This window comes from Rhodococcus sp. IEGM 1241, assembly GCF_033142365.1.
In the GTDB taxonomy this organism is placed as follows: domain Bacteria; phylum Actinomycetota; class Actinomycetes; order Mycobacteriales; family Mycobacteriaceae; genus Rhodococcus_F; species Rhodococcus_F erythropolis.
The window spans coordinates 339,988-395,915 of record NZ_JAWLSE010000006.1; the positions used below are offsets into that span (position 1 = coordinate 339,988).

Below are 55,928 nucleotides of genomic sequence, written 5' to 3' on the forward strand. Positions count from 1 at the left end.
AGCGGTGAAGTCAGCCGTAACACTCTGAGCGCCAGCAGCATCGAACGCATGGCTCAATGTCGCAACACCAGCAGCCACCGTCACCGGAGTGCCGATCGCAGTGCCGTTCGACTTGAACTGCACCGAACCGACAGCATTCGAGGGAGCCACGGTAGCGGTCAGATCAACCGCCGTACCCGTGATTGCCGTCGCCGGAACCGAGAGCGCCGTCGTCGTCTGCACATCCACCGGAGCCGGATCAGAAACGGTCACCGTCTGAGCCGATGCCGACGAACTCACGAAGCCAGCACCAGCGGTGAAGTCAGCGGTAACACTCTGAGCACCAGCAGCATCGAACGCGTGCGACAGAGTCGCAACACCACCAGTCACCGTCACCGGTGAACCGATCGCCGTGCCGTTCGACTTGAACTGCACCGTGCCGACAGCATTGTTCGGAGCAACCGTCGCCGTCAGATCAACCGCCGTACCTGTGATGGCAGTAGCCGGAACCGAGAGTGACGTCGTGGTCTCGACATCGACCGGAGCCGAAGCAATGCTGATTGTGGCGAGCGGGCCCGCGCCCGCGTTCAGGTTCGCATTTCCCTTTGCATCGCGCGGGCTGCACCTGGTCGGCGCCCATTGCGTGCCACCAAGGAAACTGGCGCGAGCCAGCTGAGTATTGAAATTCTTGTCGTCGCCGTAGTTGGCGGCAGTACCAGCCGTTCGAATTGTCGGTTGAATTACGCCAGATGCGCCTGCGACCATAGTCACGTCTATCGCTGGCAACCTGAACCAACTGTCGCCGTTGCTGTTTGTGCTGCCGTCCAAGTTCTTCTTGGTTTTGGGAGCTCGGATGCCACCCTCGCTGTTGGTGCTGTTGGAAGCACCATTCCCAACCACCTGATTACTACCTGAAATTCGCAGGTAAGGACCGTTTGCGTCCTCGACACCCGCATCACTGATTCGAATAACAGAGGGCGCAACACCATCGAGGTTGAACGAAGTCCCCGCAACGATTGTCGCGCTGACGAAGGACGCGTTGCTCGGCAGCGTGAAGTCGTTCTTCAAGCGCGACAGGTTGGTCGTCGTCGCACCTGAATCAGAGTTTGGGTAAGAGGATGCATTTGTCTGCATCCGGAAGGTGAATGTTTCTCCGGGAGAGACTGTTTCGGGAGCATCAACTGTAACGGAACTGGTCGTCATCTTGTCGACGGTGAGCACGGACTTCGCCTGACACGCAGTCTGAAAGGTCGTCGTAACAGGCGCCGCGGACGCGGGCGTGCCGACCAGCAGCATTCCGGCGACCATGGCGGTTCCGGTTATGGGCACGGCGAATCGCCGCAACTGAGAGATTTGGGGCATGGGCACTTCCTTCGGAAGGGCAAACATGAGCAGTGGATTCGGACAAAACGTGTGCGCGCCGTCACAACATAACGAAAAAACTAGTACGTGTACTACTTTTGGCAAGACACTTGTCCAATTCACCCCGGACTCACCCTCGTATCACCAGACGCGGGATGGAAAAGCAGGGTATGGAAACTCGATTGAACGCAAAACTATCGCCAAAGCGGCCCATCGACAACGCTTTTGGTGGTCACCGCGCCAATCGGCGGGAAAAAGTTGATATTTCGTCAGTTCAGAAAAAGTTCCAAACCTACCAGTACGAAAGTACGAAAAGGGCCGCGACGGAGTCCGTCGCGGCCCTGATTGTGTTGGTTCAGCGTGTCAGCGAAGCACATCCGTGCCGACAAACGGCACCAATGCCTCGGGCACTCGCACCGAACCGTCGGCCTGCTGATGGTTCTCGAGAATCGACACGATCCAGCGCGTCGTAGCCAAGGTGCCGTTGAGAGTGGCGGCCGTCTGCGGCTTGCCGTTCTCGTCGCGGTACCGAACTCCGAGGCGGCGGGCCTGGAACGTCGTGCAGTTGGACGTCGATGTCAGCTCGCGGTAAGTGCCCTGCGTCGGGACCCATGCCTCGCAGTCGAACTTACGCGCAGCCGAAGAACCGAGGTCTCCGCCGGCGACGTCGATCACGCGGTACGGAACGTCGATGGCTGCCAACATGTCTCGCTCCCACCCTAGGAGACGCTGGTGTTCGGCGTCGGCGTCCTCGGGACGGCAGTACGTGAACATCTCGACCTTGTCGAACTGATGGACACGGATGATGCCGCGGGTGTCCTTGCCGTAGCTTCCGGCCTCGCGGCGGAAGCACGAGGACCAACCGGCGTAGCGCTTCGGGCCTTCGTTCAGTTCGAGGATCTCGCCCGAGTGGTAGCCGGCCATGGGTACCTCGGAAGTTCCGACGAGGTACAGGTCGTCATCCTGCAAGTGGTAGATCTCGTCCGAGTGAGCACCGAGGAAGCCGGTACCGGCCATGATTTCCGGGCGTACGAGCACCGGCGGAATCATCATCGTGAATCCGTTGGCGATCGCCTTCTGCGCAGCCAACTGCAGCAGTCCGAGCTGGAGCATGGCCCCGTAGCCGGTCATGAAGTAGAAGCGCGAACCCGAAACCTTGGCGCCGCGTTCCATGTCGATCAGGCCGAGCGACTCGCCCAGCTCGAGGTGATCCTTCGGCTCGAAGTCGAACTTCGGAATCTCACCGACGTGTTCGAGAACGATGTAATCGTCCTCGCCGCCCGCCGGCGCACCTTCTTGTACGACGTTGGAAATCGCGCGGTGTGCGGCGTCGAGCGCGGCCTGCGCCTCGTGCTGCGCGGCCTCGGCTTCCTTGACCTTTGCCGCCAGTTCCTTGGAACCTTCGAGCAGTGCGGGACGCTCCTCCGGAGATGCCTGTCCGACCTTCTTGCCGAAGGCCTTCTGCTCTGCACGGAGGTTGTCTCCGGTCAGAACGGCAGCGCGTCGGGACGCGTCGGCTTCGAGCAGAGCGTCGACCAGTCCTGGATCTTCTCCACGGGTGCGCTGCGACTCGCGGACGATTTCGGGGTTCTCACGGAGAAACTTGAGGTCAATCACGACTTCGAACTTTACCCACTCACCGCAGCTCGCCGACGGTCACGTCCACGTCGGAGAGGGGGAGATCACGATTCGAGCAGACTCAGGTAGTCCTCGCGTCCGAACATCCGAGCCGCGTCGACGGCAGTCGGGTGTCCACCTTTCGGGTTGGCTCCCCCGCTCACCAGCGCTTTCACCACCGCATCCTCACCCTTGAAGACCGCTCCGGCAAGGGGCGTCTGGTTCTTGTCGTTGGGCCGGTTGACGTCGGCGCCGCGCTCGATCAGGGCAACGACGGCGTCAGCGTGACCGTGGTACGCCGCCAACATGACGAGCGTGTCGCCACTCTCGTTGGTCAGATTGACGGGAACTCCGGCATCGACGTACGACGCCAGCCCGGCTGCGTCACCGGTTCGTGCCATGTCGAAGAGCCGGCCCGCCAGCTCGACAGCCTCGGGATCGAGTGGGGTGTTTTCGCTCATGACTACAAAATACTCACAGACGCGATTGTGAGTTTTGTAGTGAAGGTTCGATATCGCCACGGCAACAGGCATGATGGAATCGATGTCCGAAGACAAGATCGAGAAGTCGCCAGATCCGGCCGATCCCCAGGGGACGCCGGCGAAGAAAACTGTCTCCGCGAGTCGCACCCGTCGGGTCCTGGCTGCTGTGGCGGTAGGTGCGGTGGTCGCCGCGATCGCAACGATCGCGATTTCCGGTGGATTGAACAAGGACGACTCGTCCTCGGTCAGTGTCAGTGGCGGCGGTCCCGCAGCGACGGGATCTACTCGCGACGACGCCTTCACCGCGGCTGCAGCCGGCGACTGTCTCAACTGGACGCCTGCGACCGAGTCGGGCGGAGACCGCACGGACATGTCGAAGGTTCAGTGCGGAACTGAACACCGCTTCGAGGTAGCCGGACCACTCGACCTCTCGGTGTTCCCCGGCGCCGAGTTCGGCCCCGGTTCCCGGTACCCGGGCGCCCTTCGGTTCGCCGAACTCCGCGACGAGCACTGCACACCCATCGTCATGTCCTACCTCGATTCGAAGTTCGATCCCAAGGGCAAGTTCAGCGTCGGCCTGATGTTCCCGAGCGAATCGGGTTGGGCTTCGGGTGAGCGCGCACTGCGTTGCGGCTTGCAGTTCTCGACCACGACCGGCGAACTACAACCGTTCGTAGGCCGCGTGGCGGACCAGGACCAGTCGAACGTGTGGGACGTCGGCACCTGCATCGGCATCAACCAGAACCTCCCGACCGATCCGGTCGATTGCGCGAAACCGCATGCATACGAGGTTATTTCGGTGATAGACCTCGGCACTCAATTCCCGGGCGCAATGCCGTCGGTCGAAGATCAGGACCGCTATCTCGAGGGCGTCTGCACTCAGGCGTCCAACGAGTACCTTGGTTCCGCAGACGCGCTTCGCGACAAGACGCTGACACTGTTCTGGGACAACATTTCACTGGAAAGCTGGTTGGCCGGCAGCCGCCGAGTCAATTGTTCGATCGGCAAAGAGGTCGAAACCGGCGGGTTTGCCGCGATCACCGGAAGCGCCAAGGGCGATATCCTGATCAACGGCGCCGCTCCGGTCCCGCCACCCGCTGCACCGGAAGGTCGGTCGTTGCCGACGCCGTTGCCCGGCGCAGCTCCGCCGTCGTAAGCCATGACGGTAACTATGACGCCCGACCGGTTCGAGGAACTGGTCGGCGAGGCGCTCGATCTGATTCCGCCCGAACTTGCCAAGGCAATCGACAATGTCGTGGTGCTTGTCGAAGCACGTGACGAAGAAGAACCGGGGCTGCTCGGTTTGTATCAGGGCGTCGCTCTGACCGAGCGGGATTCTCATTACGGTGGGTACCTGCCGGACACGGTCACTATTTTCCGCGATTCGATACTCGACATCTGCGCATCCGAGGACGAGGTTGTTCACGAGGTTGCCGTGACCGTCATCCACGAGATCGCGCACTACTTCGGCATCGAAGAAGACAGATTGCACGAACTCGGCTGGGGCTGAGGGCAAAGTCGTCCGATTTCGGGGGGAACCAAAAGCGGGCGGTATGCATCAAAGTATGTGCGGGGGGATATCGACGGCTGTGCGCACGGCCTCCCGACCACTTATCCGCCCTGGTCAGGAAGGAGTTCGGCACTATGCACGTCGACCCTCAAGCCCTAGTTGCCGCCGCAATGGAACTCGAGTCCGCGGCGACGCGATTGCGCGGAATCGTCTCTACTGCGCAGCCGACGCTACGCGTTCTCCCAGCGGGATCCGAAGAAGTGTCCGGTAGCGCGGCAAATTACTTCAACACCATCTCGGGCAGCCTTGCCTCGTCCACCGATCGGGCAATCGAGGAGCTCACCGCGGCTGCGGCAGCTCTGCGCAAGAATGCAGCTGCCTACGAGCTCGAAGACCAGCTCACCAAGTCCAGCCTGGCAGCCGCACCGATCTGATCGACAGAAATCGAACTCGGTAACTCGGCAACACAGTCACACTTCCTGGGGGGAAGAACAATGGTCGGCATCACCGGCGTCATCTGGTATCCACGGGGCGCAGCACCCAACTCCGCAGCACTGGTCGCCGGAGCCGGGCCGGTCCCTCTCGGCGTGGCGGCCGGGGCCTGGTCCACCGTGTCGTCCGGACTGACCGACACCGCTGCATCAATCTCTCGCGTGATGGCGGACCTTCGCACCGGGTGGTCCGGAGAAGCAGCGGATGCCGCATTGAGCAAGTTCGCGCCGTTTCAGGAATGGGCTGCTGCTGCCGCGTTGCTCGCGGGAGAAACTGCATGTAAGGCCCAGGTGCAGTCCGGTTCGTACACGGTTGCCACCCTCGCCATGCCGTCCCTGGCCGAGATTGCAGCAGTTCAAGCGGCCAAGGTCGCCGCGTATTCCATCGGCGGGGCGCTGGTAGGCGGAGCCGCTGCAGCCGAGGCTGCCGAAGAAGCTCTCAAAATTCGAGCGGCGGTGACAATGGAAACGTACGACGCCGCAACGGCCCATCTGGCCGTGCAGCAGAACTTCGACTCACCACCGTCCATCGCGGAACCCACAGCTGGGGCATCCGCTTCGGCCGAAAGCCCAGGCAGCGCCGCACGACAGTCCGTCGTGCAAGCGGCATCCACGCTCGCTGACGCAATCGCGGATCCCGTGCGCGCCGCCACCGCTGCTGTCGCATCCGTAGTTTCCAACCCGGTATTTGCCGCCGCTGCCTCACAGGCCGGTGCCATCTCCGGTGGAGTTGCCACCGCAACCAGCGCCACCACCACCGCAGTCACAGGCGCCACCACTGCCGCATCAGCTCTCGCGACGGCAGGAGCAGGACTCACCGGACTGGGCGGCGCGGGACTCGGCGGCGCAAGACTCGGCACTTCCACACCATCACTGTTCGGCACCCCGTGGGCAAGCCGGGCACCGGCACAGGTCAGCGCAGCTTCCGCGACCACCGGAGCCGGAGCATTCGCGGGCTCGTCGTCGAGCAGCAGCACCGGTCGGCACGCTCTTCCTGATCCCTCCACCGGCCAGAGCGCCACGCGCCAGAACCCCGTGACCTCGCCGGTTCAGGGCACCACAGATACCGTCAGGGTGGATCCGGCCCGAACCGCAGGCGGATCTGCGCCGATCGCCGGCGGCCGTCATGCGGCCCAATCTGAAGACGAGACCGAGCACGACACACCCGATTACCTGAAGCACTTCGAGCACTTCGCCGACGGCCGAACAGTCATCCCGTCCGTGATCGGTGGCGCACTCGAAACTGCAGAGCATTGATGGTGGACCTCGGCACCTCACCTGATGGGTGGAATTTACCTGTCGTCGCCCTGTCACAGGACGAAATCGACTATGTACGTGAGCGACTCGGGCTCGATGCGCTTCCCGTGGTTCTCGGTGGCGCGACGGTTCACGCCAGTGCGAGCGCTCACCGTATGGCGATGCAGTCCGCGGCAGATTCGCTCTCCGAGCGCGATCTCCTCCCCGGCGGGGAGATCCATCACGACCTCAGTGCCCGCCTGCGCGTCCTGACCCACCCCAAGTGGGAGTTGGCGCTGCGTCGGCATGTCGGCGGAAGCATTTCACGCCTCTGCGTCGCACAGGGCAAGTTCCTTTGTGTCGAAGCAACTTCAACCGATTCTTCGTTCGCATTGTGCAGCGTCACCGCCGAACCAGCTGCACCCGTTGTCACCGCGCTCGGCAGCGCCGAAGCAATGCCGATTGCCGTGATCAACGCACCGACCGAGATGCTCAGCCTGGCATTCGGCGCCGGCCCGGATGCAGACAGCGTGAGCTCGGCCTTGATCAACGCCGGGATACTCGAAGATGACGCACGCCAACTGGGTAGCGCAATCGTCACATGCACCGCCTTCGCCGAATTGGTTGGAATACCACACAGTTTGGGAGCGACGACGCTCATGACCGGCGCAGTGACTGTGTACGACACCTTGGCCGGCCGGCTCGTGGGTTCGACTACTCGGGCTGCCGACGGCACCGAGTGGACGTCCATCAGTTCCGGAACACTCCATCGCCTGCGACAAGCCGTGAACGCGCTGGTAACCGAACTCGAGGAATCGACGCCGGAGACTTCCGGGTAACCTCGGGGCGTCCCTTCAACGCCCGGAGCCTTACTTCAGCATGCAGTTCTCGCGTCAACCGTCGTCACCGGGCGAACAAGGCTCGGTCGCCACGATCGACCGGCCGAACGAAGAACGGGCAACAACACCGCACCGACAAGACCTGAACGGACTGCGTGGCCTCGCCATCGGTTTGGTGGTCGTGTTCCACGTGTGGTTCGGACGGGTATCGGGCGGGGTGGACGTCTTCCTGGTTCTGTCCGGATACTTCTTCGTCGGCTCACTGGTTCGACGCGCCGAAGCCGGGGGTTCACTCAACCTGGTCCCGGCACTGCGGCGGGTGTTTCTGCGGCTGTTCCCCCTGATCGCGGTGGTCAGCATTTTGACCGCACTGGGGACCGCGTTGCTGCTGCCACGCACACGCTGGGCCGATCTGGGCGATCAACTGATCGCGGTGCTCGGGTTCTTCCAGAACTGGCAGCTCGCCAGCACCGCAAGCGACTACCTGGCCGCCGACAGCTCGGTCACTCCCCTGCAGCACCTGTGGTCGATGGCCGTACAAGGTCAGTTCTATCTCCTGGCCATCGCACTGGTCTCCGTGATCGCTTATGTGGCTTCACGCGTGAATCCCAACTATTTCCGCCCGTCACTCGCGGTCACCCTTCTGGTTCTGACCGCAGGATCTTTTCTCTACGCACTCGCCAAATCTTCACGTCACCAAGCCTGGGCGTACTACGACTCCGGTGCCAGGTTGTGGGAATTGGCACTCGGTGGTCTGCTGGCCGTTCTGATGACCAGCACACGCAGTCGGCAGATCGCATCCCTGCCGTTCTCGGTCAGAGCGACGATCGGCTGGGCGGGTCTTTCGTCGATCCTGTTGTGCGGCATAGTGCTCGACGGCGCCCAGCAGTTCCCCGGCCCGTGGGCGCTGGTGCCGGTGCTGGCCACTCTTGCGCTGATCCTGTCCGGAGTCGGCGACGACACGCCTTGGACGTCGAAGACGCTTGCCCATCCGGCACTGACGTGGCTCGGCTCGTTCGCATTCGCGCTGTACCTGATTCACTGGCCGATTCTGGTGTTTGCACTCGTGATCACCGGACGCCCCGAAGCCGGCCTGCTCGGCGGGGCACTGATCATCGCCCTCTCCGTCGCGGGGGCGCTTGCACTCCGGCGCCTGGTCGAGGTTCCGGTGGAGCGCGGAGGCCGCTCGCGCCGGTACACCGTCCTGGCTTGCGTCGTCACCGCTGCCGTGGTCCTCGCCGCTTCGGTCGCCTGGCAGTCGTACGCGAGCAGCCAGACGACGGGCCAGCGGGCGGTCGACACCCTCGACCTCCCGACCCATCCCGGCGCACTCGCGCTCACCGACGGTGCCGAAGTACCCAAGGCGTCGATGGTTCCCTCGATCTTCGATGCGCCACTGGACCTTCCGGCCAGTACGCTCGACGGCTGTATCGCCGATTTTCTCGAGCGGGACGTCGTCCACTGCACCTACGGCGACGCCGACGCCGACAGAACCATCGCCCTCGCGGGTGGTTCGCACTCCGAGCACTGGCTCACTGCACTCGACGAACTCGGCAAGAGTCACGGGTTCCGCGTCGACACGTATCTGAAGATGGGCTGCCCGCTCACCATCGACTCCATGCAGACGTTGTCGGACAACGACTATCCGGATTGTGTCGACTGGTCGCGTGGGGTGCTGACCGAGTTGGCCGACGCCTCACCCGATTTCGTGTTCACGACGGCAACCAGGCCGAGTTCCGACGGCCCTGGCGACGTGACGCCCGAGTCTTACGTACACGTGTGGGAGGAACTGGGGCGCGACGGTATCGACGTGCTTGCCATCCGCGATACCCCGTGGTTGCACCACGACGGCGTCGCCTACCGCGCGATCGACTGTCTGGCGACAACCACGTCACCCGATCACTGCGCGATGCCACGGTCCGAAATGCTCAGCGACGTCAATCCGGCGCCGTCGGCGATCGGCGATCTGACCAACGTCCGTCTACTCGACCTCAGCGACGGCGTCTGCGGACCGGAGTTGTGCCGCGTCGTGGAGGGAAATGTGTTGGTGTATCACGATTCCCACCACCTGACAGCCAGCTACGTGAGCACGCTGTCCGCTGAACTCGGGCGCCAACTGAGCGTCCAGACCGGTTGGTGGTGAAGCCGGCCGTCAGCCCATCACGTCGTCGGCACCGGGGATGAGTCGATGCTCGAACGGCGGGTTGACGGTTCCCCAGCGCAGGCACTCCCAACCGCCGTCGACCGAAGGCAACAGTTCGACGGTCTCGGTGTTGGCCAAGTGGTTGTTGGCTGCGAACAGACCGGGGACACCGGCAAGCTGGGCTGCGACAAGACGGATCGCCGCACCATGACTGACCACGACGATGTCGCCGCCGTCTCGTGAGCCTTCGAGAAATTCTTCGCGCAGCGCATTGACGACGGGGACGTATCGCTCCAGGACGTCGTATCCCGTTTCACCACCGGGGATGCGAGCGCCGAGGTTGCCGGTGTGCCAGTGATGGAACGTCTCCATGAACAGTCGGTGCGCGGCCTCGTCGGTACGATCTTCGAGGTCACCGGCCTGCACCTCGTGCAATCCGTCCCGCACGTCCAGAGAGACACCGGCGGCCTGCTCCACAAAACCTGCTGTCTGCCGGGCACGCAAAGCCAAGGACGATACGAGCGCCAGAGGAGGAGCCGAAGCCAGGCCGATGCCCAACGTCTCGGCCTGCGCCAACCCTTCCGGCGTGAGCTTTGCTCCGGGCAGAGCGGTGTCGAGACGTTTGGCGACATTCGCCTCCGTCTGACCGTGCCGAACGAGGATGAGCCTTCCGGTCATCGTTCTCCCCCTCCATGCTTGAGTTCGTCGATCCACCGAATCGCTTCTTCGTCCGAAGGAGGTTGTGGCCCGGTCGAATTCGCTGTCGCCCACGACCCCAGGAAGCGGACTCCGGATTTCCGATGCAGTGCACGCATCGCCTCGGCCACCAGCGAGTCCTCGACGTGTCCGACGCAGTCCACGAAGAACCGGTACGTACCCAATTCCGTTCGCATCGGACGCGATTCGATCCGAGTCAGATCGATACCGCGAGCGGCGAATTCGGAGAGTGCGCGCACCAGGGAGCCTGGAGCGTTGTCGAGGTGAAGCACCAGCGCGGTGCGATCGGCACCGGTCCGTTCGGGAACCGGAGCCGGCTTGGTGACCAGCACGAAACGTGTACGGGCGCCGCCCACATCGGCGACGTTGTCCGCCAGGCTGTCGAGTCCGAGCATCTGACCGGCCAAAGCCGTGGACACACCGGCGTCGACCGTTCCAGCCTGCACGTCCAGCGCCGCACCGGCGTTGGACGAGGCCAACACCACCTCGGCCTGGGGCAGGTTCTCGGCGATCCATCCGCGGACCTGTGCGCCCGCATGCGGATAGGCCCCGATCGTGCGGACCTGGTCGGCGGTCGTCCCGGCCCGAACCAGGATGGAGAAACTCACGTCCAGATCGGTTTCGGCAACGATCTGCAGGGGCGAACCGAGAGCGAGTGAATCGAGCGTCGGCGCTACGCCGCCTTCCACCGAGTTCTCGAAGGGAACTACGGCCCCGTCCACGGAACCGTCGCGAACCATGTCGAGAGTCGCCGGCGGACTGCCGGCCGGTACTCGCTCGACAGTTTCGCCGAACGCGCCCTCAGCCTCCAACTGGGCGAGAGCTATCTCCGTGAAGGTTCCCGACGGACCGAAATACGCGATTCTTGGCACGCCTAAAAGATTACGCATCGACCCACGCCGGTCACTGCAAACCCGCGGCACGCAGAGCCGTTTCCACCGCAGGCAGATCTGCAACCTCGATCGTGAGCAGCACCTCGCGCATCGCGGATGCGGCTTCCGGGATCAGCGCGGCGAGTTTTTCGGGCTTCGGATCGACTATCGCGGCGCGCACGTCGTCGCCGCGCAGTGCAGCGACGGTGCCACACAGTAGGGCGATCACCTCGTCGCCGTCGGCTGCGCGGGCTACGAAACCGACGGACTCGTGCGCGAGTACCGCCAGGAAATCAGCCACTTCGGTGGGCGTACGACCGGCGGCGAGTCCGGGGATCCGTCCACCTTCACACAGGCGCAGCGCCGCTTCGGCGGGTGTCAGATCCTCTTCGCCGCCGTCGACGTACACCGCGAGCGGAGCGGGCAGACGTAGCGCGATCGCGTCGTCGATCTGGTCGGTGGTGACGTCGACGTCGAAACGGACGGCCTCGTACGACGCTTCCGTGTCCGCACGCAGTTCTTCCGGATCGATATCGAGGCGAACGACAACCCGGCCTGCTGCTTCGCCACCGATCAGCGCCGAAGCCGGAACGACCGGGAGAAAGAGTGCTTCGAGAAGTCCGCGCGAGTTTCTCGGGGCGGGCAGCCCGAGTGAAAGAGGAATGGCCACAGACAAACCGTAACCCCGGCGCAGGCGGCGGATTCCACGCGAGTTGCGCAAAAGTCTTGCGATTCACACCGAAGCGCCTTAGGTTAGGGTTACCTCATCATCCGATGGAGTTCGAGAGAACACCCGCCAAGGGGGCAGCATGGCAACGAAGACCAGCACCGGCCCGTCCACCGCCGAACGCGTCCGCAGCGCCTGTGTGCGCGCACAGGACGCAGTTCTCGCCATCGAAGGCAGCGATCCCACCGTCACGTCGGTGCATCACCTGCGTTCGAACGGTGACGTCGTCGTTGCAGTCCCACATGCCTCCGCAGCTGCGGCCCTGGCCTGGAACTCCGGCGGCGGCGGACTGCCTGCCGTCCTCGAGATCACCGATCACGCACCACTGCGTCTGCGTGAGCCCGTGCGCTCCCTCGTGTGGCTTCGCGGCTCGTTACACGCCGTGCCCGACTACGAGGCACGCGTTCTCGCCGACGACGTCGCATCCGAACACCCCCATCCGGGGCTCCTCGACATCGGCCACACCTCGGTCCTCCTTCGCCTGAGCCTGGCCTCGGCCGTTGTCGCCGACTCGACGGGGGCAGAGCCCGTCGCCGTGGACGAACTGCTGAACGCCAGCCCCGATCCCTTCTGGGAAATGGAGACGGCGTGGCTGCAGCATCTCGACGAAGACCACCGCGATCTCGTGGACCTGCTCGTGCGCAAGCTTCCCCCGTACATGCGCACCGGACGCGTTCGCCCACTCGGCATCGACCGCTACGGACTGCGCCTGCGGGTCGAGGATCACACCGGCGACCGCGACGTGTGGATGCCGTTCGCCAACCCCGTCGACGACGCTCCCGCGCTGAGCCGTGCCATCCGAATGCTTGTCGGGTGCCCTTTCCTCAACGGCCTCCGATCGGGTGGCGCTGCAAACGGCTAGCGTTGCGCGGGTGAATGCCCGCGAAACCGTCCGCACCTGGTTACGGCCGCCGTCTCCCGTTCGAACGGACCCGGAACTCGATCCCGCCGCCAGACGCGGAATCCGGATCGAGATCACTATCGTTCTGCTGGTCACCTTCGGGCTCAGCGGATTGTCCGGGATCCTTTCGCTCGCCGAATCCTTGGCGACGCCGGTTGCGCTCTCGGATCAGACGGTTGCACTCAACCCGTCGCGCGCTGCCATCGACTGGATCGACCTGGCGCGCCAATTACTGGGCGTTGCAAAGCTTCTCGCGTGGGCAGCGCTGGGACTCTATCTACTGTGGCGTTCGGGGATCGGTCCACGTGCTGCGGGCCTGACTCCCAAACCTCGATTCGGTCGCGACATAGCTCCGGGATTCGGCCTCGCCGCTGTGATCGGCCTCCCCGGACTCTTGTTCTACCTCGTCGCTCAGGCACTGAGCATCAACCTCACCGTCCAAGCCAGCGCGCTCGACGACCACTGGTGGCGGGTTCCGATCCTCGTACTGTCCGCAATCGCGAACTCGGGCGCCGAAGAGGTACTGGTCGTCGCCTACCTGATCACTCGCCTCCGAACACTCGGCTGGAGCGAGAACAAATCTCTGCTCGCGTCCTCGCTCCTGCGCGGTAGTTATCACCTCTACCAAGGGTTCGGCGGCGGTGTGGGAAACGTGATCATGGGGCTCGTGTTCGGTCGATACTGGCAGCGCACCGGCAAGCTGTGGCCGCTGATCATCGCCCACGCGCTCATCGACATGGTGGCGTTCATCGGTTACGCCCTCCTGCGCGATCACGTCTCCTGGCTGCCGTGACCGGTACCGTGAACTGGTGACCGGCGACTCCGAATATCCTCAGCGCCCTCCGCGGCGCCAGCCGCCAGGGCCACCTCCGCGGCGCCAGCCGCCCCCGCGTGGACCGATGCCACCCCGTCAGGGCCCACCCCCGCAGCGGCGCCCACCGATGCCGCCCGAAGGGCCGACGGTCATTCGCCGCGACGGACGTCCACCGCAGCAGAATCCGGCCAATCAGGCCTGGTCACAGGTCCCACCAGAAGCGCCGCAGCAACCCAGGCGTGAGGACTGGGCGCCGACCCAACGCCCGCAACCGTTCCAGGACGACCCCCGCAGGCAGGGGCCGCCGCGTCAGGATCCGCACCGCCAGGCGAAGTACGCACCCGCGCCGCCGCGCCGAACCCCGCCGAACGCCCCGCCTCGCCCTCCTGAACCCCCGAAGCAGCGACGCCCACGCAAGCGTCGTAGCTGGGGTAAACGTATCGGCATCACGTTGTTGGTCTTGCTGCTCGCGCTGGCCGGTGCGGTCTATTACGTCGACAGTTCGCTCAATCGAATCGACGCGCTGCCCGACTACGCGGGACGCGTCGCCGATACTCCGGGTACGAACTGGCTGATCGTCGGCTCCGACAGTCGTGAGGGACTCACACCCGAGCAGGAGCAAGCGCTTGCGACAGGTGGTGACACCGGCCCCAAGCGCACTGACACGGTCATCTTGGTCCACGTTCCCAAGAGCGGGAAGACGACCATGGTCAGCATCCCCCGCGATTCGTACGTTCCGATTCCCGGCTACGGCTCGGACAAGATCAACGCCGCCTTCGCTTTCGGTGGTGCCCCCTTGCTGGTGCAGACCGTCGAGGAGGCAACCGGACTTCGCATCGACCACTATGCCGAGATCGGATTCAGCGGGTTCGCCGGCATCGTCGACGCCGTCGGTGGCGTCAATGTATGCCTGACGCAGGCGATCGACGATCCGCTGGCCGGAATCAACCTCCCCGCTGGATGCCAGGACTTGAAGGGTTCGGATGCACTCGGGTTCGTGCGGACCCGAGCAACCGCGCTCGCAGACCTCGACCGCATGAACAACCAGCGCCAGTTCATGTCGGCGTTGCTGTCGAAGGCGACGAGTCCGAGTACGTTCCTCAATCCGTTCCGGTTGTGGCCGCTCGTCTCCGATACGGCCAAGTCTTTGCAGGTCGACGAGGGCGATCACATCTGGAATCTGGCCTCACTCGCCTGGGCGCTTCGCGGCGGGATGACCACCACGACGGTTCCGGTCGCCGGTTTCGAGGACGTGGACGGGTCGGGCAACGTGTTGTTGTGGGACAAGGCACGCGCTTCGCAGTTCTTCGACGCCCTGGCCAACGATCAGCAGATTCCGCAGGATCTGATCACCACGGGGTGATCGCCCTGAGTTTCGGTAGTACCCCGGGAGGACAGGCCGAGCGAACAAATCGCTTTCCGGCAGGACGCGGAACGGCCGGCGGAAAAATACCGTGAAGGTATGAACACAGCACACCGCCGATTCCGCACTGCCGCCGTCATCGCCGCCTCGGCCGGAGCGGCTTTACTGGCCACGTCCTGCTCGGGCACCTTCGACAAGTTCGACGAGTCGAAGGCATACAAGAAAACCGAAACCTTCTCTTTTGCACAAGCATCCAACGGAATCGACACACTGCCGAGTTGGGTTCCCGCCGGCGCGACGGGTATCGACGAGGTCATCCGCACCACCGGCAACGAACGCATCCTGCGAATGACTGCGAACATCACGGAGATAGATTACAACAGCTGCATCGCACGACCTACCGTCGAAACTCGTCCGGCATCGCTGTCCGCACAGTGGTGGCCGACGGGGGTCGAGAAGGGCAGTTCTTTTCAGTGCGGCGACTGGTACGTCGGCGAAAAGGACTCGTTCGTCTACGGATACCGGCCGGAAACTCTCGACTTCATCATCGATCAGCTCGACAACAAGTAGCTCCCTGTCCGTGCCGCCGACCCAGTAATCTGTTGGGATGACACAGGCGAAGAACTCGAGCGAATTCACCACTCTGCTGCGTCAGCAGATCCGTAACGAGTTCACTGCATCGCAGCAGTACATCGCGGTAGCGGTGTACTTCGATGCACACGATCTTCCGCAGATGGCCGCGCGCTTCTACAGCCAGGCCACCGAGGAACGCGGTCACGCGATGATGATGATCCAGTACCTGCTCGACAACGACCTCGACGTGGACGTACCGGGTGTCGACGACGTCGTGACGAAGTTCGACAGTGTCCGGGCTCCGGTCGAATTGGCACTCGAGCAGGAGAAGACGGTCACCGAGCAGATCACGCAGTTGGCGCGCACCGCGCGCGATACCGGCGACTACCTGGGCGAGCAGTTCATGCAGTGGTTCCTCAAGGAGCAGGTCGAGGAAGTTGCAAGCATGACAACACTTCTCACCATCGTCGACCGTGCCGGCGACAACCTCTTCCACCTCGAAACGTTTGTCGCACGCGAGATGAACACACCGGCAGCTGCCGACGCAATGGCGCCGACGCCCGCCGGCGGCGGCGTCTGAGGGCCACCGGCCTACCGAGTCTCCGGCCGCTCGGCGGCGCTCAGTGATCTGAGGAAGTTGTTGTATGCCTCCAGATCACTGTCGCCGTCGATCTCGGCGCGGCGGTCCTGGGCGGCATTCATCCGTTTGTCGTCCCGGTTCCAGCGCATCGCGAAGATCACGACCACCACCAGCGCGACGGGCTCACCGTACGACCACGCAAGGGCACCGGCCAACTGCTGGTCCTGCATCACGTCCACGCCCCACTCGGGAGGCGGATTCACGAACGTGGTCAGCAGCGGCTTTGTCGCCATCATGAGGACGACTCCGATGAACACGTGCAGCGGCATCTCCACGAAAAGGTCGAAACACCGGCCGAGATAGCTTTGCCGCACCGGCAGTGGTCCGGTGGCGAGCACGGGCATGATGAAGAGCAGACCGCTGGCGAGAAAGAAGATTTCGAGAAAGACGTGTCCGGCCGGCAATCCCGAGACGGCGTCGAAGATCGGCGACAGGTAGATCCCGTAGTAGCTGAACAGAAAGACCGGGATCGTGAACCCGGGGTGCAACATCCACCGTGCCGGACGGCTGCGCAATGCCGACAGTGCAAGCGCCAGAACATTTCTCCCGGGACCTCGATGCGACGTCGAACGCAGTAGCAGCAGTCCTGGCGAGCCCAGCACCCACAGCGGCGGGATCGCCATCGAGAGCGTCAAATGTTGGAACATCCAGACACTGAAGAGTTCGTTCCCGTAACTTTCGACCTTCGAACCGGTCACGGCGATCAACAGCAAGCATCCGGCCAGAAAACATGCAGTTCGATACCAGGGCCATAGCCGTCCCCGCGCACGCACACGGTGCATTGACCGCCAATACCAAAGCGCCAGAAAAGCTCCCAGTAGAACAAGAGGTGACAGGGACGAGGAGTCCCAGGTCAACATCTGTCCGATCGACGGCGGCGCCAGACCGTTCACCTCCGATTCACGGGCGAACCCTCCTTCGAATCCTTTCGGGTACCGTCGACTCTACACCTAAATACTATGTTGGATAGTATTTAAGTATTCGACGGAAGGTCAAGGTACACAGCAGTGTCCAGAAGCATGAAGATATCCGCCGCCCTGATCGCGTTGTTCGCGGTAGCACTGATCACGTTCATCACCGTCGATCCGATCAGGGCGGACAACGAGAGCACCGATCGGGCAGCACAATCCACCGCCGTCCTGACCGACGACGCGTACCGATTGACCTCGGCCGCTGACGACAAAGTGAATCTTGTCGAGTTCCTCGACTTCGAATGCGAGGCCTGCCTCGCGCTGTACCCGACGATGGAGCGAATCAGAGCCGAGTACGAGGATCGAATCACATTCGGCATCAGATACTTTCCGATTCCGAGTCACACCAACAGCACTCTCGCGGCGCAGGTCGTCGAATCCGCATCTCGCCAGGGCAAGTTCGTCGAGATGTATCAACGGATGTACGAGACTCAGTCGCAGTGGGGTGAATCCGCCGAATCGCAGGAGGCACTGTTTCGCTCCTACGCACAAGATCTCGGCCTGGACATGACCCGATTCGAATCCGACCTCAGCAGCCGCGGCGTCCGCGAGCGGGTCGAGCGCGACTTCAACGAGGGCAAACGCCTTGGCGTCCAGGGCACCCCGACGCTGTTCCTCAACGACGTGAAGCTGGCCCAGATGCCGAGCTACGAAGATCTGAAAGCCCAGATCGACTCAGCCTTGGAGCAATGATCAGGTCAGAACAGCGCAGATACCGGCGGAGACGGCCACCGTCACGGCTGCGGCAACGGCCGTCGTGACGGCCGCCGGCACGCACGCCGCGACCGCGCAGGTCAGTCGCCGAGGCGACGCCACGTCGCCGTCGACCAGGGAACGCAATCGCACTGCGGTCGCGCCGCCGCGATCGCCCAAACTCCAGTCCGGCTGAGGAAGCGGCGATTTCGACACCACGGCAAGGGCGGAACGCACTGCAGCCGGGCTGGTGACGCGAGCGGCGTGCCGGTCCGCCGACAGTTCCACGATCGCGCCGACGGCAGCAGGTGCCGCCGCGAACAACGGCACTCCCGGCAGAACAGCGGCCAAGACTTCACAGGCACCGACGATTCGGTGATGACCGCCGCTCAGGTGCGCACGCTCGTGCGCGAGGACCGCGTCACGCTCGCCCCCGGTAAGAGCGGATGACAAGCCTTGTGTCGCAACAACAAATCCAGGCTTTCCGGCGACACTGTAGGCCATCGGCAGCGGATGATCCAACCACAACACGTCGGACTCCGAGTTGTCGCGGCGCGCGACGATCGAGAGAACATCACGATGGAAATCTCGGACTCTCGCGTGCTCACGTGCCTGTTTGCGGCCGGCCAGCACGATCCGAACAGCGATCAAACCCACCACACCAACGGCTGTGCCGGTGATCAGCTCACCCACCCATGAACTCGTGCCGTGCGCGAAGGCGCTGAAACACCGAGCGATACCGTCGACCAGCCCCTCGACCGGCGCGTGGCTCGGCCACACCAGAACCAAGACCGCGGAGAGAGCGAGATACAGAGCCGACGCCATACTGCCGAGCCACGCCGCGAGCAGCACCGTCGGTGACAACACCGAGGAAACGGCCCGCAACGCTCTCGGAACCAAGAATCCGACGAATACCGCACCGAGAAGCATCGGCAAGGCCAGTGTCATTGCGCACCTTCCCCGGAAAGTCCTCGGCGCAGGGCCTCGTTCTCAGCGTCCGTCATGGTCTTCGCGAAGTGCAACAGCACGGCAGCGGAATCGGAACTGCTGTCCAACAATTCGCGCAGTGCCCTGGATGTGGCCTCTTCACGGCTGCGACTCGGCCGATAGAAGTAGGCGCGACTCTTCTTCTCACGACTCACCCAGCCCTTGTCGTAGAGATGAGTCACGACGGTCAGGATGGTGGTGTACGCGAGTTGTCGACGCTCACCCAGGATCTCGACCAGATCCTTGACCGAGAGCGCGTCGTCGGACTGCCAGATCACATCCATGACCTCGGCTTCGAGTCCGCCCAGCCCCTGCATTGCTCCTCCATCGCGTCGTGACAGAACTTCAGCCGCTCGCGGCCTTCTCCCCGAACGACACGCCCCGGGAATTCAGATACGCGAGCGGATCAGTCTTCTGCCCGTCAGATTGCCACACCTCGTAGTGCAGGTGCGGTCCCGTCGATTGTCCACGATTGCCGACGGTCGCGATCAGTTCACCCGCCCGCACCTTCTGACCGGCAACCACGAGCGCCTCGTTGATGTGCCCGTAGACGCCGACGGTCCCGTCGTCCTGCTGGATGCGGACCCAGAGCCCGAATCCCGCGGCGGGACCGGATTCGATCACAACACCGTCGGTCGCCGAGACGATGGGCGTACCGATCGAGTTTGCGATGTCGAGACCGTAATGGGTTGTTCCCCAGCGTGGACCGAAGTTGGACGTCATCGTCCCGCTGACGGGGGCCATCACCCGCGGCTTTTCTGCCTCGTTCGCCAACGCCGCCCGTTCGGCTTCGAGTTGCCTCGTTTTACCGAGTTGTTCGGCTATCCCGGCAAGATCCGTCGTCCGAACAAGGTCGAGTATCTCCGGCACCGACACCAGCGCTGGACCTTCCGCTGCAACTGGAAGCGGCGATGCGTGCCCGATGGAAGTGCCGGACGCCAGGATTGCGCCCGTCGCCACGGAAACCGCGGCCATGCGCCCGCCGGGTCTGGTCGGCTCGGATTTTCGATGTCTTCCCACTTCTCGGTCCTCGCGTCGATGACAAATGAAGGTCTACGCCGCCACCTTACAACTATGTTGCATAGTTTTTAAGACATGCACTATTGCGCATATATGCATATGTGTCTAGGCTGACGTCGACGAAAGGACCTTCGATGTCACACGGACACGGGCACGGAATCTCTCCCGCCGAGGCTGCGACCAGCAACAGCGGCAAGCATGTCAACAAACTGTGGATCGCCGCCGGCCTCGGGTTGGTGACGTTCGTGCTACAGGTGACGGTCGGCTTCTTCACCTCGTCACTGGCGCTGCTTTCGGACTCGGCGCACGTGTTCACCGACATCTTCGGCATCTTCATGGCGCTCGCCGCGATCCTCGTCGCACAGCGCGCAGCACGGCGCCCGGATCGCACTTTCGGCATGTACCGCACGGAAGTGTTTGCGGCACTGGCCAATGCGATCCTGCTCTTCGCAGTCGCCGGGTGGGTGCTCTACGAGGCTGCCAGCCGATTCTCGGATCCGCCCGAGGTTCCCGGCCTCCCCGTCGCGATAGTCGCCGTCGTCGGTTTGGCGATGAACGTCATCGCCTTCCTGATGCTCCGCAGCGGCGCGAAGGAAAGCATCAACATCCGCGGCGCCTACCTCGAAGTCATGGCGGACATGATCGGGTCCATCGGCGTCCTCGTCAGCGGCTTGGTCACGCTCGCTTTCGGTTGGCGCTACGCCGACCCCGTCATCGGCGTCGCCATCGGCCTCTTCGTCTTGCCGCGCGCCTTCAACCTGGGCCGCCATGCGGTCCGCATCCTGCTCCAGCAGGCTCCCGATCGCATCGACGTCACCTCGATACTCGAGAAGATCAACACACTCCCGGGAGTCGTCGACGCGCACGATCTGCACGTCTGGACACTCACCTCGGGGATGGAAGTTGCTTCCGTTCACGTCACCGCGGCCAGTGACGCCGATCCCACTACGGTGCTCGCCGCCACCCAAACCTTGCTGGCCGAGGTATTCGAACTGGAGCACGCCACCGTGCAGGTGGAACTACAGGGAAGTGACGGTAAATGCACGGAACTCGCCTGGTGAAAAGGACATTCCTAAATGAAACATTCGCTTTCGGGCCAATGGATAACCGCACCGAATTCGAAAAGAAATTAGGTCTTCTTTAGTTTGGGAACGCTTACCACAATAAGGTCAGACTGGGATGACAGGGCCTCTGACCTGCACTATCTTGGAATTCATGACTTCTGGGGAGACTCACATGACCAAATTCCACGCACTACTCCGAGACCAGATTCGCAACGAGTTCAACGCTTCGCATCAGTACATCGCGACAGCGGTTTACTTCGACAATGCGGACCTGCCACAGCTGGCAAAGCACTTCTACAAGCAGGCTGTGGAAGAGCGTAACCACGCCATGATGATCGTTCAGTATTTCCTCGATCGCGACATCAACGTCGAACTCACCGGCGTCGACGCCGCGAAGGCCGACTTCAAGGATGCCCGTGAGCCCATCGCTCTCGCGCTGACGCAGGAGAAGACGGTCACCGAGCAGATCGTCCAGCTCGCGAGCACTGCCCGCGAAGAAGGCGACTACCTTGGTGAGCAGTTCATGCAGTGGTTCCTCAAGGAGCAGGTCGAGGAAGTTGCCAGCATGACAACACTTCTCACCATCGCGGACCGCGCAGGCGCCAACCTGTTCGACCTCGAAGACTTCGTGTCCCGCGAGATGAGCACCGTCGGTGACACCACCGGTGCGCCGAACGCAGCAGGCGGAACCATCTAGCCTGCAGCACTCACGGATTTTGCCCTCGAGCCGAACGGTTCGCTTCCTGCCAGCAGGATCGAACTGATCAGCTCGGGGGCATCTGTCATCGGCACGTGCCCGAGTCCGGGCAAAACCATCAACTTCGCCTGCGGGAACGGCTTTTTCACGCGCTGCGCTTGGTACACGGGCAGAATGAGATCGCGTCGACCCCACGCAACCGTCACCGGCACAGTGGGATCCACGATGGGCGGCAACACGAAGTCCATCTCGAGACCGAGATCGACGAGTTCGTTGGACACGAGCGAACGGCAGTCGGCCAACGCCGCCGCATAACCGACATGACTCGGATGAGCGAAGAACGCGGCGAGCGCCGGATAGCGAATCAGCTTGTACCGCAATGCACGTGGCAGACCATCGCCCATGAGCTTGGCCGTGCCGCGCAGTGCACGGAACGTGTTGATCGCCCGCACCTGATCGAGGTGATTGACAAAGAACCCGGCCGGCGAAAGAGCTGTCGCCGACGCGACGTCTCCGCGCGCGGCCAGCGAGAGTGCAATCCATCCGCCGAGTGAGTTTCCGGCGACGTGGGCGCGCTCCCCCGCCGGAGTCACTTCCTTGACGAACTCACTGACGTCGTCGATCAGCTGTCCCATGACGTCCGGACCGAGTTCGGGCAGCACGGACTCTCCGTGACCTGGCAGGTCGACCGTGACCACACGGCGATACGGCGTCAGCTGGTCCAAAAGCGAATCCCACGCCTGCCGTCGATGGACGATGCCATGGACGAGCACAAGCGTGGGACCGCTACCGGAGATGTCGTGCGACAAAGTCATGCCGCCAACATTAACCGTAACTTTGCGTAACGCCTATAGTTCTGGCGAAAAAATCAGCGCAGCGTGACCTGGCGTCCGCGCAGGCCGTCGCGCGAGCGCAGCTCGGCCGAGGTCAGCGGAGCAGCGACAGCCAGAGCCTCGGCAAGACGCTCACCGAGCTCGACGGTTGCCGCTACCCACTCGTTTGCATGCTTTTCGCGGTCGAGGTCGAAGACGGGGACCAACAGGCCGTGGGTGCGGAACGAGCCTGCGTAGCGCGAGCCCTCACCCAGGTGCAGTCCACCGGTCGCGTGCACGCGCGCCAACGCGAGCATCAGGTCGTCTTCGCTCTCGGGGCGAACCCAACGCAGGTGCGCCTTCTCGCCGGCGTCGACCCACCACGCGGCAACGAGGCCGTCTCCTTCGAGGCGTGCAGAGGGCATGATCGCCGAGTTGGCGTGCTGTACGGTGGCGGCAACCTCAGGATCGGTTTCGACGCCTTCCGGAATCCACCAGTTGAAGTTCTGGTGCACGGTGATGTCGAGCAGAGCCGAGGGATCGACAACCTCGGTGACGGCGGGTGTCTCGGAATCGGGGTTCGCGGCAGAAAGCGCGTCGCCGGGGGCCGCGTCCTTGATCCAGTTCACCGAAGCGGCGAGGTCTGCACCGAGGTCGGCAGAGTGCGCTTGAACCTGGACACCGACAAATCCGGTGGCCGTCTCGCCCTCGTCGCGGACGAGGGCGGCAACAGCGCCGGGGAGGACCGTCGCCAACGTGACGGGACGGTCGGAGCCGATGACCGGCAACGGTGCCGTGGCGGACGGAACGAATTCGCGCAGCGCGACCAGATCGCACTCGGCGGCAAGGCCCTCGAACGGGCGGTTCACTGCGCCGGCAGCGGCTTCACGCTCTGCTTGGCGTGCCGCCAGCTTCTCTGCGCGTGCGCTGCCCTGCTTCGGTCCACTGTTTCTTTTGCTCTTCTTGGCCACGAGGGCAAAATCTACACGCTGCTCAGCCATTGCTTCGTGCGCCCGGGATGGTTGGTGGCCACCCAACTGACCCCGAGCTCACGACACAGGTCCACATCCGCCTTGTCGTCGACGGTCCAGCAGTACGTCGCGCGACCCGCAGCGGCAGCCCGATCGACCAGATCGGGATGTTCGCGCAGCGCCTTGATCGACGGCCCGATCGCCGTGGCGCCGACAGCCGTCGACGCACCACCGCCGAGGTATCGCGACGCGTCACCGAGTAGGACCGTCGGCAGCAGCGGTGCCGAACGGCGCACTCGCCAGACCGCAGTAGCCGAGAAAGACATGACCACCGCGCGAGAGTGATCGGCCGACGGCGGCGACGCGATCCCGAAGCGGTGCAGTTCCGCGAGAAGTTTTGCTTCGACCAGGCCGCCGAATCGCACTGGGTGCTTGGTTTCGATGAACAGCTTCACCGGGCGCACGAAATCAAGGGCGAGGGTGATGAGGTCGGAGAGAGTCAGCAGTTCGGCCGGTTCGCTCGTCGACCCGTAGTCCAGAGCGCTCAGCGAATCGAGCGTCATCTCGCTGACGATCCCCGTGCCACTGGAGGTGCGATCGACCTTGCGGTCGTGAACGCAGACCAGGTGCCCGTCGCGGGTGAGGCGGACGTCGCATTCGAGCCCGTCGGCACCCTCCTCGAGGGCCAGTTCGTAGGCGGCGAGGGTGTGCTCCGGCCGCGCAGCCGACGCACCTCGGTGCGCAACGACGAGTGGACCTCGACGATCTGGGCTCACAGGGCAGCGGTCTCCTTCTCGTCCAACACCGTCTTCTCTTCCAACACCGTCTTCTCTTCCAGCACCGAGCGCGGCACTGGCACCCATCGAGTTTCCGATTCGGGTTCGCCGCGCCAACCCCTGCGCTCGATCCGTCGGATCACGACGAGCGTCAACGCCGCGGTGACGGCTGCGACCAATGCGATGAAGGCGTTCAGCAGAACCCCGTCGGCCATTGCCTGAATCCCCGGGCGTGATCGCCAGTACGCGTTGACCACCAGCAGCAGAGCGCTGAATCCCCAGAAGCCCCACCAGATCTTCACCAGCAGAGTTCCGCGCGGATCGCGGCGGACCAACTCGAAGAGATAAACCGCCGGCATCACGAGGTTGAGGATCGGCACAGCGCAGCCGACGACAACTTCCGACGCTGTGCGCGGATCGGATTCCCCGGCACCTGCGAAGTGTTCATGACGCCGACGAAGCAGCCAGCACACACCGGCGACAGCCGCGAAGACCGAGATCAGCAGTCCACCCAACTGAGTGAAGTACACGGCGGCGTCGGAGACCGTGAGAAGCCACTGCGGGATCAGCGTGGTGCGGTTACGCACCAGGATCGCGTATCTGCCCAGTTCGGCGAACACAGCGAGTCCGTAGAGAATCGTCGCGAGTGTCAGCAACGGCCCGACTCTGTCGGCCATCCGGTCCGCTCGCGAGGGCGGCACCGGTGAGGTGTCGACGATGTCCTGGAGCCCCCACTGCGGGACGGCGTCGTAGCGCGGGGTGGTGAGGCTACGACGCACTGGTGCGTCCCCCACGCCGCGTGGGTCGGACGGTGAGCGCGCGATCCAGCGGAAGCCACGACGGTTGGGTGGTTGGTAGATCTCGGTGCGGGTGGGGATCAGCAGGACGCCGCTGCAGCGCGGGCACCACTGCGTGGGGCCGCCGACTACGGGCCAGCGTGCGGCGCACCGGGCGCAGACCTGAACGACACTCACAACTTCGATTCTGTCACGCCGTATCGGTAACGGCAGCAAATGGATTCACTCCCGATTTGTGATCGAACCTCCACCGCGTTCACCTGCATTGTTCGAATAATGTGACCTCCGCCACTTAAAAACTCGAGTTATCCACAGTTTCCACAGGTTCATCCACAGTTCTGGATGAATGAATCGGGCTTTATCCACAGGTCACGGGCAAGACCCTGAGAATTTGCTGACAGGTGTTAGCGAACGATGCACAGGCTCGAGGATGAATTTGACACCGCAGGTCAGTGAACTTTTGGGCGTCGGCGTCATTTATCCCGGCAAAGTTCACAATCCATTCAGAAATTGCTCCCGAAAAGACAGAAAAGACCGTTATCCCTTTTTTGGGGGAAGTCGGTTTTTGACACACCTGGAAGCATGACCGTCGATGACTTCTCCACAGCCCGAGCCAACTCTGACGTTCACCCCGAAACGGGTCGCGCAGCTCGCGTTCGTGTTGATCGGATGTCAGCTCGTCATTCGCGCCTGGGTTGCCTCGAGCAATTACTTCTACTGGGACGACCTCATCCTGATGGGCCGCGGAGGACGCTTCCCTCTCTTCTCGAGCGAACTCCTGCTCTACGACCACGACGGTCACTTCATGCCCGCGGCCTTCTTCTTCACCGGGTTGATCACCCGCATCGCGCCGTACAACTGGGCGCTGTCGGCAACGCTGCTCGTCATCGGCCAGGCCGCGGCGTCGTTGGCGCTTCTGCGCACTCTTCGGTTGGTCCTTGGTTGGCGACCGGCGCTGTTGATTCCGCTGATCCTGTATCTCTTCGTCCCGCTGACCCTTCCGTCGTTCTCGTGGTGGGCGGCCGCACTCAACGCCTTGCCGCTTCAGATCGCGCTTGCCTGGGCGTGTGGGGACGCGATCAAGCTGTACCGCACCGGGCATGTGCGCTACGTGTTCTCGGGCACCGCGGTTTTTGTCGTCTCTCTGCTGTTCTTCGAGAAGGCAGTGCTCGTTCCGTTCGTGGCACTCGCTTTTCTGGTGCTGTACTTGCGCACACAAGGTGAAGGAACGCCGATACGAAGTGCGGTCACGAAGTGCCGACGCCTGTGGACGGCCTGCGCCGCCGTGCTCGCGATCTGGATTCCGGTGTATCTGACAACTGTCGAATCTCCGATCACCGGCAACGGCCGTTCCATGTCCACCGAACTGCTGCATCACGGCACGTCTTTGGGGATGCTTCCCACCCTTCTCGGCGGCCCCTGGCGCTGGGAGCGGTGGATCCCCAGCCCCGCCTGGGCCGATCCGCCGACGGTCTTGGTGGCCGCGGCCTGGGCCGCGCTGCTGACGACGGTCGTGATGACCGTGCGTGCCCGACGCGGCGCTGCCTGGATCTGGGTCGCCGCGGCGCTGTACTTCCTGGCCTCTGTCGTGGCGATGACCGCTACCCGATCCGACGCCGACACCACGTACGAGTTGGCGCAGACCTTGCGTTACTTCACGGATTCGGCGACGGTGTTCGCCCTCGCCGCCGCTCTGATTCTCGCCGCGCCCCGGCGACGTCCGGCCCGAATACCCGTCGCAGTCGCCGCCGGCCTGTCGGCGCTCTTCGTGGTCAGTTCGCTCGTCTCGACCGTCACGTTCGTCGACATCTGGCGCGAGAACCCGACTCGCGACTACCTCGCCAACGCGCGAATGTCGTTGTCACAGAATGAGGATGCTCCACTGCTCGAGCAACCCGTCGCGATCGAAGTGCTCCTTCCCGTCGCCTTTCCGAACAATTTGGCAAGCAATGTTCTCGCGCCACTGCCTGATCGCCCCGAATTCTCTTCCAGCACTCCGATTCTGCGCACCATCGACGACAGCGGACGGATTGTCGATGCCGAAGTGACCTGGACGAGAATTATTCCCGAAGGAGCGGCACCGAACTGCGGCACCCGTGCCGAAGGCCCGACCGAACTCCCCCTCGACGGCCCCCTGGCCGGCTGGGAATGGACGGTGCAGCTCAATTACCTCGCGAGCACCGACGGAACGATCGATGTTGCGTTGGAGTCCGGTGACGCAGTATCGGTACCCGTGACGCAGGGTTTGCACTCGGCATTCGTGCGCCTGGTCGGCCACGGAAACAGTGTGAAGATCACGCCGACAACGCCGGGACTGACGCTGTGTTTCGGCGCCGGACAAGTCGGTGCCGTCGTCCCGACCTCCGCAAAATAGTGGCAGAGTAGAAGTCATGGAGCTGCGTATATTCACCGAACCCCAGCAGGGCGCTACCTACGAACAACTACTGACTGTTGCCCAGACCGCCGAAAAACTCGGCTACGGCGCATTTTTCCGCTCGGACCACTATCTCGCCATGAATTCCGACGGCCTTCCCGGACCCACCGACGCGTGGATCACGCTCGCCGGAATCGCCCGCGAAACATCCACCATCCGCCTCGGCACTCTGGTGACGTCGGCTACGTTCCGTCACGCCGGACCGCTGGCCATCTCGGTCGCACAGGTCGATCAGATGAGTGGTGGCCGCGTAGACCTCGGCATCGGTGCCGGCTGGTACGAGGAAGAGCACCAGGCGTACGGCATCCCGTTCCCGGCGCTCAAGGATCGCTTCGAACTGCTCGAGGAAACTCTCGACGTAGTGACCGGCCTGTGGCGTACGCCGGTCGGCGACACGTTCGACTACGACGGTAAGCACGTGCAGATCAAGAACTCTCCCGCGCTTCCCAAACCGCACCAGGTCGACGGTCCGCCGATCCTGATCGGTGGCACGGGCAAGAAGAAGACTCCGGCGCTCGCCGCTCGGTTCGCGAACGAGTTCAACATCCCGTTCAAGTCCCTCGCGGAAACGAAGGACATCTTTGCGCGGGTTCGTCAGGCTTGCATCGACATCAAGCGCGATCCGAACGAATTGGTGTACTCCAACGCTCTCGTCCTGTGCTGCGGCCGCGACGAGGCGGAGATCAAGAAGCGCGCCGAAGCGATCGGACGCGACGTGGACGAGCTACGTGAGAACGGTCTGGCCGGAACACCTTCGGAGTTGGTCGACAAGATCGGCACTTTCGCCGAGGCCGGTTCACAGCGCGTGTATCTGCAGACTCTCGATCTGGCCGATCTGGATCATCTCGAACTCGTCGCAAGCGAGGTCATGCCCCAACTGCAGTGAGGAAAGGTCCGGGATCTACAGCGCGTTCGCGTCGAGGAACGCGCGTAGGTCTCGGTCCCACTGGGCCGAGCGGGAACGATCGAGAAAGACCCGCACCAGCATGAACGCGATGACCAACAGGGACATCACGCTGAACCAGGTGAAAACCCCGGTGACCACGGCTGCGACGTCGGCAGCACTCTGCGTGATCGGAGCTACGGTCTTGTCGCCGTGATCGTTGACGTAGATGGGGACCTCGGTGCCGACGGGCGTCGCCGAGTCGACAGTGACATCACCCGTGTGAACCTCACCGTTCCAGTTCCATTGCGCGCTGGCCATTTCGGTGGTCGGCGCAATGTAATCGGCTGTCGAGGCGGTGGTCTGCGTCGAATCTGCAGTCGTCGTCGCCGAAATGCTGTGTAGTTCGGCGGATTGTTTGGCGATCAGTGCGTTCTGGCTCGAAGCCGTCGCAGCCCCTGCCCATACCGCGAGAGGCAGCAGAAGAATCGCGAAAATGATCAGACCGAAGGACATGAATCCTTCGATCCGATCACTGCGGCGAACCATCGGATCGTGGCCTACATGAATGGTGCGTCGGAGCAGCGACGCAGTTCCTCGCGTACTACCTGACATTATTAGCTCAGTTCTCTCGACGACACACTCTTACATCGAGATTCCCTTTGTTTCGATCTAGTTGCAAGTGTTAACGAGCTGAATCACATGTGTCCTCCAACACCTGTCCAGTTATTCACTCGGCGGAAGGATGTCCGTCTGCGCCGGAACCTGATCCTGACGGAGCAATCCGACCGGGCAACTGACGCCGGTGGCATGCACCGGGCAGTAGCCGCCGGGGTTCTTCGCCAAATACTGCTGGTGGTAATCCTCCGCGTAGAAGAAGTCGCGCAGCGGACCGATTTCGGTGGTGATCGCGCCGTATCCGGCTTCGGCAAGTCGTTCACCGAAAGCGACGGCCGACGCATGAGCGATTTCTTCCTGCTCGGCGGACGTCGTGAAGATCGCCGAACGGTACTGCGAGCCCTGGTCGTTACCCTGACGCATCCCCTGCGTCGGATCGTGGTTCTCCCAGAAGTGCGCCAGGATCTGCTCGTAGGAGATCACTGCGGGATCGAAGACCACCAGCACCACTTCGGTGTGACCCGTACGTCCGGAGCACGTTTCTTCGTACGTCGGGTTGGGGGTGAAGCCTCCCGCATAACCCGCAGCGGTTGTGTACACACCGGGAAGCTGCCAGAACTCCTTCTCGGCGCCCCAGAAACAACCCATCCCGACGACGACGGTCTGCAGTTCGGCCGGAAACGGCGGCGTCAACGGATGCCCGTTGACGTAGTGCGCGGTAGGTACCGGCATTTTCTGCTCTCGCCCGGGCAGGGCGTCCTCAGGCGCGATCAGCGTGGATTTTGCGGACGCTCGTCCCAGAATGTCGTCGTACCAGCTCATGCTTCGATGCTACGCGCGAGCGGCTGTTTCGCCACGCCGTCACCGCGCGGGCGCCGGGCAGCTCCACCCACCGGTAGCCGATTTCTGCTACCGCGGCCGTTGCCAGAAGAAACAGCGCGAACGCCAGCGTCGGTCCGACGTACAAAACGGTGTTCTCGACAACGCGGTACAGGATCAGGGTGTGCACGAGATAGATGATGTAACTGCGCGTCGAAAGCCATTTCACGACCGACCAGCGCGTCGGGACACCGTCGTAGCGGCCGATGAGAACTACCGCTGCGGCGACTACCGAAATGGTCCACAGGTAGTGCTCGCCGGCCCAGTAGACGCGGAACTGGGTCGCCACGATGATGACGTGCATCTGAACGAGGACGGCAACGATCAGCCAGCGGCCGGGAGCGAGCTTGGCCCACGCGAGGTACATGATCTGACCGAGGAAGACAGCCGGCAGCGTCGCGGCGATCTTGGACAGCATCGGCACGGTGTACGGCAACGGCGCGTAGACGTTGTAGAGCAGCACCAGTGAGCACAGTGCTCCGCCGGCGAGCGGCATGACGATTGGACGCAGACGCAATATCGGTCGAGCCGCGACGCAGGCGAGATAGAAGAGGAACTGGACGGTGAGCGTCCAGGTCACTCCGAGAACCGCTACCTCGGGCTTGAGAAAGAATCCGCCGAGAAAAAAGCTCATCAACGCTTCGGTATCGGAAATACCTTCCTGACCGCTGAACATTCCGTTGATTCCGAGGCGGACCAGAAGAATGGCAATCGCGGTTGCCACCCAGAATGCGGGCAGCAGGCGGCTGAATCGGTTGGTCAAGAACTTTCCGGGGCCGTCACGAATCGCGGACCGCGTCACCAGAGCGCCGGTCAGCATCATGAATACCGCGACGCCGACAAAAGAGAGGTGCTGGTTGAGTTCGGCGGGCTCGATCAGAACGCCGTAAACGACGTCGATCACCCACCAACCCGAGCCGAGATCGTCGATGACGTAAAAAGAAATGTGGGAGTAGATCACGGCGGCAACCGCCAGTGCTCGCAGCAGGTCAGCGCCCGGAAGATTCACCCGAGGCGCGGCCGCCTCTGGTGATTCCGGGAGGAAAACTGGTGCGGGCATCGCGCAAGTTTAAGGTTCCGTTCACCTTTACGACGAATTTGCGCATATTAGCTTACCCTTAGATCCAACTAAGTTCGGTTAACCAAACTTTATTCTTTGGTGATTACTACCTGAGCCGGACTGTTGCGGACGGTGTACGAATGTTATTGGGTGGAAACCCGAAGAATGATTTGCACATACGCGAGTGACGTCACGCCGTGACCGGTGATCGACGCACTCTAAAGCACCAGGGCTCACCAGCCCGCAAAGAAGGGACCCTCGTGTCTGTTTACACGCTGCCGGAACTCCCCTACGACTACGCAGCCCTCGAGCCGCACATCTCGGGCAAGATCATGGAGCTGCATCACGACAAGCACCACGCGGCTTACGTTGCCGGCGCCAACGCTGCACTCGAGAAGCTGGCCGAGGCTCGTGAGAACGACACCATCGCAGCGCAGGCCAACCTGCTCGAGAAGAACCTGGCGTTCCACCTCGGTGGCCACACCAACCACACCGTTTTCTGGAACAACCTCAGCGCTGACGGTGGCGACAAGCCCGAAGGCGAGCTCGCCGCAGCGATCGACGACAACTTCGGTTCGTTCGATCTCTTCCGCGCTCACTTCTCCGCGAACGCCAACGCCATCCAGGGCTCCGGCTGGTCCATCCTCGCGTGGGACTCGATCGGACAGCGTCTGATCATCGTCCAGCTCTACGATCAGCAGGGCAACATCTCCATCGGCCTCACGCCGCTGCTGCTCCTCGACATGTGGGAGCACGCTTTCTACCTCGACTACCAGAACGTCAAGGGCGACTACGTCAAGGCATTCTGGAACATCGTCAACTGGAACGACGTTTCGGCCCGCTTCGACCGTGCACGTACCCAGACCGCAGGTCTGATCGTCTAGTCACAGCTCTTCTTGCGAACGGCGGCGCCTCACCAGGGGCGCCGCCGTTCGCGTCAGCAGAGCGCCACCGAGCAGGACCGTCGTGGCTCCGAAGACCAATGCCAGTGTGCGAGTTCCGGAGTCACTACTGTTCGCGCTGGTCTGATTCACGGCCACCGGATCCGACAGCACCGAGGTCAACTGAACCTGCTGCGGAGTGGTCATCGCCGGAATACCGGATTTTGCGCCGTCGAGGCCCGTGACCAATGACTTGGCGATCCCTTGCAGCGTCGTGAATCCCTGGGTGATCTGATCGGTCACGTCGCCGAGCATCTGCGGTGCCTGATCGGCGATGGGGATGAGTCCGTCGTTCAATTGTCCGGCAGCACTGCTCAGTTGATCGCTTGCGCCTTGCAGCTGCCCGACAGCGGTGCGGACTAGATCACCGAGCTCCGTATCGGGTCCGACCGAGCCACCCAACAGTGCCGGAACGCTGCCCAATTGCGCATTCAGCGCACCGAGATCCGAACTCACACCGGCCAGTTGCGCTGTCACGTCGGGCGGGATCGGAAGGCCGTTCAACGCAGTTTGCAACGTGTCGATCCGTGTCTTCAATTCCGCGGTCGACGACGACGCCTCCCCCAGCGTCAGGCCCAGTGAGTCAGCGCGCGTGGCCAGCTCTTCCGCCGACCCCGACGCCTGATCGACCACGCCGGATACCTGGTCCGCCACGCTCATCAACTCCAACGCTCCCGAGCGTGCGGTCTCGAGATACGGCAGCAGAGTGCCTGCGCCTGCCTTCACCTGATCGATGGACTTTCCGGCCTCGTTGGTGCCGGCGACCAGAATCTGTGCGGTGGTGAGGTTTTGATCGATCGAGCGCCGCGCGGCCGAAGTCTGAGCCAGCAAACCCTTGATTCCGTCCGCGCCGACCTGCGCCGATACGGCCCGAGTCAACTCGGCGGACTTCTCCGAGTCCGAGCCATTCACCGCCAGTTCGACACTGGCTTGGCGGGGATCAGTGCCGAACATCGACGCGACGGTTTCGCTGAAGTCTTCCGGCACCGTCAACGTCGCGAAGTAGTTCCCGCCGGGGTTGTCGACCACCTGGAAGTCGAAGTCTTCGTTCTTGCCCAACGTGTCCACCAGGGTGTCGCCGGCCCGAAGTTCCTTGCCGTCGAGCGTGGTTCCCGCGTCGGCGTTCACGATCGCGACGGTGTTCGAGGAATCGGCACCGCCCGCGAAGATCACGAACCCGATCCCCGCCACCGCAGCCGCGACAATCGCGGCCACACCACCCACTGCCAGCCGTCGACCGAGGCGTGACGGCTGGCGGTGGGAGTTCTCGGTGGTGTTCTCGGCGCTCATGGGCGAGACGATAAAGCAACAACTTGTAGAAACACTGAGAAGTTCTAGGTGGGCGCCGGGGTCGGTTTCGCTTCTTCTTTCGGGTCTTCATCCGGTTCGGTTCGAGGACCACTGATCAGGATGTCCGCCCAGCGTGTGGCCGGGTCGATGTCGAGCAGGACGGCCTTCACCAGCAACGAGAGCGGAATCGCCAGCAATGCTCCGAGTGCTCCGAGAACCCACGCCCAGAAGACAAGCGAGAGGAAGGTCATCGTCACCGACAGCCCGACGGCGTCGCCGACGAACTTGGGTTGGATGATGGACTGGATCACGAAGTTGATGACGGAGTAGACGACGATCACCCACAGCATCAGCCACGGCCCGCCCTGCAGGAGTCCCAGGAGCGCCGGTGGGATGACGCCGATGACAAACCCGATGTTGGGGATGTAGTTGGTGATGAAGGACAGTAGCGCCCACAGGACGGGCAGCTGAATGCCCATCAGCCACAGCGCGCCACCGTCGAGTACCGCCACGATGAGGCCGAAGACCGTCGAGACGACCAGGTATTTGCGAGTGCCGGCGGCAAAGGTGGAGAGCGCGTAGGAGATTTCGGGACGTTGCTCCGACAGCACATTCAACCGTGAGCGGATACTCATGCCGTCGAAAGCCATGAACAGCAACAGCGCGAGGATGAACACCAGATCCGACAGAATGCCGAGCAGACCCTCCAGCCCACTTTCGAGTACGCCCACGACCTTCGTGAGATCGATACTGCTGAGTGTGCTTTGGATCTGTTCGGTGCTGACTCCGAAGTCGGCCAACTTGTCGCGGCCCTCGTTGAGGAGGTTGGTCATCTCCTCGGAGTATTGAGGCAGGATTGTCGCCAACTGGGCCGTCGACACGATCAACGACGCCGCCAACCCGAGCAGAATCAGGTACACGGTGACCAGTGAGCCGAGCATCCCGACCCACTTGGGCCACCCTCGGCGCTGTGACCAATCTTGAATGGGCTGAACGGCAATCGTCAGCACGAGGGCCAGGAATACCGGTCCGAGGATGCCGCCGAACACCTTCATTCCGCCGACGGCAACCACGGTGGCCGCGAGACCGAGCAGGACGATCAGACCGCGCGGGATCGACCAGTTCTCACTACCGGAAAGCGTGGGGATCGGAGCGGGAGCCGCGGCGGCCGGCTTGCCCTTCCTAGAGAACACCGGCTTCCTTTGCCCGGCTTCTGATCTGGAATGCGCCCACGATCATGAAGAGGCCGAACAAGATTGCGTACCAACCCAACAGCCAGATGAGGCTGATGATGCCTTCGCCTGGTGCGATCAGAAGGATGATGCCGAAGATGACCGCGAGCACCGACGCGGCGAGCAGCCATCCCCAACTGGATCCGGGCAGCGCTTTCATCTTGAAGGCGCCGACAATTCCGAAGATTCCGAACATGATGGCGTAGAAGGCAATTATGTACAGAAGTACCAGCGCCGTGATGCCTGGCCAGACCAGCGCGACGATACCGGCTCCCACCGAAACGACGCCGGTGAACACCCACCATCCCCACGAACTCAGGTGTTCGCGGTCCCGGATGGCTCGAACGAGCGTGATCAAGCCGTCGACAATGGAGTAGATACCGAACAGGAAAACCAAGGCCACCACGGTAATTCCCGGCCACACGAGCGCGATGATTCCGAAGATTACGCCGAAGATTCCGCGGATCAGGATCATCCACCAGATCTCTTTGCCGTACTGCACGAACGGATTCTGCGTGACCATCAGTAGCCTCCGAAGCAAGCGGGTGTCTCTGACCGATTCAACAGCTTTTCAAACAGGGCAATACCGACAGATCGTATGGCTATCGTGACCTTTCCGCCCATCGAAACGCGCGGCTGATACCGAGTTGTGCTCTTCGGGTACGAAGCGAGGGGACTTTCAGCCTGCTTCCCGAATACTTGCTTCCCGAATACCGGGCGCAGTCCACGATCCCGAAAGCACTGCAGCCTTCGGCCAGTACAGGCGCAGAAAGACGTTGAAGTCACCGGACGGAGCCGGCAGCCAGTTCCGCTCCTTCTCGCCACCAGGCGACTCGTGCTGGAGATAGATGTCCAACGAGCCGTCGTCGGCGAACACCAGATCACTTCGATCGCCGATGGCATATCGATCGATCGGGTTGTCCACGAAGTACTGTCGCTCGTTCATCATCGTGAGCGACCAAAATCCCTCGACCGGCGGGAGCTCGTCCTTCTCGAAATGAAGTACGTACTTCTTCTCACCGGTCAGAGGCTTACCGTCGACGTCGGTGGTGGCGTGCGGGTACACGGCATCTGCGTCGAGGTTGGCCCCGAAACCGAGCCAAACGATCAGAGCCCGCTGAGCGTAATGAGTCCCGTAATGCCCCAAGCCGCGGTGCATCGTCCAGCCGTTCTTCGGATTGCCTTCCGCCTCCTTGGCGATCTCGCTCAGCACGTCCATTCCGGTCCGCGCAGCCCGGTCGAGGGCATCACGCACCTCTTGCGGGCGTGACTTCCAGGGCAACGACGAGCCGATTCCGATGTCGGACAGCTGTTTCATCATCTCGGTATCCTCCGGACGCGGAGGATTGTCGTCGAGAAGTGCGTCGAGCGTGGTGAAGAAGGCCTCGCCGTCCATTGCGGCCACCTGGTCCACCGGCGGTGTGCGCGTGTCGACAGCAGAGTTCACCGGAACTTCTCCGGGCGTGTAGTCCTGCGGGTCACCCGTCCATTCCGACAGTGGTGTGAGTCGCGTCCGGTCCTGCAGGCTGTGCACTTCAGCCAGGTCCGTTCCCCCTGACGTCGCGTAGCGGGCGACTATCCAATTCATCGCCGTCGGCGACCGCAGCAGCGTCAAACCCTTGGGCACGTTGCCTTTCCAATTCGGTCCGGCCACCAGGTACGGCCCCCCGGTGCGTCCTACCGTCCGAGATCCCGGCACCGTGAAGACGTCGCTCCACGCGTCGAGGATGGGGACCAACCAGTACCGGGTGCCGAAGTCCGGCAGCGAGAGCACCTGCGGTTCCGTCGAGACGTCCAGCCACCCCGACGAGTAGAGAGTGTCCGCGTTCGGCGAGACGACATCGGTGAAGCTCGCGTCGGGCGTCGTACGCGCATAAGCGAACTGGTTGAGCGGGGCTTTCATCGCCACCGGGGTCGGCGTCGCCGTCATGACGTCACGCGATACCGCCGCAATCAACAGGGGATACCCGAAGATCCACGCCTGCGTTGCCAGGTCTTCTAGCCGAGAACGGTTCTTCGACAGAGTCATGCCTGCGCATACCACCGCTCTCACCAGCGCAAACCTGGCTGGCACTCTCCCTGTCTTGTGTGCCAGTACCGAATAGGTGCATATTTCGATTACCCAACGAGGTGTGCCGGACCGACGCATGCGCGTCAGACCGAGATTTGCCCCAGCACCGAGGGAGGAACAGAAATGAACAGAAACGAAGCAATAGGCATTTCTCCGTTCCAAGCCGCTGGGTCTTTGCAGGGTTTCGTCATTTCCGGCCGTTGGCCGGACACCACCCAGGAGTGGGCGCAGCTTCTCGCCCTGGCTGTCCGAGTGGCCTCGATGCCGGGATTGTTGCCGACGACGACGGTCTTCGGAGTGCGTGAGGACGTTCCCGAGGATCCGCAACCCGGCACCGTCGGTCTGGTGGTTGCCGAAGGTCCGGTGCTCGGCGATTTTGCACTGACACCCGGCCGTTTCTCCGACCATCAGCCGCCGGCACTGATCATGCTGCACCCGCCGTCGGAAACTACCCCCAGCCTGCCGGAATGCGAGGGAAGCGCGTCGGGGTGCGTACTACTGCCAGGACTTCCCTACCTGGGCTTGGAGCATCGTGCGGCCTGGGTGGAGGCAGAGCCGGACGGCACGGTCGTCTCCATGATCAGCCGCGTCGGCATCGATTTGATCAGCGATCCCGACACCGCTGTTTTGGCCATGCTCCTCGCTTCGTGACGGCCGCGGTAAGCGATAAGTTCGGACTCCCAAACTTGCTGTGCGCTTTGCCAATTCGAGCCGACCGCGCTAACGTGGGTAGCAACGAAGGGGAGTAGCCCCCAATCGCCTGTGTCGACATACTGGTTCGACGCGTTCCGCCTGGTGCGGATCGCGAAGCACCCGGCCTGGCGAACCGAAGGTCCTGTGGCCTCGGTGGGCGAGACCTTCGGCCGGACAAGCGCACTATGCGCCTGCCCAGGCCGGAGGCTCGCATTTTTCCTCCGACCTACACCGACCGGAGGAGTAAACCTTGCTTGCCGCAATACTTTTGAGTTTCGGCGTCATTTTCGTCGCTGAACTCGGCGACAAGTCGCAACTGATGGCAATGACGTTTGCCTTGCGATATCGCTGGTGGGTCGTCCTCGGCGGAATCACCGTCGCCACCACCCTTGTTCACCTTGTCTCGGTCGCCGTCGGCCACTACCTGGGCGTCGCACTCCCCACCGCTGCAATCTCCATCGTCGGCGGTATCGCGTTCCTGATCTTCGGCCTCTGGACCCTGCGCGGTGACGATCTCACCGACGACGAGCAGAACAAGGCCGGTCGCGTCACGCGATCCGCCTTCATCGCCGTCGCGTCGGCCTTCTTCCTGGCAGAACTCGGCGACAAGACCATGCTCGCCACCATCACCCTTGCGACCGACAACGACTGGATCGGCGTCTGGATCGGGTCGACGGTAGGCATGGTGGCGGCCGACGCTCTCGCCATCATCGTCGGCTCGGTACTGGGCAAGCACCTCCCGGACGGATTCATCAAGATCGGCGCCGCGGTGCTGTTCTTCGTCTTCGGTGTCTGGCTGCTGCTCGAGGGCATCTTCCCCGACTCGTCGGCCGGCATCATCGGCGGTGGCGTTGTCCTGGCAGTGTCCGTGCTGGGTGCGCTGGCTCGGATGATCTGGAAGCGCTCCCGTGCGACCGACTCCGATACACACCTCGTCGACGACAATCGGACGCCGATCGACTGACGCTCAACGAATAACGTCGCCGGCGCCCCAAATTGCGACCGGGACATGACCTTCCGCCACTCCGCTCGGTCCGAGTAGCTGCCCGAACCGCTTCATCGGGTACAGCGAGACACGTCGATCGAGGATCCGCACACTACCGATTCGGCGGAGTCGATCCTCGACGACAAGACTCTGCGCGAGGCTGCTCAGCCACACGCTGATCAACATGTTCGCTGTTCCGGTAGTCGCCACCAACAATCTGATCTCCGGCCAACTCGACACAAGATTGCCGAGTTCGTCGGTGGAACCGTCCACAGCGACATCGAAGATCACTTCGAACGGTGAACCGACAGCCTGTTGCGAGACATCGCAGCGGAAAATCAACTGTCGCGATGCAGTCAACTGGGCCAAGCGCCGTCGAATCGCAGTCTCGTTCGTTCCACAAATCGCGGCGAGACGCGCATAGCTGGCACGTCCGTCACGGCCGAGCGCCTCCAACAGGGCACCGTCGGACTCACGGAACACTGTCGGATCTGCCGGCGCCGCAGCGGTTGCCAGCTGAGCGCGACCTGCTTGCCCCAGAGCGCCCGGCTCCCAACTGAAGCCGTCTCGGTACACCTTCACCCCGACCCGGCTTCTGATCGACAAGATTCCGGGATCGGCAGCAAGGTGCTCACACACCAAGGCGTCCAAACTCTTCTGGTCGGCGGCCACAACTCCGACGAAGTACTCGTACTCACCTTCCGTCCTGGCCAACAGATAAGCGCAAGCCAGCTCACGTAACCGCTCCCCCACGTCGGCAACCGCATCCTGAGTCGTCCTGATCAGGAGATAGCCGAATATGTGGGTTCGACCGATTGCGACCGCGTTGACCCACGAATGACCGTTCGAGACGAGGCGACGCCACCGGCGGGCGATCGTCGTCGAATCCATGTCGAGTACCGAGGACAACTGCGTCCACGACGCGCGGGGGTTGAGTTGGAGTGCATTGATGATCTCCAGATCAGATTCCGCGATCACAAATGCGTCGGATTCCGGCTTCATCTGCCAAGTATTGCTGGATTACTGCATTCTGACCGGTGATCCCTGCCTGTTTGCCAAAGATATGTGAATCACTTCACAGGTTCACCACTTGGAGGCCCAGTGCTTCGCTCCACCAAAGTCACGGTCGCGCTGCTGTTCGTCGCCTACGCGATCGACTACATAGACCGGCTGGCGATCAACCTCGCCCTCCCTTTGCTCGGCGAGGAGTTCGATCTCGACTACTCCCAGCGTGGATTGATCATCTCCACGTTCTTCATTGCATACACACTGGCCCAACTGCCTGGTGGACTGCTCGCCGATCGATACGGCGCAGTCCGGATGGCTCTGATCGGGTTGGTGGCGTGGAGTGTCTTCACCGGCCTCACCGCCCTTGCGTGGTCGTTCGGGACGCTTCTGGTTGTTCGCTTTCTCTTCGGTCTCGCACAGGGCGTGTTTCCGGCAGCCGCAGTAAAGCTGGTTGCCGAACGCAGCATCCCGGAGCAACGTGCCACCGCAACCGGATGGATGAACAGTTCCAACGCCGTCGGTACGCTTCTCGCCATTGTCGTTGCGGCAGCGCTTCTCCCGTTGATCGGCTGGCGTGGGATGTTTCTGGCCGTCGCGGCGCTCGGCGTACTCTCGCTCGTCAGCATCAAGTTGTGGCTCCCGCCCGCACTTCCGGCGGAGATCGACCACGGTCCGGATTCCTCCTGGGACAACATGCGCACCGTACTTCGCTCCCGCGCGATGTGGCTCTTCGCCTTGATGTTCTTCGGCTACGACTTCGTGATCTGGGGGATGTCGTCCTGGGTTCCGTCCTACCTCCATGACGAACGTGGAATCGCCCTCTCGAGTGCGAGCCTCCTTCTCATCCCGGCAACCGTGGTGGCCGCCGTGACCACCGTCATCGGCGGCCGAATCTCGGATCGACTGGCAGGCAACAGCCGCATCGTCGTAGTGCCGTCCATGCTCGCGTGCATCGTGATGCTCGTTTCAGTTCCTTTCGCCTCCAACACGGCCTTGTTCGTCGTTCTCGTCACCCTCGGATCTGCCGCTGCCTCTTTCGCTTTCATGCCGTGTTTTGCACTCCCACTTCGTAGCCTGCCTTCTTCGGTGGTCGGAGCCGCCTCGTCGATGATCATTTTCGGCGGCATGGTCGCCGGGATTGTCGCGCCGCTGGTGTTCGGATTCATCGTGGACCATCTCTCCTGGTCAGCGGCATTCGTATCGCTCGCGCTCGGGCCCGTCGTGGCGATCATCGCGGTAATGGCAGCACCGCAGACCCGAGAAAAGATGCTGAACCTGGTGCAACTGAAGACCGCCAACTGATCATCACCAACCGAAAGAAGATCGACCATGAACCAACTGCTTTCGAATCTTGAATTCGGAGACCCGTCGCGGTTGCGAACCGTCGAGCCGCACTGGTTCGATCTGTACCGGGACCTGCACGCACACCCCGAGTTGTCCGGCAACGAAACTCGCACTGCCGCACTTGTTGCCGAAGAGCTTCGGCGGATCGGCGGCTGGGACGTCACGATCGGAGTCGGCGGCACGGGTGTCGTCGGTGTTCTCCAAGGGAGCAGCGGGCCGGTGATCCTGCTACGCGCCGACATGGACGCGTTGCCGGTCGCAGAAGACACCGGGTTGTCATACGCCTCCAAGACGGATGGCGTCATGCATGCGTGTGGCCACGACGTCCACGTCACCGCGCTACTTGCCACGTGCGCAGCACTTTCCGCGGATCCGACGTCGATCACCGGCACTGTTGTCGCGGTCTTCCAGCCTGCCGAGGAGACCGGGTCCGGCGCTCGTGCGATGGTCGACGACGGAATCTTCGACCGTTTCCCGCGACCGGACCTCTGCCTGGGACAACACGTGGGTCCGACTCCGGCTGGGATGCTGGTCAGCAAACCCGACATCTTGATGGCAGCATCCGACACGGTTCGAGTGGTTTTTCACGGCCGTGGTGGACATGCGTCATCGCCGTACGCGTGCATCGACCCCTTGTTGATGGCAGCATCTTTCGCGCTGCGCATTCAAAGTCTGGTCGCTCATGAAGCGGCAACCCCGACGGCACCCGTGCTCACGGTGGGGGCATTGCACGCCGGCACAGCTGCGAACATCATTGCCGACGACGCCGAACTACTACTCAGTCTGCGAACTTTCAGTGCATCGTCGCGAGAACACATGCTCGAATCTGTAGGCCGGATCGCTCGCGCAGAAGCGGACGGAGCAGGCGCCGCCGAAGCGCCGGACGTTCATGCGTACAACGGCTTTCCGGCCACGGTCAACACTCCGGACGCAACGTCCACGGTGATGTCCGACCTACGCCGGGCAGGATTGGGAATGCACACCCTGCCGCAACCGCTTTCAGGCAGCGAGGACTTCGGAGTCTTCGGCACTGCTGCCCAATGCCCCTCCGTATTCTGGCATTTCGGCGGGACGGCGCTTCGGAGTTTCGACGAAAGAGCTCTCGCCGCACTCGCCGAGGGACGGATTCCTCCCGGCACACCCTCGAATCACTCACCGCGCTTCGCGCCGGATCCGGCCGCGGCACTACCCGAAGGTGTCACGGCTATGACTGCGGCCGCACTGGGCGCCCTTGCGCGAAGCGCGTGATTCCTACACATACTTCTCCAGGGAGATAACGCCATGTCAGACGACCTGCATTACCTCAGCGCCACCGAAGCTATTGCACACTTTCGCACGCGAGAATTGTCTCCGGTCGAGCTGCTACAAGCAGTCGTCGACCGAACCCAGAAGTTCGAACCTCACATCAATGCCTTCACCGAAGAGATGTTCGAGGAGGCACTCATCGGCGCTCGGGAAGCTGAGAGCCGATATCTCGGCCACGGACCCGATCCGCGGCCGCTGGAGGGAATTCCGGTAGCTGCCAAGGAAAAACACGCTATTGCCGGAAAGTCTCTGACCGAAGGTTCGCTGGCGGCACGCGGAAACATCGCCCGCGAGAACGCACCGGTGATCGATCGAGTTCTGGCAGCAGGCGGCTTGATTCACGCACGCACCACGACGCCGGAGTTCTGTGTTGCGGCGTTCACGCACTCTCCACTGTGGGGCGTGACTCGCAATCCCTGGAACCTCGATTACAGTCCCGGCGGTTCATCCGGAGGCGCGGGCGCCGCCCTCGCTGCCGGAACTACCACTCTGGCAACAGCATCCGATATCGGCGGGTCGACGCGGGGCCCGGCAGGCTTCACCGGCACCGTCGGGCTCAAAGCGTCGTACGGCCGCATTCCCGGGGTCGCCCCGCTGTCCATGGATTCCTACCGTGGCGACGGTCCGATGGCCCGAACTGTCGACGACGCAATTCTTTTGGCCAACGTTCTGATCGGGCCGGATCCGCGTGACCATTCTTCCCTCAGGCCGGCGATCACGCTGCCACACGAGTACCCGTCGGTCGAGGGAATGCGCATTGCCCTGTGCGTGCGGCTCGGCGACTTCCCGATCGAGCCTGACATCGAGGCGAACACCCGGGCTCTCGCACAGTCGTTGGTCGATGCCGGCGCGATCGTCGAGGAGATCGAGTTGCCGTGGACTCGTGATTCGATGGCAGCAGCGGTGAAAGTCCATTTCGGAACGATCATGGGTGCATCCGTCGCGGAAGTTGCTCGCGTCCACGGTGATCTTCTTGCCGACTACACGCTCGACAACGTCGCGATCACGTCGAAGGGCGCTGCAGAAATGTCATTTCTGGACGGCCTTCGCAAAGAAACCCAGATGCAACGAGAGCTCGCCGAGGCGATGGCTCCATTCGATGCGCTGATCTGCCCGACTTCGGGCACCATCGCCTTCCCGGCAGGCGAGTCTTTGCTCGACGGCCTCACGGTTGCGGGCCAGCACGTGAACACCACCGCCGAAGCACTTCTCACGTTGCCGTTCAACGTCGCCAATCGGTGCCCCGTACTAGCGGTGCCCAGTGGACACGCACACAACGGCGTTCCCACGGGCGTCCAGATCGTCGGCCATACGTACGACGAACCGACCGTGTTCCGGATCGGCAAAGCACTGGAGAAGATCCGCCCGTGGGCATACACCGACCAGCATCAACCGAGGCTGGACGTGGTGGCGCCGGCTTCCTCTTGATTGCTGAGGAGATCAGAGCTTGGCTCTGATCTCCTCAGCAATCGGCTGGAACTGCTCGAGGAACGTCAGGGCCCAACCGAACGACGCGACGCCCTCGTAGTCGAACGAGTACACCTGATCGTTCTTGACGGCGCGCAGACGCTGGAAGATGGTGTCGTTCGCCAACTTCTCGTTGATGGGGCCCTTGCCACTGTTGGTGATGATGACGTCGGCTTCGTCGAGTAGCTCCAACTGCTCCTTCGGGAACCACTCGTTGCTGCCGGCAGGAATTGCGAGTGAGCGGTCGTTGAACTGGAACCCGGCCTCGCTGATGACCGTCGTCTGATACTTGGTCGGCGAGTACAGCGAGAAACCACTCTCCTCGAAGTACGTGGTGTAGACGACCTTCACCTTGCTCAACACGTCAGCATTGTCGCTGCGGAACTTCGCGATCCGCGCCTCGTACCGGTCTGCCAACTCTTGAACCTTCGCACTCTGGTTGAGTGCGTCCGCGACCCCGAGGGCGCGCTCCTTCCACGCGTACTGGCCGTCTTCGGCAAAAACTGCGGTCGGTGCAATCGACCGGATCTGCTCGTAAAGATCCGGGTTGTTCTCCGAAAGGAGGTTGGTCATCACGATCAAGTCGGGAGACAAAGCCGCTATCGCCTCGGCGTTGGGCTCGTACCAGCGTCCCACCTTCGGAAGAGACCGCAGGGCAGACGCATACGGTTCCGGGACACCGTCGGCGTTCTCGTAGTCCACCGGCAATCCGACGGGCGTGAATCCGGCGTCGAACATCGCGGGGCCCGTGTAGTAATCGGCGCTGACCACTCGCTGCGGGTTGGTGGGAACCTCCACCTGCCCCAGGGCCGTGTTGATGGTGCGCATCGAGCCCTCGGCCGATTCACTGGAGCTGGTTCCACAGGCCGTGAGCAATCCGATCCCCGCCAAGGCACCGGCCCCGAGGAAACCGCGTCGGGTAAGTGCTGCGGTGATGCGAGCGAACTCGGCATCGGTATCAGCGGTAGGCAAGAGAAGTGATGTCATGGGTTTCCTGACGGTATCCGAATTAGGGCTACCTAAAATTACTCTCACCTGCACTGTTACGGTGAAGCGTCATGGCCAACCACTGTTTCGATCGAGCCATCGATACGCGCACCCCCTCGGTCGACGGCCGGAAGCCGGTACGTTCTTGGTTCGTGACGCCTTCGCGACAGGACTTCCCCGGCATCATGTTGTGGGGAGCGCCGACCCTGGAACCGTCGACGTGGAACGAGCCGGTGTCCACCCCGAACCGGATCGTCGCGGAGCCGTGGTCCGTCAGCACCATCCGGTTCAAGAGCACGGCAACGGGCGTCTGGGATTTCCATACCCACCGCGAACATGAACTGCTGTGGTCGGCAGGTGGGACCGTCACCCTCGAAGCGTCCGAACACCTCTGGATGGTTCCGCCGATGCTCGGCATCTGGATTCCTGCCGGCACTGCGCACCGTGTCCGCTCCGACGACGGCGCCGTCATCTTCGCGACGTACCTGACGCCGGATCGAATCGACACCGATTGGGACTCGATAGTCGGCATACCCATGACCGGTGCACTTCGGGAGGTGTTGTTACACAACGAGAACAACGCCATGCCCGACCTGAAGCGACTACGGCTACAGCAGGTGGCAATCGACCTCATCCATCCCGTTCAGGCCGCGAGTCTCGACATTCCGTTGCCGAGAACGCCTGACCTTCTTTCGATTGCCCAGCAGATCATCGCCGATCCGGCGGACGACCGCACCACTTCCGACTGGGCTCGCACCATCGGCGTGAGTGGCCGGACCTTGATGCGCCGCTTCCAGGCCGACACCGGCACGACGCTCACTCAATGGCGAATTCTGGTGCGCGTCCGCGTTGCATTGATCGAGATTGCCGCAGGCAAACCTGTCGTCGCCGTGGCCCGCGGCCTCGGGTATGCCAACCCTGGAACATTCATCGACCTGTTCAGGCAGGTCATCGGCCACACCCCCGCCGCGTACTTCCGCTCGTTCTCACCTGTCATGAAACCGCATCAGAATGGCACCAAACCCGCACGGGTGACACGTTAGCGTTGTTAGGCAAGGCAAACCATGTTGCCCGAACACGTTGGAGAACACCACAGATGCACCACCGCCGCCGTTTTGCCAGGTCTATCGCGCTCGCGGTCGGCGCGATCCTGATCGGCACGCTCGCCTCGTGCAGCTCGTCCGACGACCAGCCCTCGCCTTCGGCCGAGACCATCGACTACAGCTTCGCGGGGTACTCCGCCCAGATACCTGCCGACCCGCAGCGAGTGGTTGTCATCGACTCCCGGACGTCCCTCGAGTTCGCACTTCTCGCCGATTACCCGATCGTCGCCCTCGATTACGACGAGTCGAGCCATCTCGCATCCAAGGTCCCTGCCGATGCGGGGCATCTGGGCGGCAATCTCAGTAAGGAGGACGTGCTGAGCTACAACCCGGACCTGATCCTCATCTCCGTCGGCTGGTACGAGAGCTACAAGTCACAGAACCTCACTTTCGAGGACGTCGCACCGGTTCTGGTGATCCAGGACGGCAGCTCGCCCGACAAGGAGACCGAATCACTCGGCGGGCCTCTGGGATTCATGGGCGAGCAACTGGCACTACTGGGCAAGACCGACGCCGCCTCGGCAGCACAGGCGCGGTACGAAGACGCTCTCGCCACTGCCCGCGACGACGTCGGTTCCGTCGCGCAGACCAAGACGATCGCCTTCGTATCGCTGATCGAGGACAAGTTCTTCGTGTTCAACACCCCGAACAACCTGACCGTCGACGTAGCGTCGTCACTCGGTTACACGATCTTGTCCAACGACGCGATCACCGCCGCTCAGTCGGCCGCGATCGGCGGCTACAGCGCCGAATTCGGTTGGGAGAATGCGGATGTGCTCGCCGACGCCGATGTCGTCGTCGCCCAGAATCTCGACTCCTGGCCGGGCAACCCGGCGTGGGATCGTGTTCCAGCCGTGGCCGCCGGCAATGTTGCACCGCTCGACTACGACGACAAGGTGGGATTCGCACTCACCTACACGGACTTCCTGAACAAGTTGGCGGACACCACTCGCAACCTGCAGTGACGCTAACTGGTCATACCACTTGACCTCTCACCAGTTAGCGTTTACGGTCGGTACATGTTCCAACCCGTTGCACGTACCTCCGCTTCCGGCGCAGTGTTCGACCAGATTTCAGTGAAAGTGCTGGCCGGAGAGTTGGCCGCGGGTGAGGCGCTACCCAGCGAGCGCAAGCTCGCCGAGGCATTCGGTGTCTCGCGGCCCGCAGTCCGCGAGGCAATTCAGAAGCTCGCCCAGGCCGGGCTCGTCGAGGTCCGCCAGGGCGAGTCCACGTCCGTGCGAGATTTCCGGCGCCAGGCCGGACCCGAACTTCTCCCCCAGTTGTTGGTTCGAGACGGCGTCCCCGACCTGACCGTGGTGCGCAGCGTCCTGGAAACTCGCGAGTTGATGGGACCGCAGATCGCGGTGCTGGCCGCCCGTCGCATCTCCGCGGAATCTGCCCGAGAACTCGACACGGCCGTGGATCAACTAGGCGCCACCGAAGATCCGGTAGAGCTGCAAGACCGCGCTCTGGCGTTCTGGGACGTCGTCGTCGACAGCGCGGATTCCATTGCCTTCCGTTTGATCTTCAACAGCCTGCGCGCTGCATACGAACCGGCCATGACTGCACTTGCCTCCGTCATGGTCGCCGAAGTCGGCCAGACTGACCTGTATCGAAAACTGGCCTCCGCCATCACTTCACACGACGAGTCAACTGCCGAGGCGTCAGCCGCACAGCTCCTTCACACCGGTACGACGGCAATCGGCGATGCTCTCACCTTCCTGGAAGGACTGAAACCATGAGCAAGCCTCTCACTCTGGCCGACGCAGCACGGACGTTCCGCAAGTCACCGACGCCGTGGATGATCGGCACCATGTTGGTGGTCGCCGCGGCAGCGCGCTTCACGCTGGGCAACTGGCAGATCACCGACGCCCTTGTTCCGCTCGTAATGCTTGCCGCATTTCCCTTCGTGGAGTGGATTATTCACGTCTTCGTTCTCCACTGGAAGCCGCGGACCATTGCCGGCGTCACCCTCGATTCACGCCTGGCGCGCAGCCATCGGGAGCACCATTTCGCCCCGCGAACCGTCTCACTCATCTTCATTCCGTGGCAGACGCTCCTGATCGTGATTCCCGTCCTGACTGCCGTCGCACTCCTGGCGTTTCCCCGCGTCGAACTCGGTCTGACCTTCCTGACCTGCATTTCCGTACTCGGTCTCGGCTACGAGTGGACTCATTTCCTCATCCACAGTGACTACAAGCCGAAAACTGCTCTCTACCGGTCGGTTTGGCGCAACCATCGCAACCATCACTTCAAGAACGAGCACTACTGGTTCACCGTCACCACCGCGGGAACGGCCGATCGCGTACTGGGCACGTACCCCGATCCCAAATCCGTCGAGACATCCCCGACAGCCAAGAACCTGCATGGCACCTCGTCGAAGCTGTGAAGAAACGCCGATTCCTGGCCCCTAGCTGGCAATGAACTTGAACTTGACTGTGTATCAGTGATTTTCGTTGAAACCCACCCGAACCGTGCTTAGTGTCGATGGAGTCAGAAGTTCGAAAAACGCTGTAACCGAAGGACGCAACACATGTTCAACGATGTATTCAACAACGTCATCCACCCGATGGTCACGAACTTCCAGCAGTTGGGTCCCCAGCAGTTCATTCCTCAGCAGTTCATCCCTCAGGGCCTGTTCCAGCAGGCACCGCAGGCAGCAGAGCAGGCTGTGACGATCTTCGGTAGCTGATACCGCAATCCACAGATAGCGCCACTCAGGGGTCGTCCGTCCAATATGCTGGACGGACGACCTAAGTGCCTCCGCCTGACAAGGATCCCCATGAGCCCCAACACCCCCGTCCACGCATTCACCGATGACGCCCTGGGCGATCTCGACGCCACCGGCGTCGCCGCCCGGATCGAATCAGGCGAGGTGACCGCACGGGAAGTCATGGAGGCGTCGATCGCGCGCGCCGAGGCAGTGCAGGGGCGATTGAACGGTCTGGCCTGCACAGATTTCGATCGCGCCCTTGCCAGGAGCAACCGGCCGGCCGCGGGCATCTTCGCCGGTGTGCCCACCGCGATCAAGGACAACACCGACAGCGCCGGCCTTCCCACCCAGCAGGGCAGCACCGCCTTCACAGCAGTCCCCGCCAAGGCTGACAGCGATTTCGCGAAGCAGTTCCTCTCCACCGGGGCCATTTCGATCGGCAAGACCCGACTGCCCGAGTTCGGATTCAGTGCGTCCACCGAGTACATGACGGAAGAACCCGTGCACAACCCGTGGAACCCGGCCTACTCGTCGGGCGCTTCCTCGGGTGGCGCTGCCGCACTGGTTGCTGCCGGAGTCCTCCCGATCGCGCACGCCAACGACGGTGGTGGATCGATTCGTATTCCCGCTGCTGCCTGCGGACTGGTCGGACTCAAACCCACTCGCGGCCGTACCATCGCCGATCCGGCCGACAAGTCGATGCCGATCCGGCTGATCTCTCAGGGCGCCGTCACCCGCACGGTTCGCGACACCGCACGATGGATGTCAGCGGCCGAAAGTTACTACCGCAATCCACGACTCGCACCGGTTCGTCTGATCGAAGGACCCAGCTCAACCCGCCTGCGCGTCGGCGTGATCACCGATTCCGTGACGGTCACCAAGACCGACGACGAGACACGCAAGTCCGTCGAAGCTACGGCTGAACTCCTTGCCGGCCTTGGCCATCACGTCGAGGACGCGGCATTGCCCGTCGGACCGGAATTCATCGACGACTTCAGCATCTACTGGGGCTTTTTGTCGTTTGCCATCTCCACCGGTGGCAAACAGATGCTCGGGCCCGACTTCGACAAGTCCGGCACCGACAATCTCACCAAGGGCCTGTACACGCTGTACCGGAAGAACCTGGTGAAGACGCCGCGCGTGCTCTACCGCCTGCGACGGCTCCAGCAGCAGTACAGCGCCATGTTCTTGAAGTACGACGTCGTGCTCTCGCCGGCTCTGGGGCACACCACCCCCGAGCTCGGATACCTCTCTCCCGCTCAGCCTTTCGAGGAGCTTTTCGACAAGTTGATCGCGTACACGTCGTTCACACCGCTCAACAACATCTCCGGTGGTCCCGCGATTTCGCTACCGATGCACCAGACCAGCAACGGTTTGCCGTTGGCTTCGCATTTCTCCGCCGATCTCGGCGACGAGCGCACACTCCTCGAATTGGCCTTCGAACTGGAAGAGGCTCAGCCCTGGAGAAGAATCCAGGACTGAGCCTCACCGGTAAATACCCTCAGTCTCGCGGCAATCCGAGCATGCGCTCACCGATCACGTTGAGTTGCACCTCGGTTGTGCCGCCGTAGATGGTGGTGGCACGGCCCGAAATGAGCTGCTCCATCGCCTTGTCGCTTGGCTGACCTGGGATGCTGACCGCTCCGGCAGCACCCAGTTCGGCGACGACGAACTCGGCGATCGACTGGCTGATCTTCATCGCCAACAGCTTGCCGACGCTCGACGTCGTACTCACGTCGATCCCCGAAAGTTGCTTGAGCACAACGCGGGAGCCGATGAGGTCGATCGCCTGACTCTCGGCAACCAGCTCGCCGACGCGGTAGCGCCCGATCGGGCTCAGGTCTGCCGACTTCGCGAACTTCAGTAGATCGGAGTCCGAGGCGTACGCCTCCATCTTCTGGCTCAGTGCGACGCGCTCGCCGGCCAGCGTCGTACGTGCGACGTTCCAGCCGTCGTTGACCTCGCCGACCACGTTCTCGTCGGGGATGAACACGTCGTCGAGGAACACCTCGTTGAACAACGCCGAACCCGTCATCTCACGCAGCGGGCGGACGGTGATGCCCGGTGTCGACATATCGAGCACGAAGTAGGTGATGCCCTGATGCTTCGGCTTGGTGGCGTCCGTACGGGCGATCAGCATTGCCCAGTCGGAGAACTGAGCAACCGTGGTCCAGATCTTCTGACCGGTGATCTTCCAACCGCCGTCGACCTTTTCGGCCTTCGTCGACAGTGATGCGAGGTCGGAACCCGCACCGGGCTCACTGAAGAGCTGGCACCACACCAGCTCACCCTGCAGGGTCGGTATTGCCAATTCCTGCTTCTGCTTGTCCGAACCATGCGCTACGACGGCCTGCACGGCCCAGGTGCCCATCAGGAGCTGCGGCATCGAGATACCCGCAGCCTTGATCTCCTGGGAGATGACGATCTGCTCTAGCGGAGCGGCGCTGCGCCCGTACGGCTTCGGCAGGTGAGGCTGAACCCAGCCACCGTCGCCGAGCGCGATCAGCTGGTCGTCCTCGTCGAGATCGACCAACTGGGCAAGCTCAGCCGCAATGTCTCCGCGGATCTCCTCTGCCTCGGGCGGCAGTTCGAGAACCGAAGCCCGGCTGACACCGTCAAGTGCCTGCTGCGCAACACGATTGGCGCGATCCTCGCGAGTACCGAGAATGCCGCGGATCGAGAGCGCGCGACGGTAGTACAGGTGGGCGTCGTGCTCCCACGTGAATCCGATGCCGCCGTGGACCTGCACACAATCCTGCGCTACCTGCACTGCGGCGTCCGGCACGATGACTGCGGCGATATCGGCGGCAAAATCTGCCGTGTCGTCGCCCTTGTCCAATGCGCTTGCCGCATCCCACACAACGGCGCGTGCCTGCTCGAGCGCAATGCCCATCTGCGCACACTTGTGCTTGACGCCCTGGAACTGGCCGATGGGTCGCCCGAACTGCACGCGTGTCTTGGCGTACTCCGACGCAGTGGAAACACACCAGGACATGACGCCGACGTCTTCGGCACCGAGAACGACTGCGGCAATGGACCGTACCCGCGCCTCGGTGAGACCGTCGAGTATCCGTTCGGCGCTGATCTGAACATTGTCAGCTTCGATCCGCGCACTGCCGCGCAGCACGTCGATGCTGTCCTGCACGGTGATCGCGACTGCGCTGCTCTCGAGCACCGCGTAGCGGACACCCTCGGGCAACTGGATCGGGACCAGCAACACGTCGGCGTGTTCACCACCGAGCACACCGTCGAGTGCGCCCGTGATCTTGTATCCGCCGTCCGACGACTCGGCCGTCAACGGTGCACCCAAGGCGACTGCTGCCGTACGACTTCCGTCGATCAGACCCGGCAGGAACTCGGGTCCCGCCTTGGAATCGGCGGCACCGAGAACGGCGCTTGCCAATACTGTCGGAACAAACGGGCCGGGAGAGACAGTGCGGCCCAATGCTTCCAGTGCCACCGCCAAGGTCAGCAGACCGGCGCCGTGACCACCTTGTTCTTCCGGAACCGCGAGCCCGAGAAGGTCTTGCCCGACCAGTGCCGTCCAGAACTCGGGGAACTTGTCCTCGGTCCTCGACTCCACCGCCGCGCGCACCTGCTCGGTGGTGATGGTGCGCTCGGCGAATGACCGCACCGAATCTGCGAGTGCGGTGTGCTCCTCACTCAGCCCGAGGCCGAGTTCGTATGCGTTGCGTGCCATGCGCTTACAGACGTTCTGCGAGGTCGGCGGTGGTCCAGGGACCCTCGCTCTCGATGGTGTTCACACCGTGCCAGCCGGCGAGTTCCGTGATGGCCCCACCCTGAACGGCATACACCTTGCCGGTCAGCTTGCAATCCGCTGCCGCAAGATAGGCCACCAGCGGGGAGATGTTGGACGGCGCAAACGCGTCGAACTCACCCTCGGGGACCTCGGCGGCGAACAACGCGCCCATACCGGGTGTCGCCAGCGTCAGCCGAGTACGCGCGATCGGCGCAATAGCGTTGACACGCACGCCGTATCGATCGAGCTCGTCAGCGGCCACCAGAGTCAGGGCTGCGATGCCCGCCTTGGCGGCGCCGTAGTTGCCCTGGCCCGCGTTGGGCATGAAGGTACCCGAAGCCGAAGCGGTGTTGATGACCGAAGCGTTGACGGTCTCGCCTGCCTTGCTCTGGTCCTTCCAGTACGCGGCAGCGTGGTGCAGCGTCGCTGCGTGACCCTTGAGGTGCACGGCAATGACTGCATCCCACTGGCTCTCGTCCATGCCGGCAATGAAGGCGTCACGGAGAATGCCCGCGTTGTTGACCAGTACGTCGAGTCGGCCGAACTCGCTGACGGCCTGCTTGACAAGGCCGTCGGCGCCGTCCCAGGTGGCGATGTTGTCGGTGTTGGCAACAGCCTTGCCGCCTGCAGCGACGATCTCGTCGACTACCTGCTGCGCGGGGCCGGCATCTGCACCGGAACCGTCGTTTGCTCCGCCGAGATCGTTGACCACGACGCTCGCACCCTCACGAGCGAAGAGCAGCGCATGCTCACGGCCGATGCCGCGTCCTGCTCCGGTGATGATCGCTACGCGACCGTCGAGACTTCCCATCAGTTCAGATTCCCATCAGTTCAGTTGTCGGACATGAAGACTCATTTGTCGGCGATGACCGCGAGGCCGTCCTTGATCACGAGGTCGCCGACCGCGCTGGTTTCGTACGAGTACGACGTGGCTCCGTCTGCCGAACCCGACTTGTGGAACGCCGTCTCGATGTCCTGTGTCGGGAGTACGGGTTTCGCGAATCGCACTGCGAGACGGCGCAACCGCTCGGTCTCGCCGCCTGCCAGTTCGGTCAGGGCTCCCCACGACGTGAACGCCATCGTGCACAGTCCGTGGTTGATGATTCCGGGGAGACCGGACATCCGAGCGATCTCCTCGTCGAGGTGAATCGGCATCGGATCGCCGGAAGCCGGTGAGTACCGGAATGTCTGGTCCTCGTCGATATGCTGGTTCACCACCGCTGCGGGACTACCAGCGCGAAGAGCGTCGTCGAATCGGTGTTCGGGAGCCTTCTCGCCAAGTCCGGGGCCCGCGTCGACCTTGCGGAAGAAGGCCGTCATCCACTGCTCGTTGACCAATTCACCCTTGTCGGTTTTGGTTTCGACGTAGATGACGACGGTGGATCCGTTGTCTCGGCCCTCGAATCCGATGGGCTTGGCACGAGCGACAAGGTGGTCACCGGGGTAGATCGGACGGTGGAACAGGAAGTCCTGCTCACCGTGAACGAGCTTCATCAGCAGTTCGACCGGCGCCACCGACAGCGCAGCGGGTGCCATCGACATGAAGACGGGTACCACCGCGAAGACCGGTGGAGCGATCTCGCCCTTCAGGTGTCGCTCGATGGGATCGTTGGTGGCAGCGGCGTATTCAGCGATGCGCTCGGCTGTCACCTCGAAGTGCTCCGGGTCGGTCCATACGTCCAGCCCGGACGTATCGAATTCGACCGCGTTGGTCTTCGGTGTCGTCATTGAGCCGTTACCCGACCAGCTCGGCGAACTTGGCCAGCGAGGCCTCGAGATCAGCCTTGGCGTTCTTGGCAACTGCCTTGCCGATCGGCCCGACGATCATGGTGCCCTTGAAGCTGGCGTCGACGGTTGCCTTCGAACCGGCACCGTCGGCCTCGACCGAGAGAACGAATTCGACGGTGACGCCGGCCATTCCGGTACCGGCAATCTTGACCATCTTCGGAACCTCGACCTCTTCGACGGTCCACTCGATCTTGTTTGCCATACCCATCACGGAGACGACCTCGGTGAACTTGGCGCCCAACGCAACCTGGGTGGGGAGTTCACTCTTCCAGCCCTGGTGAATGGTGAGCCACTCTTCCCAGCGAGACAGGTCGGAGAGCGCATCCCAGGTCTTCTCGGGGGATGCGGGCAGTACAGCGGAGACGGAAACGGAAGCCATGATGAAACTCCTAGTGGGTAGCTGGCGGGTTGTGGGTGTGATTCAGCGTGCGTAGGGCTTGTATGCGGTCACGACAACTGCGCCGCCGAGTCCGATGTTGTGCTGGAGAGCGACCTTCGCGCCGTCGACCTGACGCTTGTCGGCGGTTCCGCGGAGCTGCCAGGTGAGTTCGGCGCACTGGGCAAGGCCGGTTGCGCCGAGGGGGTGACCCTTGGAGATGAGGCCGCCGGACGGGTTGACCACCCAGCGTCCGCCGTAGGTGGTGTCGTCGGCGTCGACGAGCTTGCCGCCGTCACCTTCGGCGCACAGTCCGAGTGCCTCGTAGGTCAGCAACTCGTTGGTGGAGAAGCAGTCGTGGAGTTCGATGACGTCGACGTCATCGGCGGTGATCGCGGCCTGCGCGTATACCTTCTCAGCGGCCTTACGAGTCATGTCGGCGCCGACGAGGCTGATGGCGCTCTTGTCCTCGAAGGTGCTGTTCATGTCGGTGACCATGGCCTGTCCGACGATCTCGATCGCCTGAGCAGCGAGCCCGTGCTTCTCGACGAATGCTTCGCTGGCGATGATCGCCGCGCCGGATCCGTCCGAGGTAGGCGAGCACTGGAGCTTGGTGAGCGGCCCGTGGATCTGGCGTGCTTCGAGGATCTGCTCGAGGGTGTACTCGTCCTGGAACTGCGCGTACGGGTTGTTCAGTGAGTGCTTGTGGTTCTTGACGGCGATCTTCGCGAACTGCTCTGCAGTGGTTCCGAAGCGTTCCATGTGCTCGACGCCCGCGGCGCCGAACATGTACGGAGCGGGCGGCATCGCGAACTCCTGCAGCTCGGCGAGAGCGAGGAGGTGCCGCATGAGTGGCTGTTCACGGTCGTCGTAGGTGGACCCGAGGGACCCGGACTGCATCTTCTCGAAGCCCAGCGCCAGTGCGCAGTCGGCCTGACCGCTCTTGACTGCCTGCGTGGCGAGGTAGAGCGCGGTCGATCCCGTCGAACAGTTGTTGTTGACGTTGACGATGGGGATGCCCGTCAGACCCAGCTCGTAGACAGCCCGCTGACCTGCGGTGGACTCGCCGTAGACGTAGCCGACGTATGCCTGCTCGACCTCGGTGTAGTCGATACCCGCGTCTTCGAGCGCCTTGGTACCCGACTCGCGTGCCATGTCGGGGTAGTCCCACTCGCGGGCTCCCGGCTTCTCGAACTTCGTCATGCCGACGCCGACGACAAAAACCCTGTTACTCATTGCCACTCCTGAAGAGAACGGTATCTGTGTGTGACACGCTGTCCCACCAAAGTATGTGAGACATCTTGTCCAGTCAATGGCGGGGTGAGTATCGTTCGATTTATGACAAAAACAGCCGAGTCGGCGCAGCCCGACGGGCGCAGCACTCGCTGGAACGATCACAAGGAGCAGCGCAAAGCGCGGATCCTCGACGCAGCACTCGATGCAGTCAACGAAGGTGGCGCCGACGTCGGCGTCCAGCAGATCGCCGAGCGCGCCGACGTCCCCCGTTCCGTTGTCTACCGGATCTTCAAGGATCGAGCCGACCTCGACGAGCAGCTGCGAGTTCGCATCCTCGAGATGATGATGACCGACCTGACACCCACCCTCACGCCGCAGGGTACGGTCGGCGAGGCTATCTCACGGGCAGTCGAGACCTACCTCCAGTGGATTGTGAAATACCCACGACTGCACCACTTTTTAGGCAAGGGCTCGCCGAGTACGCGGGCAACCGGTTCGAAAGTGGTGACCGGAACCAAGACAGCCATCGCCGTCCAATTGGGGAACCTGTTGGGTGCGATCCTCGCCAGCCGCGGCAAATCGTCGAAGATGGCGGAGCCCTTGGCTTTCGGCGTCATCGGATTGGTCGACGTCAGCGTCAACCGTTGGCTCAGCCAGCCGGGTTCCGATGTGACCAGTGCGGAATTGGCCGAGTTTCTCGG

General features: G+C 62.6%; 57 protein-coding genes (1 of these 57 running past the window's edge). 29 read left to right on the forward strand and 28 right to left on the reverse strand.

All coding sequences use genetic code 11. The features are described from left to right. The 3 genes from R4P70_RS25685 to R4P70_RS25695 all read right to left on the reverse strand — a co-directional run. The coding region (locus R4P70_RS25685; protein ID WP_317832429.1) for an Ig-like domain-containing protein at positions 1-1,464 on the reverse strand (1,464 nt) is incomplete at its 3' end. A 240-nt stretch (positions 1,465-1,704) separates the two neighbouring features. Further along, complete coding sequence (gene serS / locus R4P70_RS25690) at positions 1,705-2,958, reverse strand: serine--tRNA ligase (protein ID WP_007736032.1); 1,254 nt, start codon at positions 2,956-2,958, stop codon at positions 1,705-1,707. Between the two features lie 65 nt (positions 2,959-3,023). Next, positions 3,024-3,419 (reverse strand): ankyrin repeat domain-containing protein, encoded by a 396-nt coding sequence (locus R4P70_RS25695; protein ID WP_047272770.1) that lies wholly within the window; start codon positions 3,417-3,419, stop codon positions 3,024-3,026. A gap of 70 nt (positions 3,420-3,489) precedes the next feature. Between R4P70_RS25695 and R4P70_RS25700 the strand changes: the two genes are divergently transcribed. From R4P70_RS25700 to R4P70_RS25725, 6 genes are all read left to right on the forward strand, one after another. After that, a complete protein-coding gene (locus R4P70_RS25700; RefSeq protein ID WP_003945397.1) occupies positions 3,490-4,596 on the forward strand; it encodes a septum formation family protein in 1,107 nt (368 codons plus the stop codon). 3 nt (positions 4,597-4,599) lie between these two features. Continuing rightward, positions 4,600-4,950, forward strand: coding sequence for a metallopeptidase family protein (locus tag R4P70_RS25705; RefSeq protein ID WP_007736028.1), 351 nt, complete (start codon positions 4,600-4,602; stop codon positions 4,948-4,950). 134 nt (positions 4,951-5,084) lie between these two features. After that, complete coding sequence (locus R4P70_RS25710) at positions 5,085-5,384, forward strand: PE family protein (protein WP_003945399.1); 300 nt, start codon at positions 5,085-5,087, stop codon at positions 5,382-5,384. Between the two features lie 60 nt (positions 5,385-5,444). After that, complete coding sequence (locus tag R4P70_RS25715) at positions 5,445-6,698, forward strand: PPE domain-containing protein (RefSeq protein WP_317832432.1); 1,254 nt, start codon at positions 5,445-5,447, stop codon at positions 6,696-6,698. After that, positions 6,698-7,516, forward strand: coding sequence for an ESX secretion-associated protein EspG (locus R4P70_RS25720; protein ID WP_317832434.1), 819 nt, complete (start codon positions 6,698-6,700; stop codon positions 7,514-7,516). The genes R4P70_RS25715 and R4P70_RS25720 overlap by 1 nt, the downstream gene beginning before the upstream one ends. 40 nt (positions 7,517-7,556) lie before the next feature. Continuing rightward, positions 7,557-9,659 (forward strand): acyltransferase family protein, encoded by a 2,103-nt coding sequence (locus R4P70_RS25725; protein ID WP_317832436.1) that lies wholly within the window; start codon positions 7,557-7,559, stop codon positions 9,657-9,659. Positions 9,660-9,668: 9 nt separating this feature from the next. Here R4P70_RS25725 and R4P70_RS25730 read toward each other — a convergent pair whose 3' ends face one another. From R4P70_RS25730 to R4P70_RS25740, 3 genes are read right to left on the reverse strand one after another with little or no spacing between them, the layout of a single operon-like run. Continuing rightward, a complete protein-coding gene (locus tag R4P70_RS25730) occupies positions 9,669-10,337 on the reverse strand; it encodes a histidine phosphatase family protein (RefSeq protein ID WP_042453186.1) in 669 nt (222 codons plus the stop codon). Next, entirely contained in the window at positions 10,334-11,266 is a 933-nt protein-coding gene (gene pheA / locus R4P70_RS25735; RefSeq protein ID WP_020905747.1) for a prephenate dehydratase, read from the reverse strand. Before pheA ends, R4P70_RS25730 begins: the two co-directional genes overlap by 4 nt. Before the next feature lie 13 nt (positions 11,267-11,279). Beyond that, entirely contained in the window at positions 11,280-11,918 is a 639-nt protein-coding gene (locus tag R4P70_RS25740) for a hypothetical protein (protein WP_021334642.1), read from the reverse strand. A gap of 139 nt (positions 11,919-12,057) precedes the next feature. Between R4P70_RS25740 and R4P70_RS25745 the strand changes: the two genes are divergently transcribed. The 5 genes from R4P70_RS25745 to R4P70_RS25765 all read left to right on the forward strand — a co-directional run bounded on the left by R4P70_RS25745 (position 12,058) and on the right by R4P70_RS25765 (position 16,206). After that, positions 12,058-12,837, forward strand: coding sequence for a DUF2470 domain-containing protein (locus R4P70_RS25745; RefSeq protein WP_019746383.1), 780 nt, complete (start codon positions 12,058-12,060; stop codon positions 12,835-12,837). 10 nt (positions 12,838-12,847) lie between these two features. After that, complete coding sequence (locus tag R4P70_RS25750; RefSeq protein ID WP_020905746.1) at positions 12,848-13,669, forward strand: CPBP family intramembrane glutamic endopeptidase; 822 nt, start codon at positions 12,848-12,850, stop codon at positions 13,667-13,669. 148 nt (positions 13,670-13,817) lie between these two features. Continuing rightward, the gene (locus R4P70_RS25755; protein WP_198586386.1) at positions 13,818-15,053 is read left to right on the forward strand and encodes an LCP family protein; all 1,236 of its coding nucleotides are present in this window, start codon (positions 13,818-13,820) and stop codon (positions 15,051-15,053) included. A 99-nt stretch (positions 15,054-15,152) separates the two neighbouring features. Next, the gene (locus R4P70_RS25760) at positions 15,153-15,623 is read left to right on the forward strand and encodes a hypothetical protein (protein ID WP_317832441.1); all 471 of its coding nucleotides are present in this window, start codon (positions 15,153-15,155) and stop codon (positions 15,621-15,623) included. 37 nt (positions 15,624-15,660) lie between these two features. Continuing rightward, the gene (locus R4P70_RS25765; protein ID WP_020905744.1) at positions 15,661-16,206 is read left to right on the forward strand and encodes a ferritin; all 546 of its coding nucleotides are present in this window, start codon (positions 15,661-15,663) and stop codon (positions 16,204-16,206) included. Between the two features lie 11 nt (positions 16,207-16,217). Here R4P70_RS25765 and R4P70_RS25770 read toward each other — a convergent pair whose 3' ends face one another. Next, positions 16,218-17,159, reverse strand: a complete 942-nt coding sequence (locus tag R4P70_RS25770; RefSeq protein WP_317832443.1) for a cytochrome c oxidase assembly protein — start codon at positions 17,157-17,159, stop codon at positions 16,218-16,220. 126 nt (positions 17,160-17,285) lie between these two features. Here R4P70_RS25770 and R4P70_RS25775 point away from each other — a divergent pair, with 126 nt between their 5' ends. Beyond that, complete coding sequence (locus R4P70_RS25775; protein ID WP_021342427.1) at positions 17,286-17,930, forward strand: DsbA family protein; 645 nt, start codon at positions 17,286-17,288, stop codon at positions 17,928-17,930. Here R4P70_RS25775 and R4P70_RS25780 read toward each other — a convergent pair whose 3' ends face one another. Genes R4P70_RS25780 through R4P70_RS25790 form a run of 3 tightly spaced genes read right to left on the reverse strand, consistent with a single transcriptional unit; the run spans position 17,931 to position 19,892 of the window. Beyond that, on the reverse strand, positions 17,931-18,878 hold the full coding sequence (locus R4P70_RS25780; RefSeq protein ID WP_317832447.1) for a M56 family metallopeptidase: 948 nt from the start codon (positions 18,876-18,878) through the stop codon (positions 17,931-17,933). Further along, positions 18,875-19,234: a BlaI/MecI/CopY family transcriptional regulator gene (locus R4P70_RS25785; protein WP_256065356.1), complete on the reverse strand. Its 360-nt coding sequence runs from the start codon at positions 19,232-19,234 to the stop codon at positions 18,875-18,877. Before R4P70_RS25785 ends, R4P70_RS25780 begins: the two co-directional genes overlap by 4 nt. 28 nt (positions 19,235-19,262) lie before the next feature. Further along, positions 19,263-19,892 carry a M23 family metallopeptidase gene (locus R4P70_RS25790; RefSeq protein WP_317832648.1) on the reverse strand — a complete coding sequence of 210 codons (630 nt, stop codon included), beginning with the start codon at positions 19,890-19,892 and terminating at the stop codon, positions 19,263-19,265. A 179-nt stretch (positions 19,893-20,071) separates the two neighbouring features. On the opposite strand from R4P70_RS25790, the gene R4P70_RS25795 reads away from it, so the two are divergent. Both R4P70_RS25795 and R4P70_RS25800 read left to right on the forward strand, forming a co-directional pair. Further along, a complete protein-coding gene (locus R4P70_RS25795; protein WP_019746373.1) occupies positions 20,072-20,998 on the forward strand; it encodes a cation diffusion facilitator family transporter in 927 nt (308 codons plus the stop codon). A gap of 154 nt (positions 20,999-21,152) precedes the next feature. Beyond that, on the forward strand, positions 21,153-21,698 hold the full coding sequence (locus R4P70_RS25800) for a ferritin (RefSeq protein WP_024487904.1): 546 nt from the start codon (positions 21,153-21,155) through the stop codon (positions 21,696-21,698). Here the strand turns inward: R4P70_RS25800 and R4P70_RS25805 are convergent. From R4P70_RS25805 to R4P70_RS25820, 4 genes are read right to left on the reverse strand one after another with little or no spacing between them, the layout of a single operon-like run. Next, complete coding sequence (locus R4P70_RS25805) at positions 21,695-22,513, reverse strand: alpha/beta fold hydrolase (protein WP_020905739.1); 819 nt, start codon at positions 22,511-22,513, stop codon at positions 21,695-21,697. The two genes, R4P70_RS25800 and R4P70_RS25805, sit on opposite strands and share 4 nt — an antisense overlap. Positions 22,514-22,566: 53 nt before the next feature. Further along, positions 22,567-23,481 (reverse strand): DUF5926 family protein, encoded by a 915-nt coding sequence (locus tag R4P70_RS25810; RefSeq protein WP_317832650.1) that lies wholly within the window; start codon positions 23,479-23,481, stop codon positions 22,567-22,569. A gap of 11 nt (positions 23,482-23,492) precedes the next feature. Beyond that, on the reverse strand, positions 23,493-24,257 hold the full coding sequence (locus R4P70_RS25815; RefSeq protein ID WP_317832451.1) for a glycerophosphodiester phosphodiesterase: 765 nt from the start codon (positions 24,255-24,257) through the stop codon (positions 23,493-23,495). Then, entirely contained in the window at positions 24,254-25,231 is a 978-nt protein-coding gene (locus R4P70_RS25820; RefSeq protein WP_264613744.1) for a DUF4328 domain-containing protein, read from the reverse strand. The genes R4P70_RS25815 and R4P70_RS25820 overlap by 4 nt, the downstream gene beginning before the upstream one ends. Before the next feature lie 415 nt (positions 25,232-25,646). On the opposite strand from R4P70_RS25820, the gene R4P70_RS25825 reads away from it, so the two are divergent. Beyond that, complete coding sequence (locus tag R4P70_RS25825; protein ID WP_070796753.1) at positions 25,647-27,428, forward strand: hypothetical protein; 1,782 nt, start codon at positions 25,647-25,649, stop codon at positions 27,426-27,428. A gap of 16 nt (positions 27,429-27,444) precedes the next feature. Further along, complete coding sequence (locus R4P70_RS25830; protein ID WP_317832455.1) at positions 27,445-28,374, forward strand: LLM class F420-dependent oxidoreductase; 930 nt, start codon at positions 27,445-27,447, stop codon at positions 28,372-28,374. 15 nt (positions 28,375-28,389) lie between these two features. Here the strand turns inward: R4P70_RS25830 and R4P70_RS25835 are convergent, their stop codons facing one another. The 3 genes from R4P70_RS25835 to R4P70_RS25845 form a co-directional block, all read right to left on the reverse strand. Further along, the gene (locus R4P70_RS25835) at positions 28,390-28,887 is read right to left on the reverse strand and encodes a hypothetical protein (RefSeq protein WP_241841075.1); all 498 of its coding nucleotides are present in this window, start codon (positions 28,885-28,887) and stop codon (positions 28,390-28,392) included. A gap of 210 nt (positions 28,888-29,097) precedes the next feature. Further along, positions 29,098-29,811, reverse strand: a complete 714-nt coding sequence (msrA, locus tag R4P70_RS25840; RefSeq protein ID WP_020905733.1) for a peptide-methionine (S)-S-oxide reductase MsrA — start codon at positions 29,809-29,811, stop codon at positions 29,098-29,100. After that, positions 29,750-30,928 (reverse strand): acyltransferase family protein, encoded by a 1,179-nt coding sequence (locus R4P70_RS25845; protein ID WP_020968085.1) that lies wholly within the window; start codon positions 30,926-30,928, stop codon positions 29,750-29,752. Before R4P70_RS25845 ends, msrA begins: the two co-directional genes overlap by 62 nt. A gap of 260 nt (positions 30,929-31,188) precedes the next feature. Here R4P70_RS25845 and R4P70_RS25850 point away from each other — a divergent pair, with 260 nt between their 5' ends. Continuing rightward, the gene (locus R4P70_RS25850) at positions 31,189-31,812 is read left to right on the forward strand and encodes a superoxide dismutase (protein ID WP_003944189.1); all 624 of its coding nucleotides are present in this window, start codon (positions 31,189-31,191) and stop codon (positions 31,810-31,812) included. Here the strand turns inward: R4P70_RS25850 and R4P70_RS25855 are convergent, their stop codons facing one another. From R4P70_RS25855 to R4P70_RS25870, 4 genes are all read right to left on the reverse strand, one after another. Beyond that, positions 31,813-33,159, reverse strand: a complete 1,347-nt coding sequence (locus tag R4P70_RS25855; RefSeq protein ID WP_317832459.1) for a hypothetical protein — start codon at positions 33,157-33,159, stop codon at positions 31,813-31,815. A 44-nt stretch (positions 33,160-33,203) separates the two neighbouring features. Continuing rightward, a complete protein-coding gene (locus R4P70_RS25860; RefSeq protein WP_019746362.1) occupies positions 33,204-34,352 on the reverse strand; it encodes an AI-2E family transporter in 1,149 nt (382 codons plus the stop codon). After that, entirely contained in the window at positions 34,342-34,914 is a 573-nt protein-coding gene (locus R4P70_RS25865) for an HdeD family acid-resistance protein (protein ID WP_019746361.1), read from the reverse strand. The genes R4P70_RS25860 and R4P70_RS25865 overlap by 11 nt, the downstream gene beginning before the upstream one ends. A gap of 156 nt (positions 34,915-35,070) precedes the next feature. Next, positions 35,071-36,420, reverse strand: coding sequence for a DUF1254 domain-containing protein (locus tag R4P70_RS25870; protein ID WP_046377720.1), 1,350 nt, complete (start codon positions 36,418-36,420; stop codon positions 35,071-35,073). Positions 36,421-36,585: 165 nt separating this feature from the next. Here R4P70_RS25870 and R4P70_RS25875 point away from each other — a divergent pair, with 165 nt between their 5' ends. Both R4P70_RS25875 and R4P70_RS25880 read left to right on the forward strand, forming a co-directional pair. Further along, entirely contained in the window at positions 36,586-37,113 is a 528-nt protein-coding gene (locus tag R4P70_RS25875) for a hypothetical protein (protein WP_019746359.1), read from the forward strand. 292 nt (positions 37,114-37,405) lie between these two features. Next, entirely contained in the window at positions 37,406-38,119 is a 714-nt protein-coding gene (locus R4P70_RS25880) for a TMEM165/GDT1 family protein (protein WP_019746358.1), read from the forward strand. A 3-nt stretch (positions 38,120-38,122) separates the two neighbouring features. Here the strand turns inward: R4P70_RS25880 and R4P70_RS25885 are convergent, their stop codons facing one another. Next, a complete protein-coding gene (locus tag R4P70_RS25885; protein WP_019746357.1) occupies positions 38,123-39,142 on the reverse strand; it encodes an Lrp/AsnC family transcriptional regulator in 1,020 nt (339 codons plus the stop codon). Between the two features lie 99 nt (positions 39,143-39,241). Here R4P70_RS25885 and R4P70_RS25890 point away from each other — a divergent pair, with 99 nt between their 5' ends. From R4P70_RS25890 to R4P70_RS25900, 3 genes are read left to right on the forward strand one after another with little or no spacing between them, the layout of a single operon-like run. After that, the gene (locus R4P70_RS25890; protein ID WP_020968083.1) at positions 39,242-40,450 is read left to right on the forward strand and encodes an MFS transporter; all 1,209 of its coding nucleotides are present in this window, start codon (positions 39,242-39,244) and stop codon (positions 40,448-40,450) included. 27 nt (positions 40,451-40,477) lie between these two features. Beyond that, the gene (locus R4P70_RS25895; RefSeq protein WP_317832466.1) at positions 40,478-41,740 is read left to right on the forward strand and encodes an amidohydrolase; all 1,263 of its coding nucleotides are present in this window, start codon (positions 40,478-40,480) and stop codon (positions 41,738-41,740) included. A gap of 33 nt (positions 41,741-41,773) precedes the next feature. After that, positions 41,774-43,225 (forward strand): amidase, encoded by a 1,452-nt coding sequence (locus tag R4P70_RS25900; RefSeq protein WP_317832468.1) that lies wholly within the window; start codon positions 41,774-41,776, stop codon positions 43,223-43,225. A 12-nt stretch (positions 43,226-43,237) separates the two neighbouring features. Here the strand turns inward: R4P70_RS25900 and R4P70_RS25905 are convergent, their stop codons facing one another. Continuing rightward, positions 43,238-44,251: an ABC transporter substrate-binding protein gene (locus tag R4P70_RS25905; protein ID WP_019746353.1), complete on the reverse strand. Its 1,014-nt coding sequence runs from the start codon at positions 44,249-44,251 to the stop codon at positions 43,238-43,240. 152 nt (positions 44,252-44,403) lie between these two features. Between R4P70_RS25905 and R4P70_RS25910 the strand changes: the two genes are divergently transcribed. The 6 genes from R4P70_RS25910 (at position 44,404) to R4P70_RS25935 (ending at position 49,549) form a co-directional block, all read left to right on the forward strand. Beyond that, positions 44,404-45,294, forward strand: a complete 891-nt coding sequence (locus R4P70_RS25910; protein WP_198538398.1) for a helix-turn-helix domain-containing protein — start codon at positions 44,404-44,406, stop codon at positions 45,292-45,294. A gap of 53 nt (positions 45,295-45,347) precedes the next feature. Further along, entirely contained in the window at positions 45,348-46,319 is a 972-nt protein-coding gene (locus tag R4P70_RS25915) for an ABC transporter substrate-binding protein (protein WP_197941019.1), read from the forward strand. A gap of 54 nt (positions 46,320-46,373) precedes the next feature. Next, positions 46,374-47,096 (forward strand): FadR/GntR family transcriptional regulator, encoded by a 723-nt coding sequence (locus R4P70_RS25920; protein WP_019746349.1) that lies wholly within the window; start codon positions 46,374-46,376, stop codon positions 47,094-47,096. Beyond that, complete coding sequence (locus R4P70_RS25925; RefSeq protein WP_317832475.1) at positions 47,093-47,743, forward strand: sterol desaturase family protein; 651 nt, start codon at positions 47,093-47,095, stop codon at positions 47,741-47,743. Before R4P70_RS25920 ends, R4P70_RS25925 begins: the two co-directional genes overlap by 4 nt. 144 nt (positions 47,744-47,887) lie before the next feature. After that, on the forward strand, positions 47,888-48,046 hold the full coding sequence (locus R4P70_RS25930) for a hypothetical protein (RefSeq protein WP_020905720.1): 159 nt from the start codon (positions 47,888-47,890) through the stop codon (positions 48,044-48,046). Positions 48,047-48,136: 90 nt separating this feature from the next. Continuing rightward, positions 48,137-49,549 carry an amidase gene (locus R4P70_RS25935; protein WP_070796743.1) on the forward strand — a complete coding sequence of 471 codons (1,413 nt, stop codon included), beginning with the start codon at positions 48,137-48,139 and terminating at the stop codon, positions 49,547-49,549. A gap of 19 nt (positions 49,550-49,568) precedes the next feature. Here R4P70_RS25935 and R4P70_RS25940 read toward each other — a convergent pair whose 3' ends face one another. From R4P70_RS25940 to R4P70_RS25960, 5 genes are read right to left on the reverse strand one after another with little or no spacing between them, the layout of a single operon-like run. Then, the gene (locus R4P70_RS25940; RefSeq protein ID WP_069146693.1) at positions 49,569-51,767 is read right to left on the reverse strand and encodes an acyl-CoA dehydrogenase; all 2,199 of its coding nucleotides are present in this window, start codon (positions 51,765-51,767) and stop codon (positions 49,569-49,571) included. Positions 51,768-51,771: 4 nt separating this feature from the next. Next, complete coding sequence (locus tag R4P70_RS25945; protein ID WP_197941017.1) at positions 51,772-52,638, reverse strand: SDR family oxidoreductase; 867 nt, start codon at positions 52,636-52,638, stop codon at positions 51,772-51,774. Positions 52,639-52,679: 41 nt separating this feature from the next. Beyond that, entirely contained in the window at positions 52,680-53,555 is an 876-nt protein-coding gene (locus R4P70_RS25950) for a MaoC/PaaZ C-terminal domain-containing protein (protein WP_317832480.1), read from the reverse strand. Positions 53,556-53,562: 7 nt separating this feature from the next. Beyond that, positions 53,563-53,994: an SRPBCC family protein gene (locus R4P70_RS25955; RefSeq protein ID WP_019746343.1), complete on the reverse strand. Its 432-nt coding sequence runs from the start codon at positions 53,992-53,994 to the stop codon at positions 53,563-53,565. 42 nt (positions 53,995-54,036) lie between these two features. Beyond that, on the reverse strand, positions 54,037-55,227 hold the full coding sequence (locus tag R4P70_RS25960) for a lipid-transfer protein (protein ID WP_317832482.1): 1,191 nt from the start codon (positions 55,225-55,227) through the stop codon (positions 54,037-54,039). A gap of 102 nt (positions 55,228-55,329) precedes the next feature. Here R4P70_RS25960 and R4P70_RS25965 point away from each other — a divergent pair, with 102 nt between their 5' ends. Continuing rightward, positions 55,330-55,928 carry the 5' portion of a TetR/AcrR family transcriptional regulator gene (locus R4P70_RS25965; protein WP_020905717.1) on the forward strand. 85 nt of this gene lie beyond the right edge of the window, so the window shows 599 of its 684 coding nt (coding positions 1-599); it begins with the start codon at positions 55,330-55,332; its stop codon lies beyond the right edge, outside the window.

Excerpts from the sequence above, each read along its gene's own strand:
- R4P70_RS25805 (WP_020905739.1), bottom strand. The coding sequence starts at position 22,513 with ATGACTTTGTCGCACGACATCTCCGGTAGCGGTCCCACGCTTGTGCTC.
- R4P70_RS25765 (WP_020905744.1), top strand. The coding sequence starts at position 15,661 with ATGACACAGGCGAAGAACTCGAGCGAATTCACCACTCTGCTGCGTCAG.
- R4P70_RS25930 (WP_020905720.1), top strand. The coding sequence starts at position 47,888 with ATGTTCAACGATGTATTCAACAACGTCATCCACCCGATGGTCACGAAC.
- R4P70_RS25790 (WP_317832648.1), bottom strand. The coding sequence starts at position 19,892 with ATGGCCGCGGTTTCCGTGGCGACGGGCGCAATCCTGGCGTCCGGCACT.
- R4P70_RS25960 (WP_317832482.1), bottom strand. The coding sequence starts at position 55,227 with ATGAGTAACAGGGTTTTTGTCGTCGGCGTCGGCATGACGAAGTTCGAG.
- R4P70_RS25865 (WP_019746361.1), bottom strand. The coding sequence starts at position 34,914 with ATGGTCACGCAGAATCCGTTCGTGCAGTACGGCAAAGAGATCTGGTGG.
- R4P70_RS25950 (WP_317832480.1), bottom strand. The coding sequence starts at position 53,555 with ATGACGACACCGAAGACCAACGCGGTCGAATTCGATACGTCCGGGCTG.
- R4P70_RS25725 (WP_317832436.1), top strand. The coding sequence starts at position 7,557 with ATGCAGTTCTCGCGTCAACCGTCGTCACCGGGCGAACAAGGCTCGGTC.
- R4P70_RS25845 (WP_020968085.1), bottom strand. The coding sequence starts at position 30,928 with ATGCCCGCACCAGTTTTCCTCCCGGAATCACCAGAGGCGGCCGCGCCT.
- R4P70_RS25730 (WP_042453186.1), bottom strand. The coding sequence starts at position 10,337 with ATGACCGGAAGGCTCATCCTCGTTCGGCACGGTCAGACGGAGGCGAAT.
- R4P70_RS25745 (WP_019746383.1), top strand. The coding sequence starts at position 12,058 with ATGGCAACGAAGACCAGCACCGGCCCGTCCACCGCCGAACGCGTCCGC.
- R4P70_RS25760 (WP_317832441.1), top strand. The coding sequence starts at position 15,153 with ATGAACACAGCACACCGCCGATTCCGCACTGCCGCCGTCATCGCCGCC.
- R4P70_RS25935 (WP_070796743.1), top strand. The coding sequence starts at position 48,137 with ATGAGCCCCAACACCCCCGTCCACGCATTCACCGATGACGCCCTGGGC.
- R4P70_RS25785 (WP_256065356.1), bottom strand. The coding sequence starts at position 19,234 with ATGCAGGGGCTGGGCGGACTCGAAGCCGAGGTCATGGATGTGATCTGG.
- R4P70_RS25895 (WP_317832466.1), top strand. The coding sequence starts at position 40,478 with ATGAACCAACTGCTTTCGAATCTTGAATTCGGAGACCCGTCGCGGTTG.
- R4P70_RS25720 (WP_317832434.1), top strand. The coding sequence starts at position 6,698 with ATGGTGGACCTCGGCACCTCACCTGATGGGTGGAATTTACCTGTCGTC.
- R4P70_RS25755 (WP_198586386.1), top strand. The coding sequence starts at position 13,818 with ATGCCGCCCGAAGGGCCGACGGTCATTCGCCGCGACGGACGTCCACCG.
- msrA (WP_020905733.1), bottom strand. The coding sequence starts at position 29,811 with ATGAGCTGGTACGACGACATTCTGGGACGAGCGTCCGCAAAATCCACG.
- R4P70_RS25900 (WP_317832468.1), top strand. The coding sequence starts at position 41,774 with ATGTCAGACGACCTGCATTACCTCAGCGCCACCGAAGCTATTGCACAC.
- R4P70_RS25925 (WP_317832475.1), top strand. The coding sequence starts at position 47,093 with ATGAGCAAGCCTCTCACTCTGGCCGACGCAGCACGGACGTTCCGCAAG.
- R4P70_RS25940 (WP_069146693.1), bottom strand. The coding sequence starts at position 51,767 with ATGGCACGCAACGCATACGAACTCGGCCTCGGGCTGAGTGAGGAGCAC.
- R4P70_RS25855 (WP_317832459.1), bottom strand. The coding sequence starts at position 33,159 with ATGAGCGCCGAGAACACCACCGAGAACTCCCACCGCCAGCCGTCACGC.
- R4P70_RS25870 (WP_046377720.1), bottom strand. The coding sequence starts at position 36,420 with ATGACTCTGTCGAAGAACCGTTCTCGGCTAGAAGACCTGGCAACGCAG.
- R4P70_RS25920 (WP_019746349.1), top strand. The coding sequence starts at position 46,374 with ATGTTCCAACCCGTTGCACGTACCTCCGCTTCCGGCGCAGTGTTCGAC.
- R4P70_RS25955 (WP_019746343.1), bottom strand. The coding sequence starts at position 53,994 with ATGGCTTCCGTTTCCGTCTCCGCTGTACTGCCCGCATCCCCCGAGAAG.
- R4P70_RS25795 (WP_019746373.1), top strand. The coding sequence starts at position 20,072 with ATGTCACACGGACACGGGCACGGAATCTCTCCCGCCGAGGCTGCGACC.
- R4P70_RS25775 (WP_021342427.1), top strand. The coding sequence starts at position 17,286 with ATGAAGATATCCGCCGCCCTGATCGCGTTGTTCGCGGTAGCACTGATC.
- R4P70_RS25875 (WP_019746359.1), top strand. The coding sequence starts at position 36,586 with ATGAACAGAAACGAAGCAATAGGCATTTCTCCGTTCCAAGCCGCTGGG.
- R4P70_RS25835 (WP_241841075.1), bottom strand. The coding sequence starts at position 28,887 with ATGTCCTTCGGTCTGATCATTTTCGCGATTCTTCTGCTGCCTCTCGCG.
- pheA (WP_020905747.1), bottom strand. The coding sequence starts at position 11,266 with ATGCGTAATCTTTTAGGCGTGCCAAGAATCGCGTATTTCGGTCCGTCG.
- R4P70_RS25710 (WP_003945399.1), top strand. The coding sequence starts at position 5,085 with ATGCACGTCGACCCTCAAGCCCTAGTTGCCGCCGCAATGGAACTCGAG.
- R4P70_RS25830 (WP_317832455.1), top strand. The coding sequence starts at position 27,445 with ATGGAGCTGCGTATATTCACCGAACCCCAGCAGGGCGCTACCTACGAA.
- R4P70_RS25825 (WP_070796753.1), top strand. The coding sequence starts at position 25,647 with ATGACTTCTCCACAGCCCGAGCCAACTCTGACGTTCACCCCGAAACGG.
- R4P70_RS25800 (WP_024487904.1), top strand. The coding sequence starts at position 21,153 with ATGACTTCTGGGGAGACTCACATGACCAAATTCCACGCACTACTCCGA.
- R4P70_RS25945 (WP_197941017.1), bottom strand. The coding sequence starts at position 52,638 with ATGGGAAGTCTCGACGGTCGCGTAGCGATCATCACCGGAGCAGGACGC.
- R4P70_RS25905 (WP_019746353.1), bottom strand. The coding sequence starts at position 44,251 with ATGACATCACTTCTCTTGCCTACCGCTGATACCGATGCCGAGTTCGCT.
- R4P70_RS25915 (WP_197941019.1), top strand. The coding sequence starts at position 45,348 with ATGCACCACCGCCGCCGTTTTGCCAGGTCTATCGCGCTCGCGGTCGGC.
- R4P70_RS25705 (WP_007736028.1), top strand. The coding sequence starts at position 4,600 with ATGACGGTAACTATGACGCCCGACCGGTTCGAGGAACTGGTCGGCGAG.
- R4P70_RS25695 (WP_047272770.1), bottom strand. The coding sequence starts at position 3,419 with ATGAGCGAAAACACCCCACTCGATCCCGAGGCTGTCGAGCTGGCGGGC.
- R4P70_RS25715 (WP_317832432.1), top strand. The coding sequence starts at position 5,445 with ATGGTCGGCATCACCGGCGTCATCTGGTATCCACGGGGCGCAGCACCC.
- R4P70_RS25700 (WP_003945397.1), top strand. The coding sequence starts at position 3,490 with ATGATGGAATCGATGTCCGAAGACAAGATCGAGAAGTCGCCAGATCCG.
- R4P70_RS25885 (WP_019746357.1), bottom strand. The coding sequence starts at position 39,142 with ATGAAGCCGGAATCCGACGCATTTGTGATCGCGGAATCTGATCTGGAG.
- R4P70_RS25780 (WP_317832447.1), bottom strand. The coding sequence starts at position 18,878 with ATGACACTGGCCTTGCCGATGCTTCTCGGTGCGGTATTCGTCGGATTC.